The 48473-nt window shown below is 71.5% G+C and carries 41 protein-coding genes, 1 pseudogene and 2 CRISPR repeat arrays; of the genes and pseudogenes, 28 read left to right on the forward strand and 14 right to left on the reverse strand.

Going from position 1 to position 48473, the window contains the following annotated elements:
• Positions 1-45 precede the first annotated feature (45 nt).
• Positions 46-990: a CRISPR direct-repeat array (repeat unit 29 nt; unit sequence GTCGTCCCCGCCCGCGCGGGGATCTTCCC).
• 91 nt (positions 991-1081) lie between these two features.
• Positions 1082-2086: direct repeats of the CRISPR family, unit length 29 nt; unit sequence GTCGTCCCCGCCCGCGCGGGGATCTTCCC.
• A 154-nt stretch (positions 2087-2240) separates the two neighbouring features.
• The 3 genes from I6A81_RS43575 to I6A81_RS19030 form a co-directional block, all read right to left on the reverse strand.
• Positions 2241-2531 carry a DUF6879 family protein gene (locus tag I6A81_RS43575; RefSeq protein ID WP_238428256.1) on the reverse strand — a complete coding sequence of 97 codons (291 nt, stop codon included), beginning with the start codon at positions 2529-2531 and terminating at the stop codon, positions 2241-2243.
• Positions 2532-2990: 459 nt separating this feature from the next.
• Positions 2991-3200 (reverse strand): DUF397 domain-containing protein, encoded by a 210-nt coding sequence (locus I6A81_RS19025; protein ID WP_202999894.1) that lies wholly within the window; start codon positions 3198-3200, stop codon positions 2991-2993.
• The gene (locus tag I6A81_RS19030; RefSeq protein ID WP_202999892.1) at positions 3197-4054 is read right to left on the reverse strand and encodes a helix-turn-helix domain-containing protein; all 858 of its coding nucleotides are present in this window, start codon (positions 4052-4054) and stop codon (positions 3197-3199) included. Before I6A81_RS19030 ends, I6A81_RS19025 begins: the two co-directional genes overlap by 4 nt.
• Before the next feature lie 314 nt (positions 4055-4368).
• Here I6A81_RS19030 and I6A81_RS19035 point away from each other — a divergent pair, with 314 nt between their 5' ends.
• From I6A81_RS19035 to I6A81_RS19060, 6 genes are all read left to right on the forward strand, one after another.
• Positions 4369-4887, forward strand: coding sequence for an ATP-binding protein (locus I6A81_RS19035; RefSeq protein ID WP_202999891.1), 519 nt, complete (start codon positions 4369-4371; stop codon positions 4885-4887).
• Between the two features lie 69 nt (positions 4888-4956).
• Positions 4957-5616 carry a recombinase family protein gene (locus tag I6A81_RS19040; RefSeq protein ID WP_202999890.1) on the forward strand — a complete coding sequence of 220 codons (660 nt, stop codon included), beginning with the start codon at positions 4957-4959 and terminating at the stop codon, positions 5614-5616.
• 59 nt (positions 5617-5675) lie between these two features.
• Positions 5676-6227 (forward strand): hypothetical protein, encoded by a 552-nt coding sequence (locus I6A81_RS19045; RefSeq protein ID WP_202999889.1) that lies wholly within the window; start codon positions 5676-5678, stop codon positions 6225-6227.
• Complete coding sequence (locus tag I6A81_RS45640) at positions 6224-6874, forward strand: helix-turn-helix domain-containing protein (protein WP_202999888.1); 651 nt, start codon at positions 6224-6226, stop codon at positions 6872-6874. The genes I6A81_RS19045 and I6A81_RS45640 overlap by 4 nt, the downstream gene beginning before the upstream one ends.
• Positions 6875-7200: 326 nt before the next feature.
• Positions 7201-7536, forward strand: coding sequence for a hypothetical protein (locus I6A81_RS19055; protein ID WP_202999887.1), 336 nt, complete (start codon positions 7201-7203; stop codon positions 7534-7536).
• Between the two features lie 538 nt (positions 7537-8074).
• Positions 8075-9331 (forward strand): hypothetical protein, encoded by a 1257-nt coding sequence (locus I6A81_RS19060; RefSeq protein WP_202999886.1) that lies wholly within the window; start codon positions 8075-8077, stop codon positions 9329-9331.
• 330 nt (positions 9332-9661) lie between these two features.
• Here the strand turns inward: I6A81_RS19060 and I6A81_RS19065 are convergent, their stop codons facing one another.
• Positions 9662-9904, reverse strand: a complete 243-nt coding sequence (locus I6A81_RS19065) for a hypothetical protein (protein WP_202999884.1) — start codon at positions 9902-9904, stop codon at positions 9662-9664.
• A 279-nt stretch (positions 9905-10183) separates the two neighbouring features.
• On the opposite strand from I6A81_RS19065, the gene I6A81_RS46225 reads away from it, so the two are divergent.
• The 3 genes from I6A81_RS46225 (at position 10184) to I6A81_RS19085 (ending at position 14471) form a co-directional block, all read left to right on the forward strand.
• Positions 10184-11071 carry an SCO6880 family protein gene (locus I6A81_RS46225; RefSeq protein ID WP_407661328.1) on the forward strand — a complete coding sequence of 296 codons (888 nt, stop codon included), beginning with the start codon at positions 10184-10186 and terminating at the stop codon, positions 11069-11071.
• Positions 11071-12576, forward strand: a complete 1506-nt coding sequence (locus tag I6A81_RS19080) for an ATP-binding protein (protein ID WP_238428255.1) — start codon at positions 11071-11073, stop codon at positions 12574-12576. Before I6A81_RS46225 ends, I6A81_RS19080 begins: the two co-directional genes overlap by 1 nt.
• A gap of 146 nt (positions 12577-12722) precedes the next feature.
• On the forward strand, positions 12723-14471 hold the full coding sequence (locus I6A81_RS19085) for a hypothetical protein (protein WP_202999881.1): 1749 nt from the start codon (positions 12723-12725) through the stop codon (positions 14469-14471).
• Positions 14472-15122: 651 nt separating this feature from the next.
• Here the strand turns inward: I6A81_RS19085 and I6A81_RS19090 are convergent.
• Both I6A81_RS19090 and I6A81_RS19095 read right to left on the reverse strand, forming a co-directional pair.
• Positions 15123-15341 (reverse strand): hypothetical protein, encoded by a 219-nt coding sequence (locus I6A81_RS19090; protein WP_202999880.1) that lies wholly within the window; start codon positions 15339-15341, stop codon positions 15123-15125.
• A gap of 305 nt (positions 15342-15646) precedes the next feature.
• A complete protein-coding gene (locus I6A81_RS19095) occupies positions 15647-16990 on the reverse strand; it encodes a hypothetical protein (protein WP_202999879.1) in 1344 nt (447 codons plus the stop codon).
• A gap of 1004 nt (positions 16991-17994) precedes the next feature.
• On the opposite strand from I6A81_RS19095, the gene I6A81_RS43585 reads away from it, so the two are divergent.
• The 7 genes from I6A81_RS43585 (at position 17995) to I6A81_RS19135 (ending at position 28836) form a co-directional block, all read left to right on the forward strand.
• Complete coding sequence (locus I6A81_RS43585; RefSeq protein ID WP_307874749.1) at positions 17995-20772, forward strand: type IV secretory system conjugative DNA transfer family protein; 2778 nt, start codon at positions 17995-17997, stop codon at positions 20770-20772.
• On the forward strand, positions 20769-22580 hold the full coding sequence (locus tag I6A81_RS19110) for a hypothetical protein (RefSeq protein ID WP_203004651.1): 1812 nt from the start codon (positions 20769-20771) through the stop codon (positions 22578-22580). Before I6A81_RS43585 ends, I6A81_RS19110 begins: the two co-directional genes overlap by 4 nt.
• 62 nt (positions 22581-22642) lie before the next feature.
• Entirely contained in the window at positions 22643-24415 is a 1773-nt protein-coding gene (locus tag I6A81_RS44965) for a hypothetical protein (protein WP_203004652.1), read from the forward strand.
• Positions 24397-25563: a hypothetical protein gene (locus tag I6A81_RS19120; RefSeq protein WP_203004653.1), complete on the forward strand. Its 1167-nt coding sequence runs from the start codon at positions 24397-24399 to the stop codon at positions 25561-25563. The genes I6A81_RS44965 and I6A81_RS19120 overlap by 19 nt, the downstream gene beginning before the upstream one ends.
• A 222-nt stretch (positions 25564-25785) precedes the next feature.
• Positions 25786-26028 (forward strand): MerR family transcriptional regulator, encoded by a 243-nt coding sequence (locus I6A81_RS19125; protein WP_203004654.1) that lies wholly within the window; start codon positions 25786-25788, stop codon positions 26026-26028.
• Positions 26029-26058: 30 nt separating this feature from the next.
• Positions 26059-27876 carry a hypothetical protein gene (locus tag I6A81_RS19130; RefSeq protein WP_203004655.1) on the forward strand — a complete coding sequence of 606 codons (1818 nt, stop codon included), beginning with the start codon at positions 26059-26061 and terminating at the stop codon, positions 27874-27876.
• Positions 27877-28161: 285 nt separating this feature from the next.
• On the forward strand, positions 28162-28836 hold the full coding sequence (locus tag I6A81_RS19135) for a hypothetical protein (RefSeq protein ID WP_203004656.1): 675 nt from the start codon (positions 28162-28164) through the stop codon (positions 28834-28836).
• On the opposite strand, the pseudogene I6A81_RS46510 reads toward I6A81_RS19135, so the two are convergent.
• The 3 genes and pseudogenes from I6A81_RS46510 to I6A81_RS19145 all read right to left on the reverse strand — a co-directional run.
• Positions 28830-29070: pseudogene (locus I6A81_RS46510) on the reverse strand (IS1634 family transposase); the annotation flags it as partial. The gene I6A81_RS19135 and the pseudogene I6A81_RS46510 overlap by 7 nt on opposite strands.
• 146 nt (positions 29071-29216) lie before the next feature.
• On the reverse strand, positions 29217-29564 hold the full coding sequence (locus I6A81_RS19140; protein ID WP_203004657.1) for a hypothetical protein: 348 nt from the start codon (positions 29562-29564) through the stop codon (positions 29217-29219).
• A 4-nt stretch (positions 29565-29568) separates the two neighbouring features.
• Positions 29569-30072: a hypothetical protein gene (locus I6A81_RS19145; protein ID WP_203004658.1), complete on the reverse strand. Its 504-nt coding sequence runs from the start codon at positions 30070-30072 to the stop codon at positions 29569-29571.
• Between the two features lie 191 nt (positions 30073-30263).
• On the opposite strand from I6A81_RS19145, the gene I6A81_RS19150 reads away from it, so the two are divergent.
• Together I6A81_RS19150 and I6A81_RS19155 are read left to right on the forward strand one after the other, a co-directional pair.
• Complete coding sequence (locus I6A81_RS19150) at positions 30264-30932, forward strand: hypothetical protein (RefSeq protein ID WP_203004659.1); 669 nt, start codon at positions 30264-30266, stop codon at positions 30930-30932.
• 18 nt (positions 30933-30950) lie between these two features.
• A complete protein-coding gene (locus I6A81_RS19155; RefSeq protein WP_203004660.1) occupies positions 30951-31520 on the forward strand; it encodes a hypothetical protein in 570 nt (189 codons plus the stop codon).
• 305 nt (positions 31521-31825) lie between these two features.
• On the opposite strand, the gene I6A81_RS44970 is transcribed toward I6A81_RS19155, so the two are convergent.
• From I6A81_RS44970 to I6A81_RS19180, 3 genes are all read right to left on the reverse strand, one after another.
• Positions 31826-31978 carry a helix-turn-helix transcriptional regulator gene (locus I6A81_RS44970; protein ID WP_203004661.1) on the reverse strand — a complete coding sequence of 51 codons (153 nt, stop codon included), beginning with the start codon at positions 31976-31978 and terminating at the stop codon, positions 31826-31828.
• Between the two features lie 167 nt (positions 31979-32145).
• Positions 32146-34515 (reverse strand): TIR domain-containing protein, encoded by a 2370-nt coding sequence (locus I6A81_RS43595; protein WP_238429632.1) that lies wholly within the window; start codon positions 34513-34515, stop codon positions 32146-32148.
• 258 nt (positions 34516-34773) lie between these two features.
• Positions 34774-35295 (reverse strand): PASTA domain-containing protein, encoded by a 522-nt coding sequence (locus tag I6A81_RS19180; protein WP_203004662.1) that lies wholly within the window; start codon positions 35293-35295, stop codon positions 34774-34776.
• 622 nt (positions 35296-35917) lie between these two features.
• On the opposite strand from I6A81_RS19180, the gene I6A81_RS19185 reads away from it, so the two are divergent.
• Positions 35918-37129: a cytochrome P450 gene (locus I6A81_RS19185; RefSeq protein ID WP_203004663.1), complete on the forward strand. Its 1212-nt coding sequence runs from the start codon at positions 35918-35920 to the stop codon at positions 37127-37129.
• 234 nt (positions 37130-37363) lie between these two features.
• On the opposite strand, the gene I6A81_RS19190 is transcribed toward I6A81_RS19185, so the two are convergent.
• A complete protein-coding gene (locus I6A81_RS19190) occupies positions 37364-38350 on the reverse strand; it encodes a hypothetical protein (RefSeq protein ID WP_203004664.1) in 987 nt (328 codons plus the stop codon).
• A 475-nt stretch (positions 38351-38825) separates the two neighbouring features.
• Here I6A81_RS19190 and I6A81_RS19195 point away from each other — a divergent pair, with 475 nt between their 5' ends.
• The 4 genes from I6A81_RS19195 to I6A81_RS19210 all read left to right on the forward strand — a co-directional run bounded on the left by I6A81_RS19195 (position 38826) and on the right by I6A81_RS19210 (position 42073).
• Positions 38826-39113, forward strand: a complete 288-nt coding sequence (locus I6A81_RS19195) for a helix-turn-helix transcriptional regulator (RefSeq protein WP_203004665.1) — start codon at positions 38826-38828, stop codon at positions 39111-39113.
• The gene (locus I6A81_RS45645; protein WP_203004666.1) at positions 39110-40762 is read left to right on the forward strand and encodes a tyrosine-type recombinase/integrase; all 1653 of its coding nucleotides are present in this window, start codon (positions 39110-39112) and stop codon (positions 40760-40762) included. Before I6A81_RS19195 ends, I6A81_RS45645 begins: the two co-directional genes overlap by 4 nt.
• Positions 40763-41153: 391 nt before the next feature.
• Positions 41154-41729 carry a type IV toxin-antitoxin system AbiEi family antitoxin domain-containing protein gene (locus tag I6A81_RS19205; protein ID WP_203004667.1) on the forward strand — a complete coding sequence of 192 codons (576 nt, stop codon included), beginning with the start codon at positions 41154-41156 and terminating at the stop codon, positions 41727-41729.
• Positions 41726-42073 (forward strand): hypothetical protein, encoded by a 348-nt coding sequence (locus tag I6A81_RS19210; RefSeq protein ID WP_203004668.1) that lies wholly within the window; start codon positions 41726-41728, stop codon positions 42071-42073. The genes I6A81_RS19205 and I6A81_RS19210 overlap by 4 nt, the downstream gene beginning before the upstream one ends.
• 299 nt (positions 42074-42372) lie before the next feature.
• Here the strand turns inward: I6A81_RS19210 and I6A81_RS19215 are convergent, their stop codons facing one another.
• Complete coding sequence (locus I6A81_RS19215; RefSeq protein WP_203004669.1) at positions 42373-42792, reverse strand: ATP-binding protein; 420 nt, start codon at positions 42790-42792, stop codon at positions 42373-42375.
• A gap of 1244 nt (positions 42793-44036) precedes the next feature.
• On the opposite strand from I6A81_RS19215, the gene I6A81_RS19220 reads away from it, so the two are divergent.
• From I6A81_RS19220 to I6A81_RS19240, 5 genes are read left to right on the forward strand one after another with little or no spacing between them, the layout of a single operon-like run.
• Positions 44037-45536 (forward strand): sensor histidine kinase, encoded by a 1500-nt coding sequence (locus I6A81_RS19220; RefSeq protein ID WP_203004670.1) that lies wholly within the window; start codon positions 44037-44039, stop codon positions 45534-45536.
• 3 nt (positions 45537-45539) lie between these two features.
• On the forward strand, positions 45540-45950 hold the full coding sequence (locus I6A81_RS19225; RefSeq protein WP_203004671.1) for a roadblock/LC7 domain-containing protein: 411 nt from the start codon (positions 45540-45542) through the stop codon (positions 45948-45950).
• The gene (locus I6A81_RS19230; protein WP_203004672.1) at positions 45947-46321 is read left to right on the forward strand and encodes a DUF742 domain-containing protein; all 375 of its coding nucleotides are present in this window, start codon (positions 45947-45949) and stop codon (positions 46319-46321) included. Before I6A81_RS19225 ends, I6A81_RS19230 begins: the two co-directional genes overlap by 4 nt.
• Positions 46302-46946: a GTP-binding protein gene (locus tag I6A81_RS19235; RefSeq protein WP_203004673.1), complete on the forward strand. Its 645-nt coding sequence runs from the start codon at positions 46302-46304 to the stop codon at positions 46944-46946. The genes I6A81_RS19230 and I6A81_RS19235 overlap by 20 nt, the downstream gene beginning before the upstream one ends.
• A 2-nt stretch (positions 46947-46948) precedes the next feature.
• Positions 46949-48400, forward strand: a complete 1452-nt coding sequence (locus I6A81_RS19240; RefSeq protein WP_203004674.1) for a cytochrome P450 — start codon at positions 46949-46951, stop codon at positions 48398-48400.
• Positions 48401-48473 lie beyond the last annotated feature (73 nt).

The raw sequence follows: 48473 nt of genomic DNA on the forward strand, positions 1-48473 counted from the left end.
CGGGGATCTTCCCCACAGGTAGGTCTCGCCGAGCAGGCGGCGCAGGTCGTCCCCGCCCGCGCGGGGATCTTCCCTCGGCTGGCGACACCGCCGGCACGGCCGGGGCGTCGTCCCCGCCCGCGCGGGGATCTTCCCACCGCAGCCCGGCCCATGTTGGTGGCCCTGTGGTCGTCCCCGCCCGCGCGGGGATCTTCCCTCGCCATGGTCGTCGCCGCGCGCCGCGACGTCGTCGTCCCCGCCCGCGCGGGGATCTTCCGAGATCGCCGCCTTCGGCCGGCTCAACGACGAGGTCGTCCCCGCCCGCGCGGGGATCTTCCCCGGACCGCGTCATGCCCGTTGACCAGGCCGACGTCGTCCCCGCCCGCGCGGGGATCTTCCCGTCTGGTCGCGACTGATCGTGTGCCCGTAGCTGTCGTCCCCGCCCGCGCGGGGATCTTCCCTACGCCGCGCCCGGTGGCGGTAGCGGTGGCGGGTCGTCCCCGCCCGCGCGGGGATCTTCCCGACAGTCAGGGCCATGATCCGGCCGGCGGTGAGTCGTCCCCGCCCGCGCGGGGATCTTCCCCTCCTGACCGAGCGGGACATCCCGGCGATGGAGTCGTCCCCGCCCGCGCGGGGATCTTCCGATCCCGACCAAGCTGGGTCTCGCCGCGGCGCAGTCGTCCCCGCCCGCGCGGGGATCTTCCCGCGATCGCCGCCATCACCGGGATCGCGACCGCGTCGTCCCCGCCCGCGCGGGGATCTTCCCTCACTGGAGTGCATCACTGCGCCCCGGTAGCCGTCGTCCCCGCCCGCGCGGGGATCTTCCCACACCACCGCGACCGTTCGTGTCCCCGTTGATGTCGTCCCCGCCCGCGCGGGGATCTTCCCCCGGCGCGGAACGTCACCGGACCGTTGATGACGTCGTCCCCGCCCGCGCGGGGATCTTCCACGTTGCCGATCGCCGTGACGATCTCTCGGCCGGTCGTCCCCGCCCGCGCGGGGATCTTCCGGCGACGTCTGGACAAAGAGCCGCGATGGGCTGGTCGTCCCGCCTGCGCGGGGATCTTCCGCCTGTGGTGGATGGCTGGGCGCCTCACGGGCGGTCGTCCCCGCCCGCGCGGGGATCTTCCCGCCGATCAGGATGCCGCGCGCGTTCTTGCCTTGTCGTCCCCGCCCGCGCGGGGATCTTCCCGCGGCTCCGCTGGTCGCGGCGATGACGCAGGGGTCGTCCCCGCCCGCGCGGGGATCTTCCCATCCGCGAGCACACCGCACCCTCCCCGCCACGGTCGTCCCCGCCCGCGCGGGGATCTTCCCGCGGCGTGGGGCTGGCCGCTGCAGCTCGCCGAGTCGTCCCCGCCCGCGCGGGGATCTTCCGTCGTCGGCCCAGGCGCGGTGGGCCTTCGCCTGGTCGTCCCCGCCCGCGCGGGGATCTTCCCCTGCTGATGTACGGCGGGGCGTCGTGCCTGTGGTCGTCCCCGCCCGCGCGGGGATCTTCCGCAGCTCGTCGGGAACCAGAACCTCAAGGTCGAGTCGTCCCCGCCTGCGCGGGGATCTTCCCATGCTGTTGCCATTCGTCCAGTTGCAGCTTGGGTCGTCCCCGCCCGCGCGGGGATCTTCCGCTTCTCCGACGGCTTCACGGGGGTCACGCGCCGTCGTCCCCGCCCGCGCGGGGATCTTCCGCTGGCCTGTGGTTCGCATGGAGCTCGGGAATGGTCGTCCCCGCCCGCGCGGGGATCTTCCGCGGCCAGTGGGCCGCCGCGCGCTCGAGGTGGCGTCGTCCCCGCCCGCGCGGGGATCTTCCGCGGTGGACCCCAGCCAGAGCGCCCGCTACCTGGTCGTCCCCGCCCGCGCGGGGATCTTCCCTGGGCCCAGAGGACGATCTGTGTTGCGGCCTTGTCGTCCCCGCCCGCGCGGGGATCTTCCCTCCCGGCTGGTGGGCCGGCTGAAGGATCACGAGTCGTCCCCGCCCGCGCGGGGATCTTCCCCCGTGCCGAGGTGTCGAACTGCCTGAGGTGCTGTCGTCCCCGCCCGCGCGGGGATCTTCCGCCGGGGAGCCGGTTCCGGGGGTGTTCGCGCCGGTCGTCCCCGCCCGCGCGGGGATCTTCCGCTCGTGACGTTACCTGCGCCGACAGCCAGCTCGATCGTGGTCAGAGCCGCGTCGCGGCGCAGGTCACGAAGCCGGTCCGCGGGAAGCTGACGGGCCTGTTGGGCATTGGAGGAGGACGGCTGCACAGGAGAAAGACTGCCCGACGTGAGGGCGATCAGTGTTGGACCGGGTCATACGTCTCGTGCGGAACAGCACGCTCCCACGCGGCCTCGAACGCCACCGCGCACTGCGTCGCAATCACCGCGTCGGGTGACAGACGGGTCGTCAGAAACTCTCCCCGACCGGAGAAGTAATTGAACTGGGCCCGCCGGCCATCGAATACCCAGAAGTCGTTCGCCGGGAACAACAGGCCGGTGGCCAGGTGCCGGGGCAGCCAACGGGCCTGCTCCCCGGCGCTGACGTTCGACGCGGTCGTCGCGTGCTCGAACCTGATGTAGTCGGTCACCGGCTCCGACACCACCGAACACGGCGAACCTCGACCCCGCGGCCGGTCACCTCGACCATCAGATCCAGCCACGGCCGGGGGTCAGCCACGGCCGGAACTCCTCCTGGTCGCCCACGAGCCAAGCATGAAACCACGGGTCGTCGCAGTCGCAGGAATCGCGCATCTCCAGATGCACAGCAGACGAAAAACACGCGCGGAGCAGGGCGCCGAACTGCGGATCGGGTTCCTCAGCCCCGCCCGGGATGCGGCCCAATCCCTGCTTGCCTGGCCCATAGATCCCATCGGCCGCCTCAATAAGAGCGCCTTCATGACCGCCGGAAGCCGGACCACGGCCTCGGCAGGCCGAAGCGGACTGATCAGAACCGACGCCAGGCCGAACACATTCGAGCAACGACGTCGAGAATTACCACACCGTACGGCCCCACCACAGCCCCATCGCGGGCCGCCCTCGGATCACGTTCAGTCGTCGAACTCACCATTGCGGACGCCGGCCAGGAAGGCGATCCACTCAGCGGTGGTGAAGTGCAGGACCGGGCCGTCGGGGTCCTTGGAGTCGCGGACGGCGCGGCCGCCGTCGGGGAGGGTGGCGACCTCGACGCATTCACCGCCGTTGCCGGCGCTGTAGGTGGACTTCCGCCAGACCAGGGCGGTGGCCGGGGTGTGGCTCATGGAAGATCCTCCGCCGCTTGGACGATCAGGTCGAGGGACCGCTCGGGGTCGAGCGCGAAGGCTCGGAGGCGGTTCATCGTCAGCTTATAGCGGCGTAGATCGGCGTCCCGTTCCAGATAGACGGCGCTGTTGAGCTGCTCGACGTGCACGACCTCGCCGCCGTTCAGACCGTCGAAACCCAGGACCTTGAACGAGAAGCCGAGCGCCGGGTGGGCACCGACGGTGTAGGGCAGGATCTGGATGGTGATGTTGGGCCGGCGGGCGGCGGCGGCCAGGTGCTCCAGTTGGGCACGCATCACGGCCGGACCGCCGACTTGCCGCCGCAGGACGGCTTCGTCGAGAACGGCCCACAGGGCGAGCGCGTTGTCACCCGTGAGCCGGTTCTGCCGTTCCATGCGCAACTCGACGCGGCGGTCGATCTCAGCGTCATCGAGGGCGGTGTTCGCCGCCCGCATGACGGCGAAGGCGTAGTCACGAGTCTGGAGCAGGCCAGGGACAAGCTGGGCTTCGAAGCACTCCCAGGTGGTGGCGCTGCTCTCGGCGGCCATGAACCGCTCGAACCAGCGAGGCACGGCGTCGGTGTAGCGGTGCCACCAGTCAGGCTCGCGGACACCGCGGGTCACGTCGAGAAGCCGAGCACGGTCCTCGTCCGGCACTTCGTAAAGATCGAGTAGGGCAGCGACGTCGCGGGCACGCGGGGCACTGATCCCGGTCTCGAGCCGACTGATCTTCGACGAGGAGCAGGACAAGTGAGCCGCGGCGGCATCGATCGTTAGCTCACGGTCCTCGCGCAGCCTGCGCAGTTCGGCGCCAAGCTGGCGGCGACGCAGCGTCGGATGGGGCTCGGCTGGCATCGGATCCTCACCTTCTGACCGCGGCCGACGGGCCGCAGCCGGCCCTCCGATGATCCACATGATTGCACGCAGCCCTCTGCATCACCGTCGAACCCAAGATGCACTTGCATCGACTTGCATGCAAGTAGATGATCGGTGCATCGCCGGCCGCGCGCGCCGGCTGACCCCGATCCCGTCAGGAGGACGCGATGGGCGAACTCGTCTCCCACCGCGCGGCAACTCCCGCGCGTACATCCGCCGGAGACGCCCTCGACCCGCCGAATCCCCACCGTGCACCGTGCCACCTGACCTCGTCGGCAGAGTCATCCACATGGATGGCAACGCTCGCCCTGCCGGCCGTCCCCATCGCCTGTCCGCTGGCCCGGTCCTTCGTGCGTTGGATGCTCACCTGGTGGCGGCTGGACCACGCACTCGACATCGCCGAACTGCTCACCGCTGAACTCGTCGGTAACGCCCTGACCAGCAGCCAGCTGCCTGCAGGCACAGCCGGGCACCTAGTCGATGTCCAGCTACGCCTGACGGCCGGCGACGACCGGCTTCGGATCGAGGTCCACGACCTCGACCTCCGACCGCCGGTCCCCCGCGTCCCGGACGCCGATGACGAGGGTGGCCGGGGCCTGCTTCTCGTCGAGGCCCTCGCCGAACGCTGGGGACACGACCTCGTGGTCGAAGGCCCGGGACCGGCCGGAAAAGTTGTCTGGGCCGAGATCGCCACGCCGGCGCCGACCACCGCTCGCGGCCTTCCAATCCGCCCTCGGCCCGCCTGCTCCCACCCCCACCCAGCCGACCCGGCACTCCTGCGCCGCGTCTCGGACTGCCTTCACCACCTGTAAGCCGATCTCCCAACGACCAGAAGACCTGCTCACCTTCCCCGGAACCGCCGAACCGTTCTGGAGGACGCGATGGCCCAGCCCGCGCCACGCCCCCAGTCCCACCCCACGACCCCAGCTGACCCGTCACCTGGCGCGGCCCCCGCGTTCCACCTGGTAGACCCGACCCCGCGGCCCGCCTATGGCTACCTCGCCGTCCCCGACGACGACGAAGACCAGATCAACAGTCTCCACGCCCGCCTGGCCACCCACGCCACCGATGCCGGCCTGACCCTGCTCGAGGTCTACGTCGACCGCGACACCACCCCCACCACACCCGACCGCCCCGGCCTCGAAGACCTCCTCGCCGAGCTCGCCCACCACCCCGGCGCCGTGCTCCTCGTCCCCGGACCCAGCCACCTACCCGCTACCCCGACCGCGCACCACGCTCTCACCCACCGGCTCGCCCAGACCCGCGCCACCCTGCGCGCGCTCTCCACCCCACCGCCGCGCCTTCCCGCTGCCCAGGCACCGCACTGCGTACCCCAACCGTCGGCGCCCGGACCGGGCCTCGGCCCCCTCACCGCCGAGGGCACGTTCGAGCTCACCCTGCGCCCCGACGACGCCGCCGCCACCCTCATCAGCGCCCTCGTCCGCCTTCCCGCCGACGCCCGCTTCGTCGAGAGCTACGGCGACGTCGCCACCACCCTGGTCTTCCACCCGGCACCGGACACCGCCGGGCAGCCTCGATGACCACCACAACCGGCCCGGGACCAGCCAGCGGGCGAACGGGAAGCCCGGCCCACCAGTTGATGATCAGTCTCGACAGCGCGGCGGACGCCTTCCATTCCGTGGAGCTGGAGCCTTTCCGTTTCCCGGTCAGGCCCGGTGTGCTCCTCGACCGGCACCCCGCCCCTGCCGGCGCGAGCGGACCCACGCCCGGCGGCTCACCCGGCTTCAACAACCAGCCTGGGCACGGCAGCGGGGTGACGTTCGTCGCCGCGCATCCACATCCACCCGAGGCCAAGGCCCGCACGTTGGCCGCTACCAGCAGCGCCCGTGCCCTGGTGATCTGCCCCCGCCTCGCCTCCCCCGCCCGTGCCCAGCTGGCCCTCGTCGTTGCCCGTCTCCTCGCCGACCAGCGTCACCCCGCTGCCAGCTCTCCGCCTGTGATCACCTGTGGCACCCGGCCGACCTGTGCCTGGGAAAGCGGAACGGTGATCCTCCCCCACCTGGTCACCGTCGTCACCCCTGACGCCATCCAGATGCGCGTCGTCTGGGAACTCACGCATCACCTCCACCTCCCGGCCTGGCCCGAAGATCTCCGTCCGAGGCGTGCCCGCCCCACCGCGGTTGTGCCATGACGCCGACGACGATCGTCAGCACCAGCCGCCAGGCCGCCGGCGTCCCCGAACCGGCGGCTGGCGGATCTACGACGACAAGCCGCACCGCGCAGGACTGGGCGGCGGTCGCTGCCGCGCTCAATGCCCGCCTGGCTGCCTGCCGCCTCACCCAGCAACGCCTTGCCGATCTCTCCAACATCTCGGTCGCGACGATCCGCGTCCTGCAGCGCGGCACCGGTACCCGCCGCGTCCGCGATGACACCCTCGCCGCCATCTCCCGCGCCCTCGGATGGCCCGCCAATCACCTCCTTCGTGTCCTCCTCGAGGGCATCGCCGCCGACCAGGCCCACAGCGCAGTGCCCGCCGGTCTCGATGCCAAGCAACACCCGCGCCAGCCAGCGGCAGCCGGTCCTCGGACCGCGCCGGGCGGCGGACAGCACCCGCTCACGCGGATCACCACCGAGTTGGACACGGCGAGCACCGCGATCGACGAGGCCCGCGCCTGTCTCACCCACGCCAACCAGCTCGACTCCGCGGAGCGCGACCTGGCCGTCGCCTGGTTGGAAACCGCGACCGCCCGTCTCGAACAGACCCGGACACTGATCGTTCGGGTGACCACGGCAGTCGACACAGCGGCGACCCCGGGCGACGACGCCGGCCGCGGCTGATCGCTTCATCGGCCATCCCTTGGCCTGTGGCCTGGGGCGATGTCGTCGGTGATGTCGTCACCGATGTGGTGCGGCGCGCGCGGGCCGGGGCGGCGCTGGCCGCGAGGGCTGTGGCGATGACGCCGGGTCGGATCGTGCGCGGCATGTCCCAGCTGAACAGGCCGGCCGCCAGCCGGCGATCATGCCCATCGCGCGCCACACCGCGACGCCTCGAGAAGACGAAGACCTCAGAACCCGGACCGGCCCGAGCTGACCACAAGTCCGCACGGTGGGCGGCGGGCTGGCGGCGCCGGGCCCGCGGTCTGCTCACAGCCACCGCCGTAGCGATGTTGGCTCTGGTCGGTGCGTTCCCAGGAACGGCCGTCGCGTCCACCACTCCGCCGGCTGGCGAGGCGGCGGGGGTGCCGGGGATCACCGTTAACCCGGACTGGCGGGACATGCCCGGCCGGGAAAAGATCGAAATGTTCCTGGACACGGCGTCGCAGGTCGGCCTGGCGTGCTGCATCGGCGCGGTGGTGATCGGTGGGGCCGCGATGGGCATCGGCCGGGCGAGCGGGGCCGGGCAGGCCTCCAGCCGGGGGCTGGCGATGGTGCTGGGCGGGGGCGGCGGGGCGGTCCTGATCCTGCTGGCGCCAGCGCTGATCGGCTGGGCAAGCGGATGAGCGCCCCGGAGCCCGACCCCGCTGGCACCCCGCCCGGCTGGGGCACCGGTGCTGGCTGGATACCCGGGTCCGACTGGGATCGCGGTCCGGGGCTGGGCGCGGCCGGTTGGATGGGCTGGCGCCCGCCGGAGCCAGCGGACCCGGCGGCGGTGACACGACCGACCATGCGCGAACCCCCACCCGGCCGGGAGCCGGCGCCGGGCCAGACGGTCGTCACCGACAGATGGCTGCGCCTGCTGTGCTGGCTGGCGGTGACGGTGATGCTCGCCGTGCTGGCGCTGTGCGCGGTGGCGACTTGGAAGGTGCTGGCCGCGCCAGCACAGACGCCGCGATGCACGGCCGCCGGACCGGTGGCCGTCTGGTCACCTGGCCCGCGCGCGCCTGCGGGCTGCCCGCTGGGAGATGACAGCCCTTCACACGAGCCGCCAGCTGATCTGTCCCCGCCGACCGTCCGGCCAGCCGCAGCCTCGCCAGCCGTTTCCATCCGGCAGACGCCTCGGCGTGCCCGGGCCTCGGCCGGGTGGGGAGGGCGGTCGGCGTGGGTGAGGTGACGGCGCTGAGCCGCCTGCCTGGCGCGGGGCTGTTCACGGACATGGGCGAAGACGTCGCCGTCACGATGCTGCGGGCGATGCTGCAGATGTTCACCGACGCGTTCGGCGCCCGGATCCGCGACATCCTGACCGAGATGTTCGCGGCGTCGCAGCGCCCGCCGGTTACTGCCGCAACGTTCATCTCCGGCGACGGGCCCTACCACACGGTCGCCTCGGTCTCCACCGGGCTGCTGGCTGTTGCCCTGGTCATCGGGGTGATCCAGGGGCTGCTGTCCGGCCAGCCCGGGCAGGCGTTCGCCCGCCTTGGCATCCAACTCCCGATCGCCGTCCTGGCGATCGGCGGCTTCCCCTGGCTGGCCGACCAGATGCTCACCCTCGGCGACGTCCTCGCCGACGCGGTCCTACCCCCGGACAAGACCACCCGCCTCGTCGAGGTCATCTCGACACCCCCATCGGACGACTTCCCCGGCCTGCTGGCGACCCTGCTGGCGTTCCTCGGCGCCGTCCTTCTGGCCATGGAACTCGTCGTGCGCGACGCGCTGGTCCTGATCATCGTCGCGCTCGCCCCGCTGTCGTTCGCCGCGTCGGTCATCCCCGCCGCACGGCCAGCCGGCGGCCAGGTCGTGCGCCTCGTCGGCGCCGCTGTCCTCGCCAAACCGTCGATCTACGTCGCGCTGCGGATCGGCGTCGACCAGCTCGACGAGCCCTACCAGGCCGGGGCCGAGCCGTCGTCCTGGCGTGCCTACATCCTCGCGCTGGCCGTCGCGGTCGTCGCGGTGTTCATGCCCGCCGTCGTGTGGCGGCTGATCCCGCTGGCCGAGGCGTTCACCCTCGCCCAGGGAATCTCGCGTGCCCCGTTCCGCGGCGCGCAGCAGACCGCGCAGCTCGCCTACTGGGGCCGTGCCCTCGGTGGCGGCCTCGGTGCCGCGTTCGGCTCCGTTCTCGGTGTCCGCCGTGGCGGCCAAGCCGGGCGTGGGCTGCCCGGAGGGGCACCCCGACCAGCTGGCGAGCGGGATCGCTTCCAGGCCAACGCTCCCCGCCAGCTGCCCGACCCGTCCTCGGATCCGACCTCCCGGCGGCGAAGACCCGACCCACCAGCCGGCGGCGACTCGCTGCGTCCCGCACCCGACCCGCCAGCACCACCGCCCGGCGCCGGCCCGGGGACGGCGGCCCGCCGGCGGCAGCCACGCCGACGCCGGCCTGACCCCGGCGGCGCGGCCGACCCAGGCGGAGGCGGCCGGTGAGCGAGCCCGTCTACCGGCTTCCTCCACGCCGCGCCGGAACCGCCTTCTACGGCCTGACCGTCCCCCAACTCGCCCTCGCGGCCAGCGGCCTGGCCGCCCTGATCGCCGCGACCACCCTGCTCGGTGGCCGCGCCGGCCTGCTCATCGGCGTCACCGCCCTGACCGTCGCCGTCCTGCTCGCCACCGTCCACCTCGGCGGCGAACCGCTCCGCCATCTGCTCCCGCTGTTCGCCCGCTACACCCTCACCCGCCTACGCCACCTCGCCCCGCCGTCCGCGGCGCGACGCCGGTCCAGAGGCGGCGGCACACGCGGCCGGCCCACCGAGCTGGCTACGCGACATAGACATCCTCGACATTCCCGATCCCACCCTGACCGGCCGCGACGGCGAGCCCCCTGCCGTCATTCGCCACCGCGGCGGCGCGCTCACCGTCGTCCTCGACGTCCGCGGCGGCCCGTTCACCCTCCTCGACCCCACCGACCAGCACCACCACCTCGCCACCTGGGCAGGCGTCCTCGCCCAGACCGCCCGCGACCCAGCAGTCCTCACCCTCGGCTGGACCCTGCGCACCCACCTCGCCACGCCCCAACCCCTCCCGGCCACCACCCCACGACAGCGGCCGGAGACGACGACAGACGCCACCCGCCGTCAGATCCGCACCGACGGACTCGGTGCGGGCGATGAGCCCCGGGCGCACGCGAGAAGCAACGGCACGACGGCCACGGCACGCACGCTCACCCGGCCGACCGCCACACCAGCCCACAACGGCGTCGACATCCACGTCAGCGGCGCGACGAGCCAGACAGGCGACGCGGCGACGCTCGCCTCCTACCGCGCCCTACTCGCCGACACCCTGCTCCAGCACCACGACCTACGCCTCTGGCTCACCGTCGACCCCCGCCGCGCCCACCACCGCCGCGCCAGCCCCGACCGCCCCGAACAGGTCGCCCTCGACACCGCCCGCCAACTCGCCACCCGCGCCGCCACCGCCGGCCTCACCGTCCACGGCGCCCTCACCACAGCCCAGCTCACCGCCGAACTCACCGCCCACGCCGACCCGACCACGGCCACCGCCCCACCCGCCAACCGGACAGCGCCGACCGACGCGGCGAGGCCAGTCGAACCGCGCGGACTCGCCGCGCGCGCCAACCTCCCTGGCGCCCGCCACGCCCCAGCCACGCCCACGCCACCGCCCCTGGATCCCACGCCCACCCGGACCACGGTCGAGGCCTACTGGGACGCCGCCCGGATCGGCGCGACCTGGCACCGGGTCTTCTGGGTAGCCGCCTGGCCCACCGGCCCGCTCCGCCCCGGCTGGCTCGACCCCCTCCTGCACGAAACCCCCGCGGCCCGCACCCTCACGGTCGCCCTGCAACCCATCCCGCCGCGCACGTCACGGCGCCGCCTCAACCAGGACACCGCGGCCGTCGAGCTTGCACTCCAGATCCGCGACCGCCACCGGGTCCGCATCCCCACCCATCTGTCCGCCGCCCACGACGCCCTCGACCAGCGCGACGCCGAACTGTCCGCCGGTCACCCCGAACTCGCCTACACCGCCCTGATCGACCTCGCCGCCCCCGACCGCCCCGCCCTCGACACCGCGACCGCCGAGCTGGCAGACCTCGCCGCCCGCGCCGGCATCACCGACCTGCGTCCCCTGCACGGCCGCCACCACCACGTCTTCCCCGCGACGCTCCCGCTCGGCCTCACGATCCGCCGCCCGAATCCCGGAGCCCACTGATGCCAGCCCATCCCACCCAGCCACACCGCACCCGCCGGCGCCGCGCCGCCCAGCCACCGACGGTCCCCGTCACCCTGCCCTGGGACATCGCCACCACCGCGCACCTGTGCGCGCTCAGCCCCCTGCCGATCGAAACCGCGCTGCCACCGACCGGCCCGCTGCTCGGCACCGACCGCCTCGCTGGCGGCGCCTTCCACTTCGACCTCATCGCCGCCTACGAAGCCGGCCTCATCCAAGGCCCCAACATGCTCATCTCCGGCGCCGGCGCCCACGGCAAATCCGCACTCGCCAAGGCCTACCTCCACCGCACCACCGCCCTGACAGCACTGACCGGCCGTCCCCGCTGGACGGCCGTGATCGACCCAAAAGGCGAATGGACGGCGCTGGGCCACCAACTCGGCTACGCCGTCCTGTGCTTCCAACCCGGCGGCACCCTGCGCGTCAACCCCCTCGACACCACCCCGGGCGGCATGACCATCGCCGCACCAGCCACCACGCGCCACACCACGAGACCCGGCGCCGCCCGTCCGCCCGCGACACCGCGCACGTCGGCGACCACGCGCTCGGCCACCAGCGCCACACACCACCACGCCCCGACAGGTCAGCCCGACGACGAGACCCGTGACGAGGTCGCCGACGTCGCCGCGCGACGCGCCGCGGTCCTGGAAACCCTGCTCGCGATCGCCCTCGACCGCCCCGCCCTCGACCCCAGCCAGCAACGTCTCCTCGTCGAGACCGCCCGCCGCCTCACCACCCGCCCCGGCGCCGCCGCGTCCGGCCCGAACGCGCCGACCCTGCACGACGTCCGCGGCGTACTCGCGCAGCCAGATCAGACCCTGGCCGACGACCTCGACACCACCCTCGACGAACTCCTCGATCGCCGCCGACCCCTACTCGACGCCACCGTCGCCCTCCTCGAACACGACCTGCGCGGCATCTGCGACGGCCCCACCAGCGCGGGTCTCACCTGGCACACAGCCCCCGGCCTGATCCTCGACCTGTCCGCCCTGCTCACCCAGCCGCGAACGCTGAAACTCGTCCTCACCGCGGCCACCGGCTGGCTCGCGGCCGTGATGTACGGCCAACCCGCAGCCCACAAGGTCACCATCGTCGACGAAGCCTGGATCGCCCTCGACGACCCCGCCATCACCCGCCACCTCCACAACCAGTGGCGCCTCGGCCGCCAGTTCGGCCAGGTCAACATCCTCATCACCCACGCCATCGCCGACCTCCACACCGGCACAGGCCGCAGTGGCACGAGCACCGCCGAAGGCCTCCTCAACACCACCTCCGTCCGCGTCTACCTCCACCAGAACCCCGAACACGTCGGCAGACTCCTCACCGACATGGGCCTCACCCGCCGCCAAGCCGCGTTGCTCGACCAACTCCCGCCATTCACCGCGCTTTGGCAGATCGGCACCCACACCGCACTCGTCGACCACCACATCACCCCCGACGAATGGACGTTCGCCGACACCGACACCGCCATGACCACCAGGACCTGACCAGCCAATGATCACCACAGGCCCCGGTGCGGACAAACCGGGCAGGCGATGGCCGACAGACACGATGTCCACACCGGTGGTCTTCTTCGCCGCGATGGCCCGCGCGATGTCGTTCTCGATGGTGACGGTTCGGACCGTCACATGGCATGACACAGGACAACGAGCCGCGACACGACCCGCGGCCGGCGGCCGGTTACCCGCAGGGCTGGCCGGTGTGCGTGCAGGTCCCGGCCGGATGGTGGCGGATCTACCAGCTCGTCGGCGACGGCATGAGGATCCACGTCGCGGAACTGATCGCCCATACCGCCGACGTCGACAACCCGATGGCGCCGCCAGCCCGCTCGGTGCGCCAGCCGTCCGTGTGGCAGCTGGAAGAGGCGCTCGGCTGGGCGATCCCGACCCCGGCGCACCCGATCCTCGACAGCGCCACCCGGCTGCTGGCCTACCGGGCCGCCCCGGCCGCCGACCCCAGGACCCGGCCCGCGACGCTTCCCGAAACCGTCGCCGCGAATCCGGTGTTCCGGCCCTGGCGCGCGAGCGTCGTCACCCGCGAGGGACACGCCCCGACCAGCTACGGCCGACTTCGCCACGCCGAGCATCCGCTGGTCACCTGGACCGACGGCCCGCTGCGCATCGACATCCTCGCGGCTCGCCCACGGCCGCGCCTCGGCACCGGGGGCTACCGGCTGGCCTACCGGATCAGCGACCACGACCGGGTCGTGCTCGCCGGCCAGGACGCCGCTCTGACCACCGACGGCCCTCAGTCGAGCAGCGCGATCCGCGTCGTCGCCGCCCGCGCCGCGATCCTCGACACCGGCGGCCACCGCCACGGCACGGCCCTGCCCGCCCAGCAGCGTCGACTCCTGCGCATCCACCGAGCCCGGCTCTACGCGGCCGCCGCCCCCGTCGGCCATCCCTACCTGCCCGGCACCCGGGTCGCCGTCCGCGACCCCGCCCAGCACACCACCACGACCGGCACCGTCCTGGCCCATGTGCTCGGCGCCGGCGCCAGCGACCTGCGCTATCTGTGGCGGCCCGACGTCGCGGCCCTTCCGGGCCACCCCTGGCGTGACCACCCCGGCTGGGCTCTGCAGACGCCGGCTGGACTCGCCCGCGCCACCGTCCGCCCGCCGGACCTGAACACCGAACCTTCCCGCGGCGAGCTCGTCCTGGCCACCGGCGCCGTCGTGCGCACCCTCGACGACCCCCGCTTCTCCGTCGGCACCGTGTTGCGCGCCCTCACCGACGACGACTACCAACTCCGCTACGAGATCCAGCCCCACGACCACCCGTCGGCCCCGGTGGTCCTGCCCGCCGACGACATCGTCGCCATCGCCGGCACCGCCTGGCCCACCGTCACCGACCTGCTCACCGCCCGCGCCACGGCCCTGCCCCTCACCTCCGGCGAGGTCCTCACCGCCACGCACGACCGCGCCATCATCGAGCAGGACGTCACTGGCCCGCGCCTACGCACCGTGGCCCGCCACCCTCAGGCCAGGACTGTCCTCGCCCCCGCCACGATCCCGATCGACGTCGCCGTCGCCCCGGCCTCACCGGGCGCGGAACCGACCAGTTGGCTGACCGGTCCAACCCGCCACCTCCTCGACCCCGTCCACGGCCACCTCGCCGTCGAGGACGCCCTGTTCACCGCCGCCCGCCAGCTCGCCCCCGACCACCTCGCCGCGATCCTCGCCCGCCTTCCCTGGCTTCCTCCCGGTCCCCACCACCCAGTCACCGCCGCAGCCCTCGCGGCAATCCACGCCCCGCACCCCGTCGCCGCCCTCGTCGCGGCCGGCCCGGCGGCCCTGCCCAGCGCCCACCCGACTCCCGATCCCTCATCGGGACCTGCGGCTCCGGCCAGGCCAGACCCCGGAGCATCCTGCGACGGCCCCTGAAGGCACCCGCAACGCCACCAGCCGCCCCGGCGCTCCGTGACAACCGCTCGCGGCTGCGCGTCACCCTCCCGCGAACACCCACCCGCCTCCGCGCCGTGAAACAGGTGTTCTCCGTCGCGACGACTTCCTCCAGGGGCTTCGCCTGCCATCACGCACCGCGTCGGCCGCCCCAGCACTCGAGTCTGTCAACGATTTCTAATTCTTGATCCTCTGGAGGTCGGTGGGTCCCCAGGTCAGTTTTCAGGCCGCATCTGTGGGTGGCGCGCCGAGTCTGCGCAGCACGTCGTCAGCGGACTCTCACCAGATTGGTTCGTCCGCTACCGATCCGTCCACATCGAAACCGAAATGAAGCACTCGGTCGTCCCCCGCCTTAGCCATCAACACGGCCAGCCAGTAGGCGGCCGCGACCGCGCCGACGCGGGAGGCGTAGACGCGGTGCGCCTTGCGCTCGCCGGGCTGGCGCCCTGGTGCCCAGGGCTGTGCTGTGACGCCGCGCGGCGCGGTACACAGACAGCGGGGCGGCCAGGCAGAGTGTGTGGCCCTGTCCGCGCGGCGTAGCCTCCATGCTTTGTCCCGTCTCCTATGCCGCCCAGGAACCCGAGCAGGCCTGGGCGCTCCTTGACGTAGCGCGCCTCGAAGCCGTGGGGACCGTCATGTTGATCCGAACGCCTTGAGGCCAGGAGGCTTCTCGCCCTCGGGAAGCTCTTCCTTCTGGATGCGGCGCAGCCACCGTCCGAGACGTACTTCGAAGCGGTGCCAGTGGATCGGAGCGCGCCTCGCGGCGTGCCGCAGCACCGCGACCACAGCCACGGTGATCAACGCCACCAGCAAATCGTGCTGGTAGTGGGGCAGCCAGTGGCTGACCTTCACGATGATGTTGAAGGATCCGAGCCCCAGCGTCGCTCCTACGTCGACCGACCGCAGCGACCGCGCGACGATCCTGCGGCGGGAGGGATCCGTTCCGATTCCTCTCGGAATCGTCGATCCGCTGGGCGAAGATGACTGGAGAGGGCACGCGTCACCGCACGACGTGCACCCCCCGGGGCGCTGAGCCACGGGAGTACGTCCAATCCACATATCCGGCGTGAGTCCACATCGCCGCGCTCCAGGAAAAGAGTTCGCGGCGGCGGGACTTCGTCCTCATCGCGCGTTGGGACGAGTCTGTCCGCTTCCAGTCACGACGCTGCCTCACCAGCTCGCCCACGCGGAAGTCCCGCCTTCAGGCGCCTTTCGACCTCGTTGCGCACCCTAGGGGTCTTACGACGGACGCGCTCCCCGAAGTCAGCGGTCTGTCCGGCGGCGAGCGCAGCGTCTCTCCAGGTTCCGCGGCCGTCGCCGTCGAGGTAGGTGATCAGGACCGCCCACTCGTCGGTGCTGAACATCGCATGAGCGCGCTGCAGCCTCGGGTCCTCGAACTCGCTCGGCAACAGGTCCTGGCTGGACTCCTTCTCGAAGCTGCCGCCGCTGTCCAGCATGAGAACCCCGACGCCCCGATACTTGTGCGTCCAGACCGGCTGGAACCCGCGAATCTGGCGACGCAGCCCGGCCCGGAGATCCTCAATGATCGCGTAGGGGTCGGCGTCCTCGCCGAGGAGCACACCCAGCACCGGGTCGAGTAGCACGATCACGACAGCCGACCTTGCCTCGGCTCGGGAGTAGTTCCAGCTGCGGTCGGCGCCGCGTTCGACCTTGCCGACCTCGGCCAGGTAGGCCCTGATGCTCTTGCTGAGGTAGTCGCCGATGAACTCGTCAACCTCCTCGACGTCGCCCACCTGTGCCCCGCGCCGGACGTGGCGCAGGTCCGCGCGCAGAAGCGACGCGAAGATCCCGTGCATGTCGGCGATCATGCCGCTGAGAACGAAGGCCAGCTCAATCATCCGGAACGCCTGACGCAGCATCGAACTGGCCGGACTGAACGTCTGCTGTACCAAGACGGTCGATCGCGATCTGTTGTCAGCGTCGGTGGTGTCGACCTGGCTCGCCAGGTCGGACCCCTTGTTCGGGCTGGTGATCGGGTCTTCCCATAGCCACCCCTCGAGGCCCGCAGCAGCCAGGTCGGCCTCGACCTGGCCGGCCAGGTCAAACCTCTTGTTCAGGGTGGCGATCGTGTCGTCCACCGGCCCCCACTCATCGAAGGCGGCGGCCACGCTCGTAGTCGCGGTCTGGCAAATCAAGTCCAACGTCTCAAGCATGTGGGCTGGCGGCACCAACTTGATGGTGATCTCGGTGATCAGCGCAGCCCGATCGGTCGCGACCCGGCAAGCTTGGCGGACCAAGGCCACCAGCATCCCTGCCGTCGTCGCGGACTCGGCCAGGCGGCAGGCCGCAGCAGCGTTCGGTGAGGTCGAGATGACGGTCTCGACGACCGGCGCCGATCCGGCGTACCGCTCCGTTCTCAAGCCCGCCGACAGGCCAGAGAAGGGCGACGCCCCGGTGGCAGGCTGCGCCCGGCAAGCGAGCGCCGCTGACGGGAGCCGCCCATCAGAGGCGCCTGAGGCGGTCGTAGGGATGTCAGCCATCGGGCCCTTCCAGGTGTCGGGAGTTTTGCCTTCCAACCGGTAGTGCCTCGCGAAGTCCCAGACCGACAAAAAATCTTGAAGTCAATATTAGGCACCAGCGTCCCGATCCCACCGGACGTCGATGGTGCTCCAGCGACCACTCTCAGATGCAGTTGTTGATCAATGGTGTGACGTCCCTGGCATCGAGCCGTCTCCCGAGGGGACGCCTGCTCGGCGAGCTCGATCGGTCCCCTTACCTCCGAGAGCGCGCCGTTGGGCGTGCCGGCGCCCGAGGTCGCCACGTCAACGGGACGCCTCGTCCTGAAGACACAGAAGCCGGGCCTAGCTCCCCGTGGATGGCAGGGTCTGGCCCGAACCCCAGCAAGACCAGTTTGGGCGTCGTGGGGACCGGGACAAACCGTGGGAGGCTACGCCGAACCCATGATCAACCCGGCGGCTTGTCGACCCAGATCGTCATCATCACTGGCAACTGATCGGTGATGATCGATGCCATCTCCCGCAGTTTGTTCGGTCTCCCTCGGCGACGGTGCCCGCGGCCCTTACGTCGCAGAGGTAATCACAACGTCGCCGGACCTTGGGCGCCCGGCGATGTCATCCGGGAGGCCGCGACAGCCGCCGTGGCCTGCGGGGATGTCCTCCGCGATGCTGTCCGCGATGTCCGGGCCGTTCTCGGCCGGGGCAATGTCCGGGCGTAGGGCACTCTCGCAGTGCGCCGCGATGTTCCCTGCAATGCCGCTGGGTTCGCGATGACCGGCGCGATGCCGTGCGCGATGGCTGTGGCGATGCTGCCGGTCCGGACCGTCGTGTGTCATGTCGCCACGCAATGGGCCGGGCGCCGGCCCCACGAGATCCCAGCCGCGATCGGTCGCACTGCGGCGCTCTCCGGCCAGGGCCGACAGGCCGCAGCCTGACCGCCGGCCGCAAAGCCCGGCACCTGCCACACCCAACGCCCTCCTTCGCGGGCCACACGCCACGCGCCGCGCGGCTGTCCTGGCGGTGTCGCGGTGAGCGCCCCACGGGCTCAGGCGCCGGCGTTGTCGGCGGAGGCGCTGGTGTTCGGGTTTGTCGCCGCGTTCGGGGCGTTGGCGGTCGCGGTCTGGTGGGGCGCGCAGCTGGCCAGCCTGCTGTTCGGAGCGCATCGCTGGCTGCCGGTCGGTCCGCGCGACGCGTTCCTCGCGGTGCCGCAGCTTGCCGCCCACCCCGCCCGGCCGGCCGACGCCTGGCCGGCAGTCGCCGCCCACCTGCCGGGCGCGGCCGGCTACTGGGCCGCCTCGGTGGTGCCGATCGCCGTCGCGGTGTTCGCGGTCGCGGTCCTGCTCGCCCTCACCAGCCGCCGTGTCGGTGTCGAGCGGCGCCGCCGAATGGGTCTGGACCCCGAAGCCCGGTTCGCCGGGCTCGCCGACCTGGCCCCGCTGCTGGTCACCGGCCCTACCCCGGGCCGGCTGCTGCTCGGCACGGTGAGGACCGCCGGCCGGGTCCGCCTGGTCGCGACCGAGGACGCCGCGAAGCCGTTGGACGCCGCTGTGCCGCGCCGGCTGCACCGGGCCGCGGCGCGGCGCCGCTCCGACCGGGGCGCGGTGCTCGCGCTCGGCCCGACCCGCTGCGGCAAGACCGCGGCGCTCGCCGTCCCCGCGATCCTCGAATGGGACGGGCCGTTGATCGCGGTGTCGGTGAAGACCGACCTGCTCGGCGCGACCGAGGCCCGCCGCCGGGCGCTGGGCGAGGTGCGGGTGTTCGACCCGGCTGGTGCCACCGGCCAGCCCTCCGCGGGCTGGTCCCCGCTGACCACCTCCCAATCACTGGCGGGGGCGCGGCGCGCGGCCCGCTCGGTGGCGGCGTCGACGGAGTGGAACAGCGGCGGCTCGGGCGACATGTCGTTCTGGACCTCGGCTGGGGAGGACCTCGTCGGCCTGCTGTTCTGGCTCGCCGCCCAGACCGGCCTGGGCATGGACAGCGTCATGGGCTGGATCACGACCCAGGACAAGGACACCGTCCTGTCCCTGTCCAGCGCGTTCGCCGACCACCTCGACCCGACGGTCGCGGTCGAGGGCCGGCAGGTCGACCAGGCCCTGCAGGCCGTGTGGCGTTCCGATGCCCGTCAGCTTTCCTCTGTCTACCTGGTCGCCCGGCAGATGATCCGTCCCTGGCAGGAACCGACCGTCCAGGACTCCGCGATCCCCACGCCCGGTGCCCCCATCGACCTCGACTGGCTCCTGGGCACCAGCACCCCCACCAGCGAGACATCCGGTCCCCACACCAGCGACCGCATGCTGCCCCCAGCCACGTGGCCCACCGTCGACGACGATTCGTGGGCCGGAGGCTTCCCCGGCCAGATCGCAGCCTTCCGCGCCGCCGCCGGCGGCTGGACGCTTCCACCCACGTCGGCATCGCCGGTCCCCGCCGGCGCGGACTCCAACGGCGCGAACGGCGCGGAAACCGACGCGCCCGGCGCGGGCCCCACGAACGGCGCGCCGGGTGACGGCGCGAACGGCGCGTGGGCGCCGACCGGCGCGGCCAACGACGGCGCGTTCAACGCATGGCTCAGCGGCGGCGCGAACGGCGCGAACGTGAACGGCGCGGGCGGGACGCGCCGCTCCGTTCAGGACAGCGGCACACCAGCGCGCCCGCGGCGCGAAAGGCGCGAGGAACAGCGCGCCGAACAGCCGCCGGCGCGTCCCTGGCGGCGCGCCTGGCTCTCAGCCAGCTGGCCTCGGCGCGACGCGAAAGGCGCGGAGCTGCCCGCGCCGACGCCGGCGCGGCGGCCGGTGAACAGCCTCTACGTCTGCGCGGACCTTGACGACGCCGAACGCCTCGCCCCGGTCCTCGGCGGCCTGGTCGACGAGTTGCTGCGCGACGTCTACCAGCACGTCGGCCGTACCGGAAAGCCGCTCGACCCGCCGCTGCTCCTCGTCATCGACGAAGCCGGGAACTGGCCGATGCGCTCCCTGCCCTCCCGGATCTCGACCTGCGCCGGGATGGGCGTCGTCCTGCTGCTGCTCTACCAGTCGAAAGCCCAGATCGACGCCGCCTACGGCCCCAAGGCCGACATCGTCGTCTCCAACGCCACCACGAAGGTCTTCTTCTCCGGCCTGTCCGACCGTTCCAGCCTCGACTACGCCGCCTCCCTGCTCGGCCAGGAACACATCGCCGCCCGCTCCGTCTCCTCCGACTCCAGCCCCGGCGGCGGACGCACCGGCCTGTCCGAGGCCCCAACCCGCCTGGAGCTCCTGCCCGCCGCGCTGCTACGCCAGGTCGCCCCCGGGGAGGCGCTGCTCATTCACCGCACCCTGCCTCCTATTCACCTGCGCGGCCGCTACTGGTTTCGCGACCCGCACCTACGCCGTCTTGCCACCGGCGGCGAACCAGCCGGCCCCGCTGGCGCGGGCCGCGCCACCGGCCGGCCGCGCCGCGCCGGTCGTCCACACGGGAGACGGCGCGAACGGCGCGCCGTCACATACGGCGCAACGCGCCGCGGCGCGGTCACCGGGCGCGCCGACGAGCTAACCGCCTCGGGACGCGCCGACGGCGCGAACCGTGCCGCCCCTCCCACAGCCCAGCCGCGCCGCGGCGCGCGCCGTGCCACGGCTGGCGCGCCCGACAACGCGCCGTCCGTGCCGTCGACGCGCCGCGCTGACCCGCCAGGGCGCGCCGGCCGCGCGCCATGGTGGCGCGCCTGGCGCGCGCCGGCAGCAGATCGCGCCACGGCTCCTGCCACCGGCGGCGTGGCCGCGCGGGCGCGCCGCTGGCCGGCGCGCCGCGCCCCAAAGGGTGACGGCCGATGAACGCCACCAGGCCGGCCGACCCCGCCCCGAATGGTGGCCTGGTCGGGCCGGGGGAGGACCTGGAGCGGTTCGACACCATGTCGTTCCCGCTGTGTGTGCAGGTCCCGGGCGGCTGGTGGCGGTTCTTCCCCGTCGAGGGGGGTGCAGCGGAGCGGGAGTACGTCGCCCAACTGGTCGCGTTTCCCGCCGTGCCCAGCTCGGTCGCGCCCACGTTCCTGACCCGCCAGCCGTCGCTGTGGAAGTTGGAGGAGCAGCTCGGCTGGGCGATCCCGCTCGCCGGCCACACCGTCCTTCGGACAGCGGCTCCCTGGCTCGCACTCGGGCGATACGGTGCGCTCCGGCCCGCGGGCACCGGCAGCGCGCTGTTCACCCACCGGGCTGACACGGCACTGCCGGACGAAGCCCTAGCCGCGGGCTGCCGGCCCGCGCGGGCGCGCCTAGTCCTGCGCGCCGGGCACCCCCCGACCACCTACGGCCGCCTCCTCTACGCCGAAAATGCTGCCCGCCGCTGGGCCTACGGCCCGCTCCGCGTCGAGATCCTCACCCCCGAACCGGCGGCGGGTACCACCGCCGACGGCGACCACGCGCCGCGGTTGGCCTACCGCGTCTACGACCAGACACGGGTCGTGTTCGTCGGCGACGACGTGCCGCTGCCCGACGCCGGCGCGGACTCGACCGCGGCGATCCGCGCCGTCGTCACCGCCATCACGGCGGATCGCGGCGGTGTCCTCACCTCGAACCAGCGGCATTTCCTGGCCGCCGACGGCGTCGGGCTCGCCCACGCGGTCCGCCCGTTCGCCCACCCGTACCCGCCCAGCACCCCGGTCACCGTCACCGTCGCCGACCCGGCACGCGGCGGACCTGCCACCGGGCTTGTCCTGGCCAGCGCCACGGGCCCCGACGGCGGGCTGGTCTACCTGTGGCGTCCCGACGTCGCCGACCTGCCCGGCCATTCCTGGCGTACCCATCCGACCCGCGCCCTGCCGGCCCCCGCCGGCGTGGTCGAGGCGACTCTTGGCACGCCCGACGTCCGCACCCACGACCCGGCCGGCGAACCGGTCCTCCTCGCGACCGGCGCGCTGGTCGCCGCGATCGACGACCCCCGCTTCCACGTCGCCACCGTGCTACGGACCTTCGCCGGCGACGGCCCCAGCCCGCGCTACGAGATCCAACCCCACGACACCGCCGCCGGCCCGATCGAAGTGAACGCCGGTGAGGTCATCCCGCTCGCCGGCACGGCCTGGCCCACCAGCCGTGGCCTGCTGCACGCCCGCGACGACGGCGGCCTGCCGCTGCGGCCCTTCGAACTCATCGTCGCCGTGCGCGACTACGGCGTGGCGACCGACGGCTGGCCCGGCATCCACTTCGAAGCCGTCGGCGACCTCCCACCAGCCCCCGCCACCCTCGACCCCACCGCACACACCCACGCCGTCGACGTCACCCCCGGCCCACCGCCGCGCCGGCCCGCCCCGCACCAGCAGGAAGCAGCCGCCACCGGCTTCGACGGCGTCCGCCACCTCTGGCACCCCGAGCTGGGCCACCTCGCCGTGCCCCACCGGCTCTACGCCCAGGCCCGCGACGCCGACCCCGCCCGCCTCGCCGCGGTGCTCGAGCGCCGTCCCTGGCTGCCCGCGGGCCCGCACAGCGCCGAACTCGCCGCCGTCCTCGCGGCCCTGCACGCACCCGCCGAACTCGCGGCCCTGACCCCACGGGCCCTCGACGCGGCCAACCAAGTGCCCGGACCGGACCTGCCCTTGGCCGGTGGCCCGCCGACCGACGCCGCCGACCCGCCCGGGCCGGGCCTGTGACCCACCCCGGCCGCCGGCCCTGGCCGGTCCACGCCCACCGCCGCTCTTCCCAGGAGGACCCGATGACCGTGCCACCCAGCGACGCCCACGGCCCGGCCGGTGACACCGGCCAGCCCGACCCGTCGCTCGTCGACCACGACGTCTACCCGGTCTGTGTGCAGGCCCCAGCCGGCTGGTGGCGGATCTTCCCGCTCGCCGCCGGCGCGGGCCGCGAGTACGTCGCCGAACTGGTCACCACGGGGCCGGGCACCCCCACCCGGCCACTGCGCCGGATCCGCCAGTCCTCACTGTGGACGCTGGAGGAACACCTCGGCTGGCCACTCCCACGCACCTGCCACACCATCCTGGGCGCCGCGACGCCGGAGTCGGCGAACCGCGCGGTCGCCGGCCGGCCCGACCGTGGCCACCCACGCCACCTCGCCCGGTCCGGCCACCGCCATCTCGCCCCCACAACCCCACCCCCTCGCGGCCGCGCGGACCGCTACCGGCCGTCGCGGGCGAGCCTGGTCCTGCGCGCCGACCACCCACCCGCCACCCTCGGCCGGCTGCTACACGCCGAACCGGCCGAACGAGTCTGGACCCACGGCGAGACCCGCGTCGAGATCCTCACCACCCGGCCAGCCGCGCCACTGCTCGACGCCGACACCCAGATCACCTACCGGGTCTTCCACCGCGGCGTCCTGCTGTTCGCCGGCAACGACGCACACCTGCCCGCGACCCGACGACCCGCCCCGTCCCGCGCGGTACGCGTCGTCGTGATCACCATCATGACCGCGGCGGCGCGCCGACCGCTGACAGACCCCCAGCGCGCCTTCCTCACCGCCCACGGCCCCGCCCTCACGCACGCCGCCCGGCCCGTCGAGCACCCCTACCCGCCTGGCACCGCCGTCGCCGTCACCGACCCCGAATACGCCTGGTACACCACTGGCACCGTCCTCGCCCACGCCACCGGCCCCGACGGCCACCTGGCCTACCAGTGGCGGCCCGACGTCGCCGACCTGCCCGGCCACCCCTGGCGCGACCACCCCGGCTGGGCCGCCCAGTCACCCGCCGACCGCGTCCACGCCACCCTCGACACCCCGGACACCCACAGCGACGCCCCCGCCGCCACGCCGCCCATCCTCGCCACCGGCGCCCTGGTCACCGCGATCGACGACCCCCGCTTCACCGTCGCCACCGTCCTGCGCGCCTTCGTCAGCGACAGCGCGCCCCGCTACGAGATCCAGCCCCACAACACCGCGGGCCCGCCCCTGGCTGTGCGCGCCGAGGACGTCGCCCCACTGGCCGGCACCGCCTGGCCCACCGTCACCGACCTGCTCCTCGCCCGCGCCGCCGCCGACCTCGACCTACGCCCCGGCGAAGTCCTCACCGCCCTGCGCGACATGGCCGTGACCAGCGACAGCCCGCACGGCCCGCGCATCCACGCCCGCGTCGCCCTGCCCGCCGTCGACCTCGTCCTCGACCCCGACGGCGGCCCGCCGCCCGTCGACGCGCCCCCCGCGCCCCGCACGCCAATCCCGGTCGCCTCCCTGACCACCGCCGACGGCATCCGCCACGTCCACCACCCCGACCACGGCCACCTCGCCGTCCCCGACGCCCTGTTCACCGCCGCCTACCAGGCCGACCACACCGCACTCGCCGACATCCTCGCCCGCCGCCCCTGGCTCCCCGCCAACCCCGACTCCTGGATCCTGACCGCCACCCTCGCCGCCCTGCACGCCCCCGACGACGTCATCACCCTCGCCACCCGCTCCCCCAGCCCGCCCCACCAGCCCGACCCGCCTGGCGACGACCATCCAGCCCACGGACCCTGGCCGTGGACACAGCCGTCGTGACCGGCCCGCCACCCCCACCCGGCGGCAGCGGTCCGGCACCGGGCACAGCCGCCGCGCCCGCCCTCTGGCCGCCACCCCCGCCGCCGGCCGACCCCGGCCTGGTCAGCTGCCGCCTGCAGGCCGGCATCCTGCTCGACGTCCCCGTCACCCCACCACCCAGCGGCTACGTCCGCGTCGCCACCCACTGGCCCGAAGCCCGCGCCCCCGCCGGCTGGGCCAACAGCGAATGGCAACCCGGCCCCACCGGCCGCGGCTTCGAAATACCCCCGATCAGCGACCTCGGCGACCTCATCTCCATCGACACCTACCTCACCCAGACCATTTCCCCGACCCACACCGGCCCCGGCCGGCGCCGCCCAGCGCCAGCCCAGCAGACCCGCGAGGTCCACCTCGCCACCTGGTGGGGCTACCTCCACGGCGTCACACCCCACGCCGTCGTCCTGCACGGCCCGTTCCCCCACCTCGCCGCCGCTCACGCCGCCGCCGGGCTCGCCCGCCTCCGCCAAACCCTCACCCCCGCCCCACGCCACAACCCGCCCACCGGCCCCGAACCCGGCGCGGCGACACCGGTCCTGCCCGCCGGACCACCCGTCACCGTCACCGTCACCGACCACGGCCCGCACACCGTCGTCGGCGCCCCCGGCCACGGCTGGCTCGTCGTCCCCACCGACACCTTCCACGCCGCCCTCGCCCGCAGCCACCACCTCCACCACCTGCTCCGACCACATTTCGGCTACCTGCCCGCCCACACCGCCCCAGCGGTCCTCGCCGCCCTCGCCGCCCGCCACCTCCCCGACGACCAACTCCCCGACATCCGCCTCCCACCCCCGGCACCCGACCCCGTCCCAGCCCTCGACCAACCCACCGATCCGAACCCGGTCGCCGACCCTTCCAGCCCCCACGACCAGCACCAACCCGCCAGTGCCCCGCACCCACCCACCGACCCCACAGCCAAGCCTGGTCCTAGTTCGGCGTCAGCCGACGCCACCACCGGCTGGACACCCGACCTCTCCGAATACCACCTCGGCAACCCCACCCCACCCACCAGCACCAGCGCGGCAGGCCCGCAAGACGGCCCGCCACCACCACCACCGGACCCGCCGATCCCGATCGTCGACGGTCCCGGCCCAGCCCTCGACCCCTGGTAACAAGGCCTCCCCGCGTGCCCACCCGCGGCTCGATGCCTCAGAAACCACTGACACCCCAGAGCCCGGCCCAGCGACGCCGTCGCCGCCGCGTCGACCCGGCGAGAACCGGAGAAGCATCTGCCCTCCGCAGCAAGATCCCCTGTCTGTTTCCCGGCGCGACGCCAGCTCACATCGTCAGCCCGCGTCGGCAGGCATCGACACCTCCCAGCCACAGGAACGGCCATGCGCACACCGCTCACCCTCGCCGAGATCGAACAGCTTCCCGCCGCCGTCGACCTGATCACCGCCGCGAGGGCCTTCAACCTCGGCCGCACCCTCGCCTACACCCTCGCCCGCGAAGGCCGCTTCCCCGTCCCCGTCCACCGCCACGGCCGCACCTACCGCGTCCACACCGTCGACATCCTGCGCGCCCTCCACCCCGACCAACCCGCCACGCCACACCACCCGGCACCCGCCACCCGATGACCCGCCACCGCCAGAAGGAAACCGGCAACCATGCCCCAGCCAGATGCCCACTCCAGCGGCGAAGACGACCTTCCACCCCCGCGGACGGCTGACCAGCGCGGTCCCGCCGGGCACGGCCCGGTCGAGATCGAGGTCACCGCCGGCCGCTGGCGGCTTTACCCCGTCCTCGACAACGCCAGCGAGGTCCAGTTCGCGGCTGAGCTCATCCTCGGCCGCACGAACAAAATCCCAGGCCCGCCACGGTGGGCCATCGTCGAGCCCAACGTCCTGGCACTGGAGGAGGCACTCGGCTGGGCGATCCCCCACCCCGCGCAGAACGCCCTCATCGTCGCCCAGTTCGACCTCCCCCTACCGCCACCACCGCCCAGCCCCGCGAACCCACTGCGCGACGACGTCCTACGCACGTTCGCGTTCCGGCCGACCCGCGCCAGCGCCGTGCACGGCCTGACCAGCCAACCCCTCACCTACGGCCGCCTGCTCGCCGTCGAACACCCGACCCGCAGCTGGGACCCCGGCCCGCTGACGGTCGACGTCTTCGAAGCCACCACCCTCGACACACGGGCCGCCGTCTACCGCATCAGCGACACCACTCCCGGCCAGCCACCGACCGTGCTGTTCGCCGACTTCCTGACCGCCATCCCCGACGGCGACACCCTGACCACCGACGACGCCATCCGCCACGTCCTGCTCGCCGTCCTGCACCGCGCCGAACACAACGGCCTCACCGCCGACCAGCTCGCCTTCCTCGTCGACCACAAGGACCTCATCGCTACCGCCCTGACCGGGCCACCCGACCACCCCTACCCCCGCGGCACCCGCATCGCCGTCCACGACGGCGACCCCACCCACACCACCACCGGCACCGTCCTGGCCATCGTCGACGACCCCACCGGTCCCGCCTACCTGTGGCGACCCGACACCGCCAACCTGCCCGGCCACCCCTGGCGCGACCACCCCACCTGGACCCTGCGCACCACCCCCCACCAGACCCAGACCACCCTCGCCACCACCGACCCCACCATCGACGGACCCGACGCCCCACCCGTCCTCGCCACCGGCGCGCTCGTCGCGACCGTCGACGACCCCCGCTTCACCACCGGCACCGTCCTACGCGCCCTCCACGAGAACGACGCCTCCGGCCCGGCCTACGAGATCCAGCCCCACGACGCCCCGCTGCCCCCGGTGACCCTCGCCCCCGACGACGTCATCCCGCTGCGCGGCACCGCCTGGCCCACCATCGACACCCTCCTGGCCGCCCGCAACACCGCCAACCTGCCCCTCAAACCCGGCGAACTGCTCCTCACCCTCCGCGAGATCACCATCGTCGCCGACAACCCCGACGGCCCCCAGCTCCTCGCCACACGGCCTGTGCCTCATACAGCCAGCCCCGCCCTCGACCCACCCGACGACCTCGTCCCCATCCCCGTCCCCACCGGCCTGGCACACCCCGCCAGCCCGCACCAGCCAGCCGGTCAGAACACGCCGCCCGCGACCCTGCACCAGACCGGCGACACCATCCACATCCACGACCCCATCCACGGCCACCTCACCGCCCCCGCAGACCTGTTCCGCGCCGCCATCCGCCTCCCCGAAACCCAACTCCACGCCCTCCTCGCCCGCCGCCCCTGGCTACCAGCCCCCACCACCGACCAGCCCCTGTACGTCACCGCCGCCCTCGCCGCCCAACACGCCGCCACCGACCTCACCGGACCGAGAGTCCATCAGCCAGCCACATCCCCCGACCTCGCCAACCCGGCCAGCGCGCTCACGAACGACACACCAGCCACGTCGCACGCCGCGCCGCCCGACCTGCCTGGCCCCGCCCCGGCCTGGGACCCAGGTCCGTGACCCGCGACGAAGGCCGCCCGTCTGACCTCTCACCTGGGAAAGGCAGGATCAAGATCCCAGTAGCCTCGGCGAGGACATCCGGCTTACCGTGCCTGGTAGTCGATGACCTGGTCACAGCGCCGGTCGGTCAGGCTGACGGGCTAGGGCTGGGTGAAAATCTGCCCGTCGTCGGGGCCCGCGTCGGGTGCTCGCGCCGCCATGGAACGATGTCACCCTCCTGCCCAGCCACGAGGAGAGCGCGGAAGGCTGGCCCATGCGGATTCGGGATGGTTTGGGGCAAAAGGGATGACCGACGTGGCCGGGAGCTCGGCATCGAAGCCGTCTCTCACACTCGCGTTGCTCGAGAAGGCGCTCGAACTCCAGGCCCCATTAACTGAACGCCACGTCGCTCACTTGCGTCGGAACAGGCCGGATGCCACGCCGCACCAGATCGTGGGTCGCTTGAACGCGGAGTTGCGCGCTACGACCATCTCCGCGGGAGTCGGCGTCGGTGCTGCCGCGGCAGCACCTGGTGTGGGTACCGGGGTAGCACTTGCTGTCTCAGGAGGCGAGGCGGTCGCGTTCCTCAACGCGACCGTCCTTTACATCCTGGCCCGCGCTGAAGTGCAGGGCATCGAGATTCATGACGTGGAGCGTCGCCGGACGCTGGTCATGGCCGTCATGCTCGGTGACGCCGGCGCGACGGGGATCGGCCAGGTGGCCGAGCGGACCGGCCAGCACTGGGCACGACAGATCGTTCGGGGTATTCCGCAGTCGAAGATCAACGCGGTCAACAAGGTGCTCGGTCGCCACTTCGTCACCAAGTACGGCACCAAGAAGGGCATCGTCGTGCTCGGCAAGGTCGTTCCGTTCGGTATCGGCGCCGTGATCGGCGGTACCGCCAACGGGCTATTCAGCCAGGGAATCATCAAGGCCGCCGACCGTGCATTCGGAACCCCTTCACAGTCGTGGGAAGACTGACCGATCGGCAGCGGGGCACCCAGCGCGCCGACCACAACCAGGCCGAGGTCGAGTTCCCCTGCCCGGCCGCGAGCCGCCGACAGGCGACCGCGTTGAGTGCGGCCAGTTCCGCCTCGTCGTGCGCGGATCCGACATGGTCCATCGTCCGTGACCCGTGCTGGTTGGAGTACCGACCAGCACCGCAGTCGCGCCCGACGCGGTCTTCACGGTGCGCACATAGGCTACGAACCCCAGGATGGGGCCTGGCTTAGTGCACAAAATCGGGCGCTCCCGCGAGCGATCCCGCAGGTCAGAGGCTTCCAATCTCGCCGAGACGACCAACGCGAGGGAAGTCAGGTCTCAGTCCCGGCTCGGCGATCGGGCAGGCAGGTCGCCGATAACTATGCGTAGTTGGTCACTCCGGCCTGCCGGTGGCCGAGGAGACCCGATTCCGGGCCACAACCGGCACCCCAAGCCAAGATCATTCTGGTCACGGTGTGGGCACGGTCAGCGTCAGCCAGTTCCTCGGCGCGCCGCTCCCTCTCAATGCGGGTCACCTCCTCGGCGGCGTCGGCCGAGCGGCGCGCCTCATCCGCCGAACGGCGCGCCTCGTCGGCGGAACGCTCCGCCGCGACGGCCGCGCGCACCGCGATCCGCCGCTGGCTATGCGCGTAGATCGCCGCGATAACGACCGAGACGAAGGCCACCGCGGCCGAGGCGATGGCGATAGCGAACTCGCTGGTGTCCATCCCGTCAGCCTCCCGTCGCAGCAAGCTCGTCCAGGTGGTCGCACACAGTGCTCTTCGCGAGCGCGAGGATCTCGTCGGAGGTCGACGGCCCGGGAATGATGCCGTTGCGCTCGAACCGGGCCGGGATCTTCGCGAGCGCGGCCGCGTCGCCATCCGGGCGGGGCTGCCCGGTGGCCGGGTCACGCAGGTCGTCAAGGCAGATGTGGGTGACGTCGTTGGCAATGCCGCTGTCGCTACGGCCTTCGGCCAGGTCAGGGTGCTGGGCCCTGAAAGCCGCGACGAACGCCGCGGCGAGCGGCGAGTCCTTGACGTCCGAGAACGACAGCCTGCCGGCGGAGCCCTGGCCCGCGGCGACGCTGGGCGTGATGGGCACGTAGGTGCCGAAGTAGGTGACGCTCGGGCTGTCGGCTGGTCCGGCGTCGGGCTCGGTGCTGCTTTCGCAGGCCGCGCCGAGTATGAGCGGGACGAGGACCATGCCAGCAGCGGCGAGCAGACGAGTACGGCGCATGACGATTCCCCCAGATGTCGTAGCGGGGACACCCTAGACCGCGAACGCCTCGACTCGAACAACTGGCCCGGTCGGCATGATCTCCCTCTTGTCTGGAAGGGTCGTCGCTGCCACGTTGGTCCGATTCGCGTGAAGCGCTGCGGCCAGGGACGTCCGGCGCTCCCATCGCGAGGGGGACAGGGGGACGGGGAATGCGTGTTCGGATCCTGGTGGTCATCGCGTTAGCGGCGACGCTGGCGGCCTGCGGAGGCGAGTCCAGCCCCGACGACGAGCCGACAACGTCGACCACGACGACCGAAGTCCGCTCGAAACCATCCCCAACACGCCCCCCGGCCGCGGTCGTCACGGCCCAGTTCCGGCAGTTCGCCACCATGGACAACGCGATCCTCGACGCGATCGGGGTCCAGGTCTGCCGCGCGGCACGCGGCAACAACCTGAAAGGGACGATCTCGACCAACCAGGTGGGCCTGCGGATGACCCAGACCGAGGCCGTGGACTTCACCTACCTGGTCGCCAAGACGTACTGCCCGGAGGTGGAGCTGCCTCCGATCGGGCCGCTGCTCTCAACCGCACCGACCTCGCCGGCCTCGCCAACCGCATCGGCCACACCACCTGCGCCGGCGATGACCATCACCCCGGGCACCTGGCTGGTCGGCACCCACGTCCAGCCTGGCACCTACGAGACCACCACCGACAGCACGGACATCCTGGACGCCTGCTACTGGGCACGGCTGTCCGGCACCTCCGGAGAACTCGGCGACGTCCTCGCGAACGGAAACGTCCAGGGCCGCGGCATCGTGACCATCAAGCCCACCGACACCGCGTTCGAGACCCGCTGTACGTGGACGAAGCTCGGCTGAGCTGGAACGGAAGGCCATATGACCAGCGAGCCGCTCACCGACCTCGTCGCCGCGACCAACGACTGGATCGCGCTGCCGCGTAAGGCAACCGCGCACCACCTCGATGCGGCGCTCGCTGCGGCCGAGGCGTCCGGCGACCAGGCCGCAGGTTCCCTGGCCGCCGAGATCCGCGCCTACCAGGCCGGTGCTGGTGGTCCCCACGGCGCAGGCCGGTGGGGACCCGGTGCCGCCGAGAACATCCTGCGTCGTCACGTTGGCCCCGGCATGGGGCCGACCCTGACCCACCGAACAACCGAAGGAGATCCGTTGACCGACACGGACGCACGCGCTCAGGCCGACTACGACACCCGCGAAGTCCGCATCAGCCGCAGCGGCGACGACGACGAGCACATCGGCTTCGTTGACGCGACGTACCGCATGAAGAGTGACCATGAGGTCGGCCTTGCAGCGCTTGAAGACCTCGCCGACAAACTGCTCGCCGAACACGGATGGCGCCGTCCCGACGGCGACGACTGGACTGCGAGCCTCGATCGGCGCCGTCTGACGGCGAGGATCGTCGAGACAGTGACGGTTCCGAAGGTCGGTTAAGCCAAGGACACCGAACGCCCGCCTCCCGAGCCTGGCGGCGCAGCGCGACCGGATTGTTCGGGCTGCGAGTAGCGCCACGTGTCTAGGAACGCCACGCCAGCATCCGGGAGCCGATGTGCCAGTGCTGGATCGTCCACGCGCTCAGCCGCGGATGAGGCGAAACTGCGGCCCTCACGGCATCCTCGTCCTCGCCGCTGACGGCCCACAGGTCGCCCGTCTCGGCTAGGTAACCAGTGCTGCGGACAAACCGCCGCCCAGGCCAAACGCAAGAACGGCCCGGCTCTGGCCGGGCCGTTCTGACAATGTCAGGCGGCCTCGCGGATCTTGGTGGCGATCCACTCGACGAGTCTCTGTTCGGGGAACAGGAGGCGCCGGCCAAAGCGGAAGGATGGCGGGCCCTCTCCCCGGCGGCGCATGTCGTAGATCGCCTGCCTGGTGGTGCGGAGATGCTCGGCCACTTCCTCGATGATGAGGAGACGGCCAAGGGGGTTGGCGTCTGGCGGCTTGCGGTCGAGGTCATCCAGCCACGGCCCCGCACCTTCCGTGACCAGTCACTCACATCCTGCCAAGTTGGCTAGCGCTGGCGAGGCCCGACAGACATGCTGGCAGCCTCATCCAGGCAGGCTTACCGCTGCCGGTTGGCGAGGCGGCGTTGCAACTCGATGTGCCGGAACTGGTAGACCGCACCCACCTGACGCAGAACGCCCCGCTTCTCATGGGCGTCGGCTAGGAAGGCCATCAGCCGCCATGGCAACCGGCCACGCACCGCCAACCACCACCGTGCAACAGCAAACCATCCCCAGACGGTCCACCAGAGCCCGATCACGGGCCCAATCATGGATCCAAAGATAAGCCCGAGTAGGATTGAGTCTACTAGGCCGTTCACGCGATTGGAGACAGATACGGTGATGGTCACGGCCAGGACCGCCGTAGCGATTACGACGACGTAAAAGGTTTTGCGATCCTGGCCGAGAACGGTACGCGGGTCGGACTGCGCCGACAAGTCGATGGAGCGGCGTTTGAATCCGAAGGCGAGGCTCAGGGCAAGTGAGTACAAGAGCGCAAATGCGAGCGTGGTTCGATACTCGATCATGCTTGCAAGTCCAATGATTGGGACCAAAACGATAAATCCGTTGGGCGACCAGCGCAGCCCTTGCGCCGGCTTGCTCGGCGCTTTCCTGAGTCCGAAAATTACCGCACACGCGACCCCCGCCCACAATCCGATCCCGGCAGCAGCGGAGAGTCCGAGTTCGAGCCCACCTCGCAGCCCTGATTTCGTGAACCCGGCCCCGAATCCGAACACGAATCCGAACAGGAATCCGGGCACAGATCCGAACACCGCTCCACCTGAGATCCTGTGGAGGAGACGGGGAGCAGCAGCGGGAATCTCCCACCAGGCCAGTTCGGCGGAGGACCGGACACTGAGATGCTCGGCGAGGAAGGCCAACCACCGTTCGGCGTCCGACGTGGGCCAAGGGCATGAGCGCGCTAGTTCATGCTTCCGGTAGGAGGCCGGAAGAAAGCCGTCGAACAGGTACTCTTGGACAGCACGATGGTTGGGGAATTGGGACTGGTCCAATAAGCCCGCCGGGTCGGGCAGGTCGCCTATCTGGTCGCCTGGCCGGGGGTTGTAGATCGTGCGGGCCAGGTTGGCCATCAGCGGTGTCGTCAGCGCCTGTACCACAGGCTGTGGAGTCGGGGCGGTCAGCACGGCCTGCATAGGCTTCCAACGGCGAGCAGTAGCTGGGCTACCTGCGGAGAGATAGTCGAGGACATCTGAGGGCCGCAACGGGCACAAAGTGATGCCGGCGGCGCCGGTCACGACCACCTCTTGCCCTGTTTCGGAGCGCGTCGCGTCCTGGTATGCCCCGCACCGCGAGAGCAGGAGCAGTCTCCGGCCCGGTCGCAACGCATCGTTGATCCGGCTGATTGCGTGGCCGCGGGCCGCGTCGGTGATCTCGTCCAAGCCGTCGAGAAGCAGCAGGAGCATGCCCGCATCCAGCAGCGCTCGGGCCCTGCTGACCTTGGTTCCGTCGCCGGTTCGTCTTCGCAGACCGGGGTAGTCGAGAGTCAGCCGGCGGTCGAGCCAGTCATACAGACCTGTCTCGACGGGATTCCAGGAAGCCAGAGAGACCAACAGCGGCACTGGCATTCCACCGGATCTGCGGACCAGGAGATCGAGCACGAGCCGAACCGCGAGCATGGTCTTGCCCGCGCCGGGCTCGCCGAGGACGACCAACCTGCCGGTGGGCACTCGGTCAAGGACGTCGGCGAGTTGCCGGCCGCTGCCCGCCAGCTCTGCAGGGCTTTTGGCCCAGTCGCCGGGAACGGGCCAACCCGCGCCGGTGGTGGCCAGCCGGGTGATGGTCTCCCAGTCGTCGACCAGTTCCGGGTCGGCCGGGACCCAGCTCACCGGAAGGGGGTAGGGTTCGTTGAGCCTCCGGATCGCCGCTTCGTCTTCCCATTGGCGGCGCACCGCGACCGCGAGCTGGTCCGCCATCTCTTCGAGGCCGAGCTCCTGATTGTGGTGACGGTGGGGGAATGCAGGTGCGCAAGCCGGCTTGCGTCGTCCTCCGCGGGCAGCTTTCAGGAGCTGGTCGTGTGCTTCCTCAGGAGTCAGGCCGAAAATGTCGACGCTAACCAGCTGGCGAAGCAGCCCAGGGCGATCGCAGTCCTCGACGCGAACGATGAGCAGCTTGCGCTGTTCGCCCAGCGGGTCGTATCCGAAGGCTGCCTGCCATTCCGCCGCCGCGTAGGCCGAGGTCAGGTAGGCCGTGGACATGACAGCGATGGTCCGTGTCGCGTTCTGCACCGCCTGGTGCATCCCCTGGATTACATGTGTTCCCGGGAGGAAGTCCCACGCCTGGATCACAGTGCTGTAGCCAGCCTCCTCCAACACCCAGGCGATCCACTGCGCGCTCTCGTCATCGACCGGTGCGTACGAGATGAGGAAGTCGGCCCGCCCGTCAGCAGGCGGATCCGGAGTCTGGCCCATCAGTGGCTCACCGCCGTGGCGGCGGCCAACCCGACAGACGGCAGCGCCACGACAAGCCTCGTGCGCCGAGTCCTGCCCCGCGATTCCCCCACGCGTGCATCATCGTCGCCGAGCTGTCACCGCCCGCGGCCAACCCCGCAGACGAGTTGCACCTGTGGGGAGTCCGGCTCGGCTGGGAGGGACGTTCGCGTTGCACACCTCGATGCCCACGGTTGCCCTCGTGCGAGCGGAACCGTGGGCCTGCGGCCTGGTCTCGTGTCAGCGGGCTGCCTCACCCTCCTTGACCACGTACAGCTTGACGTCGGTCAACACGGTCACCTCCGTGCCCGCCGGCGGCTCCTGGCGTACGACGATCCAGTTCCGATCCCACAGCTGTGCCCGGTTCTGCCCGGTTGCGTCGATCGACGTCGAGCGCAGCGGTGGGAACAGTTCCTCCTGCGCGGACTGGAGGTCGCGGCCGACGACGTTGGGAACGGTCACGAACACCGGCGCCGCGCTTGTGGGTGGCTCGGTGGGTTGCTGGGTGGCTGGCTGCGTCGAGGCGACAGCGGTCGAGGGCGCTGACGTCGTCGCTGTCGTGGGCGCGGGTATCGGCGTTGAACTGGCAGACGGCTCGCCGCCACCCGAACTGGCGACCGCGGCGATGCACGACACGACGCCGATGGCGACCACGCCGAGGGCGATCCACAGGGGCAGGCGTCTCCGCCATGCCGGCTGCTGCCGGGGTGGCGGCGGGTAAGGCGGGTATCCCTGGGGCCCCGGCCCGGTCGGCTGGCTCATCGCAACATCCCCCTGTGTAGGCGCCACAGGGTAGTAGCAGATCGACTGTCCGCACAGGGGGTGGATGGTCATGGTTCGCACCGATCGTGGATGCCGGGCGCGGGACGGATGGGGCCGCACCCGGCGTTACGAGGGTGGCCGTTTTGGGGCCGAGGGTGATCCGGGGGGGGGACGCCCCCCGAATTCGGCGACCGCCACTCACTGTGACCAGTGGCCGGAGGCGGGCCGACGTACCCGATGTATCCAATGATTCCGGTTGCTGGGCACATGCTGGGCGCGCTGCGCCTATCCAACACCGTTTTTGATCACTCATACCTGATCGCACCCGTGGCGGAAACCGCTGCGGTGTATGCACTTCTGCCCATACCTATTCGTTCCCATCCGCCCCCCAAGTCCCCTTAACCGGCGAGTTCAGGGCTCATGCCCTGGCTGCGCGGCCGTGACCGTGCGCTCGTCGTGACCAGGACCCGTCGCGTGGCCCTGCGCCTGCTCGGCTCTTCCTGTGGGGCGGGGCTTGCTGCCGCGGGTTGGGTGGCGGCCCGGCGGGGACGACGAGGACACGGGCCTGCCGGGAGGGGGCGAGCGACGCAGCCCCGGCGGGGCGGCATGTGGGTGGTGATCTGTGGTCAGAACCGAGGTGCTGGAGCGGTCTCTGCCGAGTCTGGTGGCCTGGCTGGAACGGTCACGCAGGCAGGGACAGGTGCATCACGACGACCGGCAGCGATGCTGGCAGGTGCTCGGGCACCCGGAGGTCAGCGCGGTCCTGGCCGACCACACGACGTTCTCCTCCGACCTCGGCGACCTCATGCCCCGCCAGCCAGACCTGGACCTGCTCACGCGCGGGAACTTCGTCCGGATGGACCCGCCCCGCCACCACCGGCTGCGCGGCCTGGCGAGCCGGGCGTTCACCCCCCGAACGGTCACCGGGCTGGCGCCGCGGATCGCCACCGTCACGGCCGAGCTACTCGACGCGGCCGACGAGCGCGACCGCGACCGGCTCGACCTGATCGACGCGCTCGCCTACCCGCTGCCGGTGATCGTGATCGCGGAACTGCTCGGCCTGCCGGCCGCCGACCGGCCGATGTTCCGCCGCTGGGCCGACGCCCTGTTCAACCAGCCGGACAGCGGGCCGGACACGTCCCTGCCCCGGCTTGCCGAACAGGCGGTGCGCCAGGCCGCGCCGGCGGTCCGGGAGATGAACTCCTACCTGCTCGACCGCATCCAGGCGGCCCGGTCCCACCCGGCCGACGACCTCACCAGCCGGCTGACAACGACGGAGGCCGACGGCCAACGGCTGACCGACGAGGAGATCGTCGGCTTCGTCGCGCTGCTGCTCATCGCCGGGCACATCACCACCACCGCCACACTCGGCAACACCGTCCTGTGCCTCGACGAGCATCCCGACGCCGCGGCCCAGGTACGCGCCGACCGGACGCTGCTGCCCGCGGCGATCGAGGAGACACTACGGCTACGCACACCGTTCCCCCGCCTGGCCCGACGCACCACCACCGACGCGGCCCTTGGCCCGGCCCTCATCCCTGCGGGAGAACTGGTCGTCGCCTGGCTGACGGCGGCGAACCGCGACGAGCGGATGTTCCCCGAACCGGAACGGTTCGACCTCCACCGCCAGCCCAACCCCCACCTCACCTTCGGACACGGCATCCACTTCTGCCTCGGCGCCCCGCTCGCCCGACTCGAGGCGAACATCGCCCTCGGCATCCTGCTGGACCGCTACCCCGACATCACCGTCGCCACCGACCCGCCCGTCCGCCACCGCGACCCATGGACCATGGTCGGCCCCGCCAGCCTCCCGCTGGAGGTACACCCCCGCTGACAGCAGCCCACCGGCCGAGCGCGCCCGCGCCAGAGGCAGATGCCGTCTCACAGAGGCAGGACGTTGCTGCTCCGCCAGAACGGCACGCTGCCCGCACCAAGTGCAGCCCGAGCCTGTGGATAGGCAGGGGGCTGGTCAGGTCATGGCGTGGTCCTGCTGTGTGGCCCGGCTGATCGAAGCGGTTAACGACGACGCCTTCAGCCATATCGACGGGTTTATTCAGCACCGTGTGGCTCATCGTCGGAAGGGGCGGCGGCCGTCGCGGGACTTCTGGTTGTTGAATGTCCTGAACCAGGCAGAGGGGCGATAGTCGCCGATGCCGAACTCGCGGTTGGTGGGGTCGTCCGGGTCCTCCATCCCGTCGAGGGCCTCGTCGAAAAGGTTGAGGATGTCGGTGTCCTGGAACAGTCCGTCCACGCAGGCATCCCAGTCGAGATCCCTGGGATGGGTGGGAAGCCGGTCGATCCAGTCCGTCAAGGATCCGCTGTCGTCGATGGCGTCCGGTGCCAGGTTGAGCGCGAGGTGCAGAGCCATCTCCTCGCCCGCGCAGCGGGGTGACGGCCAGCGGCCTGCCGCCAGGTCATCGGCGAGGTCGTCGAAGCAGCGGGCCGCCTGACGGCGCCAGACCGCGTCCTGCCGGAAAGTGATCCGCGGGTACTCGTCGAACAACGACCAGTCGTGGGCATCGTCGACGGGCTCGTCGCCGTGTGCCTCGACGTCGTTATAGGCCTCGTCGGCAAGGTAGCCCAGGGCGATCCACAGCGTCGCCGCCGTGCGAGGGGTCAGCTGAAACCCCGCGCACTGCTCGCAGCTTTCCCGCCCGCACGGACAGGACGCGAACAGCACATCAAAGTGCGGCCACGACGCGGGGCCGTCCTCGTCGTCCGCAAGTGCGCCACGGCCGGTGGCTGTCACCGAGAACACCGATTCGTGCGCCTCGACGGCGTCGAGACCATCGACGAGGTTCTCGGGCACGAGCAGCTCAGCCAGGGCGCATGCCGGATCGGCGCGCACCGCGGCGCGGTCCTGCTCGGCGCCTTCCTCTGGCGAGGAACCGTCGTCGGTGCCGACGTACTCACGTTCGTCGATGGCGTCGAGAGCCAGTTGCCGGAGAGCCGAAGCGTCGCGCACCGTGACAAGGAGCTCGAGCTCGACCCGAAACAGGGGCGCGTCGGCATGGGCGGAGGACATGCCGCGGACTCTATGGCAGGGCACCGACACATCCGTCCCGGCCGCACAAACCCACGTCCTCAACACCGGCGAACAGGCCGGCGCGCACCGGCTTGGAAGCAACCAGCCAACCAGGCCACGGGAAGCGCGCCGCAAGGGCCCTGGGGATACTGACGACGACCCTGAAGTCAAACCCTCAAGCGTCTGCGCTGCCGACATCCCAGAGGACATCAACGAAGGCATCGCGGACACCATCGCTACCGGCCGAGGCATCCCCCAACCATCGCGCGGACGCCGACGGCCGGCTCAGGGCCGGGCGGCGGCCCCACGCTGGTCTCGACGCATGGCGAAGAACCGCATGGCGCGATGGCTGGTGCGCGCAGCGTCGATTTTCAGGAGCCGGCGATAGGCCGTGCCACCGGCGGAGGAGGACCGGGCAGCGATACCGGCGGTTCACGGCGAATTCGGAACACGATGCTGTTGGCGATGTCGTTCGCGATGGCCGTGACTCGGACCGTGCAGCGTTATGAGCACAATCATGCCGAGCGCCGGCGGTGGCCGCCGGCTGACAAAGCCGATCCAGGCAGCCAAGCAGCCAGCCCGAACCGATCAGCGGATTCTGCTGACCCTCGACCAGGTCCTCGCCGAACTCGGCGGACCCGACGGACCACTGTCGCGGTCGACCTGGCACGACTGGCAGATCAAAGGCACTGGCCCGAAGGTCATCAAGCTGCCGAACGGCCAGGTTCGGGTCGCCCGCGACGACCTGAACGCCTGGCTCGACGGCCTCACGCGCGACCCGGGCGCCCGGTGAGCCGCGCTCAGGCCGGCGGCGCCATCCCGCCCGGCGAGGAGGAGCGGCGCATCACCTTCGACGTCCGCGTCTGGTCCGTCAAGGAGATCCGCCTCAAGAACGGTTCGAGTTGGCAGGTCAGATGGCAGGTCGCCAGCCGGCCGCGGCCCAACACCCGCAACTTCGCGTCGAAGACCGCAGCCGAGTCCCGTCGCGCCGAGATCCTCACCGCGGTGCGCAAGGGCGAGGCGTTCGACGTCGAGACCGGTCTCCCGCTCTCCGAGTGGCGCGCACTCCCCCAGCCGGCACCCGACCCGGCGCCCGAGCGCACCTGGCTCGCCGTCGCCCGTGACTTCGTCGACGCCAAGTGGGCCGAACATCAGGCACCAGGTACCCGCCGTTCCCTCTCGGAGGCGCTCGGCTCAGTCACCCCGGCTCTGTTCGATGAGCCGCCGCCGGTACGGCTCGTGGGCCTGGTGCGCGAGGCGCTGGCCGGCTGGATGTTCCGCACCGGGAGCCGCACCGCCCTCGGCCCAGACGGCCGTCGCGTCGAGAATGAGCCGCCCGAAGGCTGGGTCGAGGTGCTCGCCTGGATGGACAGGCACAGCCGGCCGATCCGCGACCTCGCCGACGTCGATGTCACCCGCGCCGCGCTCGTCGCGTTGTCACACCGCCTCGACGGGAGACCGGCCGCGCCGAACACCATCACCCGGCGCCGCATGTTCTTCAGCCAGGTCATCACCTTTGCCGTCGCCCGCGGCGACCTTGACGCCAATCCGCTGCCCGGAGCGCAGTGGACGCCGCCGCGCAAGGTCATGGTGGTTGACCGGCGCGTCGTCGTCGACCACGGCCGGGCGCTGCGCCTCTTCGCCGCCGTCGCCGAGAGAGCCCCGGAGCTGGAGGCGTTCTACGCCTGCATCTACTACGCGGCCACCAGGCCCGGCGAGACGCAGGAACTCACCATCGACCAGCTGACGCTGCCCGAGACAGGCTGGGGCGAGGTCGCGTTGGAGGGCAACAACCCGGAGGTCTCCCCGCTCTGGTCCGACGAACCCGACCAGCCCCGGCAAGCCCGCGAGCTGAAACACCGCGAGAAGGGCGAAGTCCGTCTGGTCCCGCTCCACCCCGACCTCGTCGTACTGCTACGCCGCCACATCGAGCGGTTCGGGACGGCACCAGACGGCCGAATCTTCCGCTCCTATACTGGCGGCGCCGTCAAGACGAGCCGCTACTTGACCGTCTGGCGCGCGGCCCGGAACAAGGCGCTGACACCAGCCGAGGTCGCCTCACCGCTCGCGCGACGCCCCTACGATCTCCGCCACGCGGCGGTGTCGCGCTGGCTGAACGCCGGCGTACCACCCACCCAGGTCGCCGAATGGGCCGGACACAGCGTCCGCATCCTGCTCACCGTGTACGCCAAGTGCATCGTCGGCGAGGAGAAGCGCGCTCTCCGCCTCATCGACGCATCCTTCGCCGCCGAACAGCAAACCGCCGAAGCCCCGGACAGCCCGGACCCATCCCCTGAACCCGAACCCGACCACCATGATCGTGTCCACATGGAGTCCACAGACCCCCGGAAACCGCCGGACATCGACGGCCCCTACCGGACACCATCCGTGACCGACCTCGGCTTGGCCGACGGACCGTCCGACGACGACTTCGGCCTCTGATCTGCAGAAACGCCAGGTCAGGCGGGCTGGAACGATCCGCCATAGATCACCACTGAACGTGATCGACCACAGCTTCTTCTAGAGCTACACCATCTTCGAGGGCACGTCCGAGATCCAGCGCCTGGTCATCGCCCGCGCCATCTCCGGGGTGCACATTCGCTGACGGTAGGTCAGCGGATGCTAACCGTCGGGCCGCCGGCTTCATGATCGAGTACACGTGTTGTGCACAGCGGTCGCACTCCCCAAGCCCGACCCGGACATTGTCCCTTCTGGCCGTCGGGCCCTCTCTACACAGTCGCGGCGACCGCCGGCCGGGGCAGGTGGACGAGTGTCGTTGGCCGGACTAACTGTCCACAGCTAGCATGGTGCTGACGACAGTTAGGAGCAGGCCGTGGGTCTCGACGCCCTGCCCGCCGTGTTTCGCCTCGACCAAGCCGCCGCAGCCGGCCTCTCCAGGCAGACCATCAGCCGCCTGCACGCGGCCGGTGACCTCGACCAGCTCGGCCGGGGTGTCTACGCACAGCCGGGCGCCGTTGATCCCGCGCTGGCGTCGCTCGCCGGGGCAGCCACCCGCCAGCCGCGCGCCACGCTGTGCCTGGGCAGCGCACTGGCACGCCACGGCCTCAGCGACGACCTCCCCTCGTACCAGGACGTCGCGCTGCCCCGCCACGCCCGGCCACCCGCGGGCTTCTCCCACGTGGCCTGGCACCACTTCGCCCCGGAGACCTTCGACATCGGCCGAGTCGCACTGTCGATCGGCGGCGTCGACGCAGCGATTTACTCACCCGAACGGACGATCGTCGACGTCTTCCGCCTTAGCTACCGCGAAGGCGAGGACACCGCGGTCGAGGCGCTCAAACGGTGGCTCCGCCAGCCGGGAAACCATCCCTCCGGCCTCCTCACCATCGCTGGCCATTTCCCCGCCACGCTGCGCCGTCTGCGCCGAATCCTGGAGATCCTCGTATGACCCCGCCGAGCCGGCCCACCCGGGCCACCGCCGACGGCCGCGCCTACCTGGACCTGCAGAACGCCGCCCGCACCACGATCACCAGCGCGGACCTCGAACAGGCACTCCGGGTCGTCGCCGCCCACCGCCGCCTCACACTCACCCCGCTGAGCCCGTTGCTCACCGACTTCGGCGCCTACGCCCAGCCAAAATGGCGAGCTTGGCGACGCCGCCAACGGCTCGAAGCCACCACACCCGAGCAGTTCGACGACCTCGTGACAGTCTGCTGCGCCATCGCAGACCCCGTCATTCGCGGCGAGGCATCCCACCGCGTCTGGCACGAGAGCACCTGGCAACCAGCCTGACCGCCCTGGGGACCGATGGACTCAACGGCTCATTGCGACCCATCATCTACTGCGAGTGGTAGAAACACTACCGCGAGCAAGCGTAGCGAGATCATCGCGGATCTTGAACGCATGCTCACGTCGAGCGGTTGACAGGCCTGCCCACGACGACGGTTCTAGGGCACCTCCGAGATCCAGCGCCTCGTCATCGCCCGCGCCATCTCCGGGGTGCACATTCGCTGACGGTGGGTTGGGGAATGCTATTTGTGATCAGTTGGGTTGGGTCCTCGGTGACGGTGGACGGCAGATGCGGGGATCGGCTACTCGCCCACGTCGCCGCGTCGTTTCGCCAGCTCGATCGTGACTCGCTGGCCCGGCCCGGTGGAACTGCCCACCTCGCCGGCCAGCGCGCTCAGCACGGTCCAGGCGAACGTGTCCTTCGACGGCGGCTCGCCGTCGAAGCTGTCGATCGAGACGGTCACCCGCATGCGGCCTGGCGACAGCGTGAAGACGCATTCCAGGGCGGATCCCGGAACCGCGGAGACCAGCAGCAGGGCGGAGGCCTCGTCCACGGCGATCCGCAGGTCCTCGATGTCGTCTAGGGTGAAGTCCGCCCGCGCGGCCAACGACGCGGTCGCGGTGCGCAGGACCATCAGGTAGGCGCCGACGGCGGGGATGGCGAGCTGCACGACGTCCTCCAGGCTGTTGCCCGTGCCATCGCCTGAAGGCGTCGGATCCACGTTCTACCCCCCCAGTGCTGTGTCGTTCCGGCTCCAAGACTCGTCGCCGGCGTCGAGTTCGCGGCGCCCACCGCCCGCCGGGCATATACCCGCCCAGTGGGCCCTCGCTCACAACATCTGGCAACCACCCCGCCGATTCGTCGCGGCGGCGGTCCGCCCCCGACGCAGCTACGGCGAGGCCACCTGGCGCTCGGCGGGCTCGGCCCGGTCCAGTTGGCGGCGGCTTGGCGGTCGGCGGTCAGGTACCACGAGACCGGCCACGGCGACGCCGGCCGGTGTGCTGTTCCCTGCTCGCGGGAAACTCGACATCACAACCGTAGTAGGGGTCACCGGACTCGGGCCCAAGGTTAGCCACGACCGACACCGAGGCCACCAAACCCAACTGGTAACAAAACAACGGCTGCCGTATTGGGCGCCATCTGTTGGAGGGCGGAGCGCCGGCCGGGCACGTGGAGTCAGGCTGACGAGTCGGCGGGCGGCGCGGCACCGGGATGCCCGGCCAACTCGTCGGGCGGCGTGGGCTATATGACCAGGTCAGAACGGGTGCGCCGCCGGGGACTTGAACCCGAACCCACGAACTAAGAACGGATGGTCCTTACAGTCGGTGTTGTCGCCGCCCGCCCGGACCCGGATGAACCACTGGGTGCCCGTGCTGAAGTGCGGATTTACATAAATGCCACACAGGAGCGGGCGCCACGCCCTGACCAGGTTGGCCGGGAGCGGGCGTCGGCGACGGTGAGCGGGATGAGGCCGGGGGCGCCCGGGCGTCGTTCCCTGTGGCCGCAGCCCTCCTCGGGCCGGCCCGGACGGCGTCGCCACGATCCGTACCAACGGTGAGACACGATCCGTACCAACAGCGAGAATGCGACGCCGTCCCGCGGGAAGGCCTCGACCCGCGCCCGGGTCCGCCCGCCAACCAGCGCCAAATCCGACCGGCCGAAGCGGTGGGCCATGTCACACGATGGATCCTCCGGTCCGCGCGGATCCCCGCGGCGCGCGCCCGGCGCATCCGGGCGTGGGCGCATTTCTGTCGCGTCCGCGGACTGAGATAACGTCAGTCCCGTCCGGAGAGATATCAGAACCGCCGTATTCGAACACTGAGCAAGGTGGCCGCGTGCCCTGTCAGGACATCGCCGTCGGGCCCTCGGCGGCGCGCGAGTCTCTCCGCGGGCCGCGTCCGTGACTTCTCTCCCTGTCCCCGTCGGTCACCGACACACGCCCACGATCAGACCAAGGTTCCGCGAATGAAACGCAAGCGACCGTCACCTCGTGGCTCGGAAGGCGGCTCCTCCGTCGTCTTCGGCGCCGTGATAGCAGCAGCCCTAACCGCGCTCTGTACGGTGGCCGCGGTCCTTCTCGTCGCTCCGCGCGCCCGGGGCGCCGTTGCCGTGTGCGGCCTCGTCGCGGCGGTCGCGGTCGGCCTGGCCTGCGCCGAGATCCGCCGCCGCGGGAATGAGATCGTCCAGCTGCGCCGGCGGCAGGCCGCCACCGAGCAGGAGCTCGTGCGCCGCCTGGAGATGCAGGAGGCCGAGACCAGCCGCCTCGCCATCGAGGTACTGCCCGCCGCGATCAGCCGGCTGCACCGCGGCGACTCGGTCGAGGAGGCGCTGTCCGGCCCCAGCCAGTCGCCCGCCCTCGGCGCCGCCTTCATCAAGGCGCACGACGACGTGGTCCGCTCGGTCCTCGAAGCGGTCAAGGCGGAAGAGGATCTGCGCGACTCCTCGCAGCGTGCGTTCGTCAACGTGGCCCGCCGTGTCCAGGCCATCGTGCACCAGCAGTTCCAGGATCTGCGCGAGATGGAGGAGCGGCACGGCGGGAGCCCTGAGGTCTTCGACGACCTGCTCCGCCTCGACCACGGCACCGCGCTGATCGGCCGGCTCGCCGACTCGCTCGCCGTGCTCGGCGGATCCCGCCCCGGCCGGCAGTGGCAGCATCCGGTGCCGCTGTTCAACGTGCTGCGCGGCGCGATGTCCCGGATCACCGACTACCAGCGCGTCGAACTGCACTCGGTGGTCGAGGTCGCCATCTCGGGACCCACCGTCGAACCGCTCATCCACGCGCTCGCCGAGCTGCTGGACAACGCCACCCGGTACTCGCCGCCGCAGACGCGCGTGCACCTGACGGCGGTCGAGGTGCAGTCCGGGATCGCGGTCGAGATCGAGGACGGCGGCGTCGGCCTCGGCGAGGAGGCCCGGCTGCGCGCCGAGCGGGTGCTCGCCGAGGTCGGGTCGGGCCTTGACCTCGCCGACCTGGGCGAGAACCCGCGCCTCGGCCTGTCCGTGGTCGGCCGGCTCGCGCAGACCCACCGCTTCAAGGTCTCGCTGCGGCCCTCGGCGTACGGCGGCGTGCGCGCCGTGCTGATCATCCCACGCGACCTGGCCACCGCCGTGCCGCTGTCCGCGACCAACCCGGGCGCCGCGGTCCGGGCGAACCCGAACAAGCCGGTGCCCGCCATCGCCCTGCAGCCGGAGGAGCCGCGGCACATCGAGATCAACAACAACGGCCTGCCGCAGCGCAGGCGCGGCGTCACCGCCCCGCTCGCCGGGAGTGGGAGCCAGCGGAGCCTGACCGCGCCGCGGTCCGCCGCCCCGCCCCCGCCCGTGTCGAGTAACGGATCCGCTCCCGCCGCGCCGTCCCCGCCGCCCGGACTGTGGCTCGCCGCGTTCCAGAACGCGGTCTCCGGCGAGGGCACGAGCACCGAGCACGCTTTGGCTGACGATGCGTCGAGCAAGGAAGGCGAGTAGTCGATGGACCACCTGCGGCCCAGCATGGACTGGATGCTCAAGGACCTTGCGGAGAGCGTGCCGGGCACCCGGCATGTCATCGTCCTGACCGCGGACGGCCTGCGCATGGCCCAGTACAACACGGATGTGGACACCGCCGACCGCCTCGCGGCCGCGTGCGCCGGCCTGCAGAGCCTGTCCGCCGCCGTCGGCGCCGAGTTCCCGCAGGGGGACAGGCGGATGCGGCTCGTGGTGATCGAGGTGGGCGGGGGATTCTTCTACCTCATGGCGGCCGGCGCGCGCGCGTACCTCGCGGTGCTGGCCGACGAAGGGGTGGACGCGGGGTTGATGGGGCAGCAGATGCGCAACCTGGTCGCACGCATCGGTGAGCATCTCACCAGTCCGCCGCGGATGGAGGAGAGGACGGCCGGGTGACCCCGTCCCCGAGCAACGGCGCGCCCTCCGCCTGGGAGGAGGGCGGCCCCGAGCGCCTGTACGTCCTCACCGGCGGGCGCGGCGCCTCAGGCCGCCGGGCCGACCTTGACCTGATCACCCTCGTGGTGGCTCGGGCCGCGGCCCGGCCCGAGATGCAGCCGGAACACGCGGCCATCCTGCGCATGTGTCACTGGCCCCTGTCCATGGCGGAGATCTCGGCGTACCTCAAGCTGCCGTTCAGCGTGGTCGCCGTCCTGGTCTCCGACCTGCTCAGGGACTCGCTCGTCGAGGTGCGCGCCTCGGTGCGCATGGAAGGAATCGGCGATCCTGAACTGCTCAAGGCGGTGATGAATGGACTCCAGAGGCTCTGAGTTGGCGGTCGGACCGGCGCGCGAGGACGCGCTGCCCGCCTCGGCCACCACCGCGGTCAAGATCGTCGTGGTCGGTGGGTTCGGCGTCGGCAAGACGACCCTGGTCGGCTCCGTCAGCGAGATCAGACCGCTGACGACCGAGGAGACGATGACCGAGGTCAGCGTCGGCGTGGACGACGTCCGCGGGGTCGAGCAGAAGGACGCGACCACCGTGGCCATGGACTTCGGCCGGATCAGCATCAACGAGCAACTGGTGCTCTACCTGTTCGGCACGCCCGGGCAGCAGCGCTTCTGGTTCCTGTGGACCGGCCTGTTCGAGGGAGCCCTTGGCGCGGTCGTGCTGGTCGACACCCGGCGGCTCGAGGCCAGCTTCGACGTCCTGGGGCGGCTTGAGGACGGCGGCGTGCCGTTCATCGTGGCCGTCAACGTCTTCCCGGACGCCCCGAACCACCCGCTGGACGACGTGCGTGCCGCGCTGGATCTGCCGGCCACCGTGCCGATCGTCGCGTGCGACGCGCGCAGCCGGGCCTCGAGCCGGGACACCCTGCTGGCCCTCATGCGCTACCTGTACCGGCTGTCCACCCAGTCCGCGGCCCCGGTGGCCGCCTCGGCCGCCACGGAGTAAGCGTGTCAACATCGATATCCGAATCAGGCGCGGAATCAGGCGCCGCGAGCCCGCCGCCGGGGTGTCCGGCGCACGCGGCCTTCGCGCGGGATGCCGCACGGACCGCGCTCCACGGCCCGGAAGCGCGGCACGATCCCGGCGCGGTCTACGAGAAGCTCCGCGCGGAACACGGCGGGATCGCCCCGGTGGAACTCGAGGGCGGCGTCCCTGCCTGGCTGGTGCTCGGCTACCGGGAGAACATGGAGGTCGCGCGCACCCCGAGCCGGTTCACCCGGGACGCCCGGCTCTGGCGGGACTGGAACGAGGGCAGGATCGCGGCGGACGACCCGCTGCTTCAGCTCATCGGATGGCGTCCCGACGTCGTGTCCTACGACGGCGAGGAGCATGCGCGGCTGCGCGCCGCGGTCAACGAGTGCCTGACCAGATTCGACCGGCACGGCACCCGGCGGCACGTCCAGCGCTACGCGAACCAGCTGATCGACAACTTCGTCGAGGACGGCCGCGCGGACCTGGTGACCCAGTTCGCCGCGTACCTTCCGATGCTCGTGCTGAGCCGGCTGGTCGGCCTGAGCGAGGGGTACGGCCGGAAACTGGTCGAGGCCATCGTCGGCATGCTCAGCGGCGGCGAGGATGCGTACGCGCACAACCAGTACATCATCGGCACCCTGCGGTCGCTGACCGAGGCGCGGCGCAAGGCCCCCACACACGACCTGGCGTCCTGGTTCATCCAGCACCCCTCGGGGCTGAACGACGAGGAGGTGCTCAACCACCTGCGCGTGGTGATCGTGCTGGGCTACGAGACCACGACGAACCTGGTCTCGAACACGCTGCGGATGGTGCTGACGGACCCCCGCTTCCGCGCGTCGCTCACCGGCGGGCTCATGACGCTGCCGGACGCGGTCGAGCAGATGCTGTGGGACGATCCGCCGCTGATGGTCTGCCCAGCGCGGTTCGCCACGCACGACATGCATTTCGCCGGCAAGGAGATCCGCGAGGGCGACATGCTGCTGCTCGGCATCGCGGCGGGCAACGCGGATCCGGAGATCCGTCCGGATCCGGGCGCGCCGATGCACGGCAACCGCTCGCATCTGGCGTTCAGCCGGGGCCCGCACGAGTGCTCGGGACAGGAGATCGCCCGCGCCATCACCGACACGGGCGTCGACGTGTTGCTCAACCGGCTGCCCGACCTGCACCTCACGGTGCCGGAGGACCAGCTGACCTGGACCGCCTCGACCTGGTCCCGGCATCTTGACGCGCTCCCGGTCACGTTCGCCCCGCGACGCCGCCCCGCCCCGCGGTCCGCGCCAGCCGCCCCGGCGGCCTCCGCACCGGTCGAGCCGAGCGCCGCGAAGGAGGCGCTGGCGGCCGTGGCCGAGGCCGAAGCGCGGGCCGACTCGGACACCCGCGGTGGCTTCTGGGCCTCGCTGGTCGGCCTGTTCCGCCGTCGGCGCTAACCCAGGGCTTTCATGACGGTGATCGTCTGGTGGGTGTGTCGGAAATGGGAAAGTGCTCCTGAGCTGGGAGGAT

The sequence above is a fragment of the Frankia nepalensis genome (genome assembly GCF_016786325.1).
Taxonomy (GTDB): domain Bacteria; phylum Actinomycetota; class Actinomycetes; order Frankiales; family Frankiaceae; genus Pseudofrankia; species Pseudofrankia nepalensis.

Excerpts from the sequence above, each read along its gene's own strand:
- I6A81_RS19025 (WP_202999894.1), bottom strand. The coding sequence starts at position 3,200 with ATGAGCCACACCCCGGCCACCGCCCTGGTCTGGCGGAAGTCCACCTAC.
- I6A81_RS19030 (WP_202999892.1), bottom strand. The coding sequence starts at position 4,054 with ATGCCAGCCGAGCCCCATCCGACGCTGCGTCGCCGCCAGCTTGGCGCC.
- I6A81_RS19035 (WP_202999891.1), top strand. The coding sequence starts at position 4,369 with ATGGCAACGCTCGCCCTGCCGGCCGTCCCCATCGCCTGTCCGCTGGCC.
- I6A81_RS19040 (WP_202999890.1), top strand. The coding sequence starts at position 4,957 with ATGGCCCAGCCCGCGCCACGCCCCCAGTCCCACCCCACGACCCCAGCT.
- I6A81_RS19045 (WP_202999889.1), top strand. The coding sequence starts at position 5,676 with ATGATCAGTCTCGACAGCGCGGCGGACGCCTTCCATTCCGTGGAGCTG.
- I6A81_RS45640 (WP_202999888.1), top strand. The coding sequence starts at position 6,224 with ATGACGCCGACGACGATCGTCAGCACCAGCCGCCAGGCCGCCGGCGTC.
- I6A81_RS19055 (WP_202999887.1), top strand. The coding sequence starts at position 7,201 with ATGTTGGCTCTGGTCGGTGCGTTCCCAGGAACGGCCGTCGCGTCCACC.
- I6A81_RS19080 (WP_238428255.1), top strand. The coding sequence starts at position 11,071 with ATGCCAGCCCATCCCACCCAGCCACACCGCACCCGCCGGCGCCGCGCC.
- I6A81_RS19085 (WP_202999881.1), top strand. The coding sequence starts at position 12,723 with ATGACACAGGACAACGAGCCGCGACACGACCCGCGGCCGGCGGCCGGT.
- I6A81_RS19095 (WP_202999879.1), bottom strand. The coding sequence starts at position 16,990 with ATGGCTGACATCCCTACGACCGCCTCAGGCGCCTCTGATGGGCGGCTC.
- I6A81_RS19110 (WP_203004651.1), top strand. The coding sequence starts at position 20,769 with ATGAACGCCACCAGGCCGGCCGACCCCGCCCCGAATGGTGGCCTGGTC.
- I6A81_RS44965 (WP_203004652.1), top strand. The coding sequence starts at position 22,643 with ATGACCGTGCCACCCAGCGACGCCCACGGCCCGGCCGGTGACACCGGC.
- I6A81_RS19125 (WP_203004654.1), top strand. The coding sequence starts at position 25,786 with ATGCGCACACCGCTCACCCTCGCCGAGATCGAACAGCTTCCCGCCGCC.
- I6A81_RS19130 (WP_203004655.1), top strand. The coding sequence starts at position 26,059 with ATGCCCCAGCCAGATGCCCACTCCAGCGGCGAAGACGACCTTCCACCC.
- I6A81_RS19135 (WP_203004656.1), top strand. The coding sequence starts at position 28,162 with ATGACCGACGTGGCCGGGAGCTCGGCATCGAAGCCGTCTCTCACACTC.
- I6A81_RS19140 (WP_203004657.1), bottom strand. The coding sequence starts at position 29,564 with ATGGACACCAGCGAGTTCGCTATCGCCATCGCCTCGGCCGCGGTGGCC.
- I6A81_RS19145 (WP_203004658.1), bottom strand. The coding sequence starts at position 30,072 with ATGCGCCGTACTCGTCTGCTCGCCGCTGCTGGCATGGTCCTCGTCCCG.
- I6A81_RS19150 (WP_203004659.1), top strand. The coding sequence starts at position 30,264 with ATGCGTGTTCGGATCCTGGTGGTCATCGCGTTAGCGGCGACGCTGGCG.
- I6A81_RS19155 (WP_203004660.1), top strand. The coding sequence starts at position 30,951 with ATGACCAGCGAGCCGCTCACCGACCTCGTCGCCGCGACCAACGACTGG.
- I6A81_RS43595 (WP_238429632.1), bottom strand. The coding sequence starts at position 34,515 with ATGGGCCAGACTCCGGATCCGCCTGCTGACGGGCGGGCCGACTTCCTC.
- I6A81_RS19180 (WP_203004662.1), bottom strand. The coding sequence starts at position 35,295 with ATGAGCCAGCCGACCGGGCCGGGGCCCCAGGGATACCCGCCTTACCCG.
- I6A81_RS19195 (WP_203004665.1), top strand. The coding sequence starts at position 38,826 with ATGAGCACAATCATGCCGAGCGCCGGCGGTGGCCGCCGGCTGACAAAG.
- I6A81_RS19210 (WP_203004668.1), top strand. The coding sequence starts at position 41,726 with ATGACCCCGCCGAGCCGGCCCACCCGGGCCACCGCCGACGGCCGCGCC.
- I6A81_RS19220 (WP_203004670.1), top strand. The coding sequence starts at position 44,037 with ATGAAACGCAAGCGACCGTCACCTCGTGGCTCGGAAGGCGGCTCCTCC.
- I6A81_RS19225 (WP_203004671.1), top strand. The coding sequence starts at position 45,540 with ATGGACCACCTGCGGCCCAGCATGGACTGGATGCTCAAGGACCTTGCG.
- I6A81_RS19235 (WP_203004673.1), top strand. The coding sequence starts at position 46,302 with ATGGACTCCAGAGGCTCTGAGTTGGCGGTCGGACCGGCGCGCGAGGAC.